The 57,671-nt window shown below is 68.8% G+C and carries 46 protein-coding genes (1 of these 46 only partly in view); 15 read left to right on the top strand and 31 right to left on the bottom strand.

All coding sequences use genetic code 11. The features are described 5' to 3' along the window. Positions 1–314 carry the final stretch of a hypothetical protein gene (locus LPH33_RS01035; RefSeq protein ID WP_229566789.1) on the top strand. 847 nt of this gene lie to the left of the window's left edge, so only the last 314 of its 1,161 coding nucleotides appear in the window; its start codon lies off the left edge, out of view; it ends in the stop codon at positions 312–314. Positions 315–320: 6 nt separating this feature from the next. Next, positions 321–980 carry a hypothetical protein gene (locus LPH33_RS01030; protein ID WP_145691282.1) on the top strand — a complete coding sequence of 220 codons (660 nt, stop codon included), beginning with the start codon at positions 321–323 and terminating at the stop codon, positions 978–980. Between the two features lie 10 nt (positions 981–990). On the opposite strand, the gene LPH33_RS01025 is transcribed toward LPH33_RS01030, so the two are convergent. After that, positions 991–1,359, bottom strand: coding sequence for a phosphopantetheine adenylyltransferase (locus LPH33_RS01025; protein ID WP_143543535.1), 369 nt, complete (start codon positions 1,357–1,359; stop codon positions 991–993). Positions 1,360–1,497: 138 nt separating this feature from the next. On the opposite strand from LPH33_RS01025, the gene LPH33_RS01020 reads away from it, so the two are divergent. Next, complete coding sequence (locus tag LPH33_RS01020; RefSeq protein ID WP_059382140.1) at positions 1,498–2,247, top strand: helix-turn-helix domain-containing protein; 750 nt, start codon at positions 1,498–1,500, stop codon at positions 2,245–2,247. Here LPH33_RS01020 and LPH33_RS01015 read toward each other — a convergent pair. Then, positions 2,233–5,010 carry an FAD-binding and (Fe-S)-binding domain-containing protein gene (locus LPH33_RS01015; protein WP_229566788.1) on the bottom strand — a complete coding sequence of 926 codons (2,778 nt, stop codon included), beginning with the start codon at positions 5,008–5,010 and terminating at the stop codon, positions 2,233–2,235. The two genes, LPH33_RS01020 and LPH33_RS01015, sit on opposite strands and share 15 nt — an antisense overlap. 130 nt (positions 5,011–5,140) lie before the next feature. Here LPH33_RS01015 and LPH33_RS01010 point away from each other — a divergent pair, with 130 nt between their 5' ends. The 3 genes from LPH33_RS01010 (at position 5,141) to LPH33_RS01000 (ending at position 12,578) form a co-directional block, all read left to right on the top strand. Further along, the gene (locus LPH33_RS01010) at positions 5,141–8,437 is read left to right on the top strand and encodes an arabinosyltransferase domain-containing protein (RefSeq protein ID WP_229566786.1); all 3,297 of its coding nucleotides are present in this window, start codon (positions 5,141–5,143) and stop codon (positions 8,435–8,437) included. A gap of 44 nt (positions 8,438–8,481) precedes the next feature. Next, positions 8,482–11,790, top strand: a complete 3,309-nt coding sequence (locus LPH33_RS01005; RefSeq protein WP_229566784.1) for an arabinosyltransferase domain-containing protein — start codon at positions 8,482–8,484, stop codon at positions 11,788–11,790. Positions 11,791–11,990: 200 nt separating this feature from the next. Next, positions 11,991–12,578, top strand: a complete 588-nt coding sequence (locus LPH33_RS01000) for a TetR/AcrR family transcriptional regulator (RefSeq protein WP_229566782.1) — start codon at positions 11,991–11,993, stop codon at positions 12,576–12,578. 38 nt (positions 12,579–12,616) lie between these two features. Here the strand turns inward: LPH33_RS01000 and LPH33_RS00995 are convergent, their stop codons facing one another. From LPH33_RS00995 to LPH33_RS00930, 14 genes are all read right to left on the bottom strand, one after another. Beyond that, the gene (locus tag LPH33_RS00995) at positions 12,617–14,158 is read right to left on the bottom strand and encodes an acyl-CoA carboxylase subunit beta (RefSeq protein WP_016692631.1); all 1,542 of its coding nucleotides are present in this window, start codon (positions 14,156–14,158) and stop codon (positions 12,617–12,619) included. Positions 14,159–14,166: 8 nt separating this feature from the next. After that, the gene (gene pks13 / locus LPH33_RS00990; protein WP_229568527.1) at positions 14,167–19,095 is read right to left on the bottom strand and encodes a polyketide synthase Pks13; all 4,929 of its coding nucleotides are present in this window, start codon (positions 19,093–19,095) and stop codon (positions 14,167–14,169) included. 53 nt (positions 19,096–19,148) lie between these two features. Next, entirely contained in the window at positions 19,149–21,038 is a 1,890-nt protein-coding gene (gene fadD32 / locus LPH33_RS00985) for a long-chain-fatty-acid--AMP ligase FadD32 (protein ID WP_016692629.1), read from the bottom strand. Between the two features lie 684 nt (positions 21,039–21,722). Beyond that, on the bottom strand, positions 21,723–22,682 hold the full coding sequence (locus LPH33_RS00980) for a cutinase family protein (protein WP_016692628.1): 960 nt from the start codon (positions 22,680–22,682) through the stop codon (positions 21,723–21,725). A gap of 20 nt (positions 22,683–22,702) precedes the next feature. Next, a complete protein-coding gene (locus tag LPH33_RS00975; protein ID WP_145691278.1) occupies positions 22,703–23,260 on the bottom strand; it encodes a DUF732 domain-containing protein in 558 nt (185 codons plus the stop codon). Positions 23,261–23,423: 163 nt separating this feature from the next. Continuing rightward, positions 23,424–25,340: an alpha/beta hydrolase-fold protein gene (locus LPH33_RS00970; protein WP_016692626.1), complete on the bottom strand. Its 1,917-nt coding sequence runs from the start codon at positions 25,338–25,340 to the stop codon at positions 23,424–23,426. Positions 25,341–25,598: 258 nt separating this feature from the next. Further along, entirely contained in the window at positions 25,599–26,609 is a 1,011-nt protein-coding gene (locus LPH33_RS00965; protein WP_088896824.1) for an alpha/beta hydrolase, read from the bottom strand. A gap of 267 nt (positions 26,610–26,876) precedes the next feature. After that, positions 26,877–28,823 (bottom strand): flagellar motor control protein ZomB, encoded by a 1,947-nt coding sequence (zomB, locus tag LPH33_RS00960; RefSeq protein ID WP_301848054.1) that lies wholly within the window; start codon positions 28,821–28,823, stop codon positions 26,877–26,879. A 4-nt stretch (positions 28,824–28,827) separates the two neighbouring features. Next, on the bottom strand, positions 28,828–29,733 hold the full coding sequence (locus tag LPH33_RS00955) for a decaprenyl-phosphate phosphoribosyltransferase (protein WP_016692623.1): 906 nt from the start codon (positions 29,731–29,733) through the stop codon (positions 28,828–28,830). Next, positions 29,730–30,221: a phosphatase PAP2 family protein gene (locus LPH33_RS00950; RefSeq protein ID WP_026061215.1), complete on the bottom strand. Its 492-nt coding sequence runs from the start codon at positions 30,219–30,221 to the stop codon at positions 29,730–29,732. Before LPH33_RS00950 ends, LPH33_RS00955 begins: the two co-directional genes overlap by 4 nt. A gap of 103 nt (positions 30,222–30,324) precedes the next feature. Further along, entirely contained in the window at positions 30,325–32,223 is a 1,899-nt protein-coding gene (locus LPH33_RS00945; protein WP_160877654.1) for a glycosyltransferase, read from the bottom strand. Between the two features lie 50 nt (positions 32,224–32,273). Next, a complete protein-coding gene (glf, locus tag LPH33_RS00940; RefSeq protein ID WP_016692620.1) occupies positions 32,274–33,494 on the bottom strand; it encodes a UDP-galactopyranose mutase in 1,221 nt (406 codons plus the stop codon). A 72-nt stretch (positions 33,495–33,566) separates the two neighbouring features. Continuing rightward, positions 33,567–34,319, bottom strand: a complete 753-nt coding sequence (locus LPH33_RS00935; RefSeq protein WP_088896826.1) for a MerR family transcriptional regulator — start codon at positions 34,317–34,319, stop codon at positions 33,567–33,569. Positions 34,320–34,461: 142 nt separating this feature from the next. Beyond that, positions 34,462–36,021 carry a SpoIID/LytB domain-containing protein gene (locus LPH33_RS00930; protein WP_016692618.1) on the bottom strand — a complete coding sequence of 520 codons (1,560 nt, stop codon included), beginning with the start codon at positions 36,019–36,021 and terminating at the stop codon, positions 34,462–34,464. A 273-nt stretch (positions 36,022–36,294) separates the two neighbouring features. Here LPH33_RS00930 and LPH33_RS00925 point away from each other — a divergent pair, with 273 nt between their 5' ends. Then, complete coding sequence (locus LPH33_RS00925; RefSeq protein WP_229566780.1) at positions 36,295–38,430, top strand: N-acetylmuramoyl-L-alanine amidase; 2,136 nt, start codon at positions 36,295–36,297, stop codon at positions 38,428–38,430. Positions 38,431–38,455: 25 nt separating this feature from the next. On the opposite strand, the gene LPH33_RS00920 is transcribed toward LPH33_RS00925, so the two are convergent. Beyond that, complete coding sequence (locus LPH33_RS00920) at positions 38,456–39,292, bottom strand: Cof-type HAD-IIB family hydrolase (RefSeq protein ID WP_088896829.1); 837 nt, start codon at positions 39,290–39,292, stop codon at positions 38,456–38,458. 55 nt (positions 39,293–39,347) lie between these two features. Next, a complete protein-coding gene (locus LPH33_RS00915; protein ID WP_229566778.1) occupies positions 39,348–40,163 on the bottom strand; it encodes a lysophospholipid acyltransferase family protein in 816 nt (271 codons plus the stop codon). A 63-nt stretch (positions 40,164–40,226) separates the two neighbouring features. Here LPH33_RS00915 and LPH33_RS00910 point away from each other — a divergent pair, with 63 nt between their 5' ends. Further along, the gene (locus LPH33_RS00910; protein ID WP_229566776.1) at positions 40,227–41,042 is read left to right on the top strand and encodes a hypothetical protein; all 816 of its coding nucleotides are present in this window, start codon (positions 40,227–40,229) and stop codon (positions 41,040–41,042) included. A 52-nt stretch (positions 41,043–41,094) separates the two neighbouring features. After that, complete coding sequence (locus tag LPH33_RS00905) at positions 41,095–42,645, top strand: Rieske 2Fe-2S domain-containing protein (RefSeq protein ID WP_229566775.1); 1,551 nt, start codon at positions 41,095–41,097, stop codon at positions 42,643–42,645. 14 nt (positions 42,646–42,659) lie between these two features. On the opposite strand, the gene LPH33_RS00900 is transcribed toward LPH33_RS00905, so the two are convergent. Next, the gene (locus LPH33_RS00900) at positions 42,660–43,862 is read right to left on the bottom strand and encodes an MFS transporter (protein ID WP_229566774.1); all 1,203 of its coding nucleotides are present in this window, start codon (positions 43,860–43,862) and stop codon (positions 42,660–42,662) included. 92 nt (positions 43,863–43,954) lie between these two features. On the opposite strand from LPH33_RS00900, the gene LPH33_RS00895 reads away from it, so the two are divergent. Then, positions 43,955–44,455, top strand: a complete 501-nt coding sequence (locus tag LPH33_RS00895) for a PaaI family thioesterase (RefSeq protein ID WP_088896834.1) — start codon at positions 43,955–43,957, stop codon at positions 44,453–44,455. 78 nt (positions 44,456–44,533) lie between these two features. Here LPH33_RS00895 and serS read toward each other — a convergent pair whose 3' ends face one another. Both serS and LPH33_RS00885 read right to left on the bottom strand, forming a co-directional pair. After that, positions 44,534–45,796 carry a serine--tRNA ligase gene (serS, locus tag LPH33_RS00890; protein ID WP_059382100.1) on the bottom strand — a complete coding sequence of 421 codons (1,263 nt, stop codon included), beginning with the start codon at positions 45,794–45,796 and terminating at the stop codon, positions 44,534–44,536. Between the two features lie 11 nt (positions 45,797–45,807). After that, entirely contained in the window at positions 45,808–46,200 is a 393-nt protein-coding gene (locus LPH33_RS00885; RefSeq protein WP_229566772.1) for an ankyrin repeat domain-containing protein, read from the bottom strand. Positions 46,201–46,236: 36 nt separating this feature from the next. On the opposite strand from LPH33_RS00885, the gene LPH33_RS00880 reads away from it, so the two are divergent. Together LPH33_RS00880 and LPH33_RS00875 are read left to right on the top strand one after the other, a co-directional pair. After that, positions 46,237–47,295, top strand: coding sequence for a septum formation family protein (locus tag LPH33_RS00880; protein ID WP_016691841.1), 1,059 nt, complete (start codon positions 46,237–46,239; stop codon positions 47,293–47,295). Between the two features lie 13 nt (positions 47,296–47,308). Further along, entirely contained in the window at positions 47,309–47,647 is a 339-nt protein-coding gene (locus LPH33_RS00875) for a metallopeptidase family protein (protein WP_229568523.1), read from the top strand. 27 nt (positions 47,648–47,674) lie between these two features. On the opposite strand, the gene LPH33_RS00870 is transcribed toward LPH33_RS00875, so the two are convergent. The 9 genes from LPH33_RS00870 to LPH33_RS00830 form a co-directional block, all read right to left on the bottom strand. Beyond that, on the bottom strand, positions 47,675–47,836 hold the full coding sequence (locus LPH33_RS00870; protein ID WP_016933301.1) for a hypothetical protein: 162 nt from the start codon (positions 47,834–47,836) through the stop codon (positions 47,675–47,677). A gap of 122 nt (positions 47,837–47,958) precedes the next feature. Beyond that, positions 47,959–48,246, bottom strand: a complete 288-nt coding sequence (locus LPH33_RS00865; protein ID WP_059382096.1) for a putative quinol monooxygenase — start codon at positions 48,244–48,246, stop codon at positions 47,959–47,961. 87 nt (positions 48,247–48,333) lie between these two features. Further along, complete coding sequence (locus tag LPH33_RS00860; protein WP_170318549.1) at positions 48,334–48,732, bottom strand: NUDIX hydrolase; 399 nt, start codon at positions 48,730–48,732, stop codon at positions 48,334–48,336. 49 nt (positions 48,733–48,781) lie between these two features. Next, a complete protein-coding gene (locus LPH33_RS00855; protein WP_160876640.1) occupies positions 48,782–49,540 on the bottom strand; it encodes an SDR family NAD(P)-dependent oxidoreductase in 759 nt (252 codons plus the stop codon). Between the two features lie 23 nt (positions 49,541–49,563). Further along, the gene (locus LPH33_RS00850) at positions 49,564–50,721 is read right to left on the bottom strand and encodes an acyl-CoA dehydrogenase family protein (RefSeq protein WP_229566770.1); all 1,158 of its coding nucleotides are present in this window, start codon (positions 50,719–50,721) and stop codon (positions 49,564–49,566) included. An 8-nt stretch (positions 50,722–50,729) separates the two neighbouring features. Then, positions 50,730–51,713: an NAD(P)H-dependent flavin oxidoreductase gene (locus LPH33_RS00845; protein ID WP_277370716.1), complete on the bottom strand. Its 984-nt coding sequence runs from the start codon at positions 51,711–51,713 to the stop codon at positions 50,730–50,732. A 38-nt stretch (positions 51,714–51,751) separates the two neighbouring features. Next, positions 51,752–52,405 (bottom strand): TetR/AcrR family transcriptional regulator, encoded by a 654-nt coding sequence (locus LPH33_RS00840; RefSeq protein WP_229566769.1) that lies wholly within the window; start codon positions 52,403–52,405, stop codon positions 51,752–51,754. Positions 52,406–52,436: 31 nt separating this feature from the next. Beyond that, complete coding sequence (locus tag LPH33_RS00835) at positions 52,437–53,198, bottom strand: 3-hydroxyacyl-CoA dehydrogenase (protein WP_120281047.1); 762 nt, start codon at positions 53,196–53,198, stop codon at positions 52,437–52,439. A 54-nt stretch (positions 53,199–53,252) separates the two neighbouring features. Next, positions 53,253–54,446, bottom strand: coding sequence for a thiolase family protein (locus LPH33_RS00830; RefSeq protein WP_229566767.1), 1,194 nt, complete (start codon positions 54,444–54,446; stop codon positions 53,253–53,255). Positions 54,447–54,618: 172 nt separating this feature from the next. On the opposite strand from LPH33_RS00830, the gene LPH33_RS00825 reads away from it, so the two are divergent. Together LPH33_RS00825 and LPH33_RS00820 are read left to right on the top strand one after the other, a co-directional pair. Beyond that, a complete protein-coding gene (locus LPH33_RS00825; RefSeq protein ID WP_229566765.1) occupies positions 54,619–55,596 on the top strand; it encodes an NADPH:quinone oxidoreductase family protein in 978 nt (325 codons plus the stop codon). 10 nt (positions 55,597–55,606) lie between these two features. Further along, positions 55,607–56,386 (top strand): enoyl-CoA hydratase, encoded by a 780-nt coding sequence (locus LPH33_RS00820; RefSeq protein ID WP_229566763.1) that lies wholly within the window; start codon positions 55,607–55,609, stop codon positions 56,384–56,386. Between the two features lie 61 nt (positions 56,387–56,447). Here the strand turns inward: LPH33_RS00820 and LPH33_RS00815 are convergent, their stop codons facing one another. After that, positions 56,448–57,023, bottom strand: a complete 576-nt coding sequence (locus LPH33_RS00815) for a TetR/AcrR family transcriptional regulator (protein ID WP_160876628.1) — start codon at positions 57,021–57,023, stop codon at positions 56,448–56,450. Positions 57,024–57,093: 70 nt separating this feature from the next. Between LPH33_RS00815 and LPH33_RS00810 the strand changes: the two genes are divergently transcribed. Further along, positions 57,094–57,669 carry a dihydrofolate reductase family protein gene (locus tag LPH33_RS00810; RefSeq protein WP_016691827.1) on the top strand — a complete coding sequence of 192 codons (576 nt, stop codon included), beginning with the start codon at positions 57,094–57,096 and terminating at the stop codon, positions 57,667–57,669. Positions 57,670–57,671: the final 2 nt, after the last annotated feature.

Genomic DNA, 57,671 nt, shown 5'->3' with positions numbered 1-57,671 from the left:
CCCTGTCAAGTATCGGTTCAAAATTGCCGTTCCTGGGATTAGCACTGACCGGCGCCCAGACAGCAAATGATGTGATGAATGCCGAAACGACCGGTGACGCCGTAAAGGCAGTTGCGAAGGACGTCGGCGGATTTGTGGCCGGAACCGTAGCGACCGAACTGATTCTCGCGAGTGCAGCAGGAGGCCCCGTCACGCTGCTCGCTGTCGGCGCGGGCGTCGGTGTCGCGTTCGGCGTCGGTGAAGTGATTGAGCACTGGGACGACATCTCCGGTGCCGCAGGCTCTGCGGCACGCTGGGTGGGAAACCTTTTCTGAGGAAAAATGGATATCACTGATCTTCCTCCGATGCCGGATTCGATCACAGGCGAACCCCGCCCTCCTCGGGCGCCCCGCATCTACCACGGAACGGAATACACACCGCACGACCGCAGCCCACGGAACCCACCAGATGCACCGGACCATCTCGGCCCCACCCTCGAATGGCTCCAACCCACCGTCCGCGATAAATACATCAGCGCACTGCTGATAACGGGAATCTTGATCGTGTACCTCACCGTCATCAACGGAGATTTCCGCTGGATCCACTGGTGGATCATGTGGGTCATCATCATCGGAAGTGCCATGCTGTTGTTTCGAGGCATCGGGAATCACTGGACCGCAGCGGGTATCAACTGGGTTCAATGGCGCGAAGATTGGGTCGACACCTACCAACTCACCCGCATCCAGTTCTCCGCTGACGGCTACAACCGCGTTCTTCGTTTGAAAGATGTACACGGCAACGAGATCCATTCGTTCAAGATCAACGAGATCCAGCGCAACCCTGATCTGTGGGACCTGGTCTACAACGGAATCCTTTATTCCATTGCGTCGGGCAACTGCGACATCGACGCCAAGACCCGCCACATCCTGAAGATCCCCTACGAACTCGGTCCGCGCCCCACCCGAAGCGAACGCACCAGAGGGCGACACAGCAGAGGGTGAGCGCTGTCGATCACCGGGTGAGGGCCGCCGCACCGGCCAGGGCACCGAGGAGACCGACGTCGACCCGGACGATGCGGGTGAGCTCCTCGTTCGCAGGACCGGCCGCCTCGACGAGCCCGACGAACGACCCCAGCGACAGCACCCCCGCCAGCAGGGCCGGCAACCGGTAGGGCGGGTGGACCGCACCGGCGAGCAGCGCAGCACCGACGAGCCCGAAGAAGGTCGCACGGTGCCGCAGAAGCAGTTCGACGTTCCGGTCCCTCGCGTCGACGTCGTACAGACCCTCGACCCGCCGCCGCGACACCACCGCCGTCGCAGGAACGAGGTGAGCGACGCCGACTCCTGCCATGAGTAGCGAACCGATCCTCGATGAACGCATTCCGACTCCTTCGCTTCGTGATCGGACCGAATCGGTGAAGACCACCGGCTTCGGGACGGACACTCCTAGACTCGCGGCATGGCCTCCGCCGCGCTTCCGGAAACGTGCGCTGTTCCGGATTCATCGCCACCGGATCCGATGCTCTGGGTATGGCCCGGACGAGCGGCCTATCTCGGCCCGTCTCTCGAGCTCGATCCGCACTCGACGTCGGTGTACTGCGTGGTCGTCGGTGTCGACGCCCCGTTCACGCTGACCGCCGAGGACGGAACGGAGATCAGCGCCCGCAGTGCCCTGGTTCCGCCACGATTGGTCCACCGAGTGGTGTCTCCTCCACCGAACAGGATCCTGTTCTGCTACGCGGACGTGAACCAGGCATATCTCCGCGAGCACGAGGTCTGGAGATCGGATCGGTGCGGTCCGTTCCGTATCGGTCATCGTGAGGAGTCCGTACTGATCGATCTGTGCAAGGCGCCGGCTCCGGACGGCGTTGCCATCACCGCGACGGCGTCGGGACCGCCCCGACGGCGCCTGGACCCGCGGATCGCGCGGACCGTCGAACGCATGCGATCCGATCCGTCGTCCGAACGCAGCGCCACCGATCTCGCACGGGCGGAATCACTCTCGACGCCGTACTTCCTGCGACTGTTCGGACGGGAGACCGGCACGAGCTTCCGTCGTTACCGTTTGTGGCTCCGCATGCTCGCCGTCGCCCGGACTATCGCGGAGGGAGGAGATTTCACCTCGGCCGCGATGTCGGCGGGGTTCGCGTCGCCGTCCCATTTCAGCGACACCTTCCTGCGCATGTTCGGGCTCACCGCCACGGCACTGACCGCATCCGGTGTGAGCATCGTCGTCGACGAGCGCCTCGATTCCCTACGGCAGTCGTGAGGCCAGCAACTCCGCCAGGTGCGTGCCGCGCCGCGTCGTGAGGTCGCTCAGCTGGGTACGGCACGAGTACCCGTCGGCGAGGATCACCGCGTCGTCGGATGCCGCCTCGACGGCCGGCAGCAGTTGGGTCCGCGCGACCGCCACCGACACGTCGTAGTGCCCGCGTTCGACACCGAAGTTCCCGGCCAGGCCGCAGCAGCCGGCGAGTCGCTGCACGTCGGCACCCGCACGCCGCAGCAGGGCGGCATCGGCACCCCAGCCCATGACGGCGTGATGGTGGCAGTGGGGTTGCGCGACGATCCGTGTCCCCTCCAGCGACGGCGGTTCCCAGTCGGCGAGGAGTTCGGCGAGGGTGGTGGTGCTGTCGGCCACGAGACGCGCGGGCGCGGACCCGAGCAGTTCGACCGCGTCGGAGCGCAGGACGGCGGTGCACGACGGTTCGAGTCCGACGATCGGCATGCCGCTGCGGAAGAGTTCGGCGACGGTGCGGCCCACGATCTTCCGGGCCTGATCGAGCTGGCCGGTGGTGATCCACGTCAGGCCGCAGCACCGCGGTTCGTCGGTGATGTGCACGCTGTAACCGGCGGTCTCGAGGACCCGCACGGCAGCGGCCCCGATCTCCGGGGTGAAGTATTCGGTGAAGGTGTCGACGAACAGCAGCACCGGGTCGCCCGTGCGGGATCGTTGCGGGAGGGTGTCGGCGAACCACTTCCGGAAGGTGCGGGAAGCGAACGCCGGAACGTGGCGGCGTCGATCGAGACCGGCGACGGTCAGGCCGAGCGGGGCGACACCCGGGATCCGGGTCAGAGCGTTGACGGCCCGCGGCGCGCGGGAGGCGATCGCCGCCCACTGTGGCAGCCTGCCGAGACCGTAGTGACTGGCGGGCCGCCTGCGTCCCCGGTAGGTCTGGTGCAGCACTTCGGATTTGAGGGTCGCCAAGTCGACACCGGTCGGGCAGTCCGACAGGCATCCCTTGCACGACAGGCACAGGTCGAGCGCTTCGTGCACCTCCGGCGACTGCCACGACTCGTCGACGAGGTGACCGTTGAGCATCTCCTGCAGCGCCCGGGCACGTCCGCGGGTGGAGTCCTTCTCCTCGCGGGTCGCGAGGAAGGACGGGCACATCACCCCACCGGTGCCGGTGTTGTCGGCGCGGCACTTGCCGATCCCCGTGCACCGATGCACGGCCTGCGTGAAGTCACCACCGTCGTCGAGGTAGCGGAAGGCCAGGCCCTCACGAACCTTCCGCGCGGCCGGGACGCGGAGATCCACGTCGACGGGACGCGGGTCGACGAGCACTCCGGGGTTGAGGATGTTCTCCGGATCGAAGACCGACTTCACGGCCCCGAACAGCGCGAGCGCGTCGGGCGAGTACATCAGGGGCAGCAGTTCGCTCCGGGCCCGGCCGTCGCCGTGCTCCCCCGACATCGACCCGCCGTACTCGGCGACGAGTTTTCCTGCCTCGAACAGGAATTCGCGGAACAGTCCGGGAACCTCGAGTGGGATGTCGAGGCGGATGTGGATGCATCCGTCGGCGAAGTGCCCGTAGGGATAGCCGGTGACGTCGTATCCGGCGAGCAGTTCCTCGAAATCGCGGAGATAGTCGCCGACGCGGTGGGCAGGGACGGCGGCGTCCTCCCATCCCGCGTGCGCGGGCAGTCCCTTCGGACTTCTCGCGGACAGGCCGGCTCCCTCCTCCCGGATACGCCACAGCGCGGCGGCCCGCGCCTGGTCCTCGACGTGCAGGACGTCGGTCGCGGCTGCGGCGTGCGCGAGCGCCTTCGCCCGGTCGCGCACTTCGTCGGCGTCGTCACCCGCCAGTTCGACGAACAGCCACGCCGCACCCGACGGCAGGGGCGGTACTGCTTCCGGCCCGCGCCGGTGCCGGACGATGTCGACGATCCGCGAGTCGAGTCCTTCGCACGCCGTGGGCCGGAACCCGAGTAGTCCGTGCGCGGCATTGCCGGCGGCGACGATGTCGGGATAGCCGAGTACGACCATCGTGTGGACGGCAGGATCGGCGATCAATTGCACCGTCGCCTCGGTCGTGATCCCGAGGGTGCCCTCGCTGCCGACGAACAGCTTTCGGACGTCGAATCCGTTCTCCGGCAACAGATGCTCGAGTGCGTAACCCGATACCTGCCGGCCGAAGCGACCGAATTCGGTACGGATGGTTGCGAGATCGCGCGCGACGATCTCCCGCAGCGGCTCGAGCGTCGGGTCCTCGCCGGGCAGCGACAGCGGGTGCCCGGTGCCGGTGAGCACCTCGAGCGCGACGACGTTGTCGGACGTGCGGCCGTAGCCGAGCGCCCGCGCCCCGCACGCGTTGTTGCCGATCATCCCGCCGATCGTGCATCGGTTGTGGGTGGACGGATCGGGGCCGAAGCGCAGACCGTGCGGTGCCGCGGTGCGCTGGAGCTCGGCCTGCACGACCCCCGGTTGCACCCGCGCGGTCCGGGTCTCGGGGTCGACGGAGAGCACCCGGTTCAGGTGACGCGAGAAGTCGATGACGACGCCGGGTCCGACGGCGTTGCCCGCGAGGGAGGTGCCGGTGCCGCGGGAGGTGAGGGGGACACCCTCGCGCCGGCACACGTCGAGGGTCGTGGCGATGTCGTCGATCGATCGGGCGCGCACCACGGCCTGTGGTGGGACGCGATAGAGAGAGGCGTCGGACGAGTACAGCGCGCGCGTGGTCGAGTCGTCGCAGACCTCCCCGATGCCCGCCGCGCGCAGAGCGCGCCCGATCGGGGTGGAGGTCTTCATAGACAGCGATGCTAGTGGCGGGAGGTACGGCTCCGGACGTGGTCGGACAGAACCGCGGAGTACCCACGAGTAGTGCGAGCGGAGCGGCACGAGCCCGGACCGTGACGGGACTCGCCTAGCATCGACGCTTGTGCCAGCCGATACCGCTTCGCCCGGGAAAACCGATTCGTCCGACCCGACATCGCGCGTCCGCACAGCGCGGATCGTCGCGATCGTGTCGGGACTGCTCGGGTTCGTGCTGGCTCTGACCCTTCCGTTCCTGCCGGTCCGGCAGGAGACCGGCGAACTGCAATGGCCGCAGAACGGCAGCATCGACAGTGTCGAGGCGCCGCTCGTCACCTACGCCCCGCTCACGCTGCGGGCCAGCGTGCCGTGCGCGGCAGCAGCGCAGCTCGGTTCCGACGGCGGCACGCTCGTCTCGACCATCCCGTCCGGCTCCCCCGACGCCACGGCGGAGGGCCTGGTGATCCGCGCGGTACCCGGTGAGGACGGCGCCCCCGGCACCGTCGAGGCCGTCCTGCGCAACTCGGTGCTCGTCTCGGCGCCGCTCGACGAACCGTGCACGGCGGTGACCGTCGCATCGAACTCCGAACGCACCGCCGCCGAGATCGTGGGCTCCGACCCGCCGGTCGCGATCGAGCTCGAAGGCGACGAGCGACCGCAGATGGTCGGTGTCTTCAGCGACCTCACCGGCCCCGGGGGCGCCTTCGAACCCGGCGGTGACGACTCCACGGAACGGTTGTCGGTGCGCGCCGAGCTCGACTCGCGGTTCACCTCGACCCCCACGGTGCTCAAGCTCCTCGCGATGATCGTGTGCGCGCTCGCGACGCTGGTCTCCCTCGTCGCGCTGCATCGCCTGGACGGGATCGACGGGCGCCGCGCGCGCCGGTTCCTGCCGGCTCGCTGGTGGCGGTTCACCCTTGTGGACGCCATCGTCGTGGGCACCCTGTTGCTCTGGCACGTCCTCGGCGCGAACACCTCGGACGACGGTTACATCCTCAACATGGCGCGGGTGTCCGACGAGGCCGGATACATGGCCAACTACTTCCGCTGGTTCGGTGTGCCCGAGGCGCCGTTCGGCTGGTTCTACGACGTGCTCGTCGTGTTCGCGCAGGTCTCGACGTCGAGCGTGTGGATGCGCGTGCCCACGCTGATCGCGGCGATCCTGTGCTGGATGGTCATCAGCCGCGAGGTCATCCCGCGGCTCGGTGTCGCCGTCCGGCACAGCCGGGTGTCGCTGTGGACGGCCGGGCTGGTCTTCCTCGCGTTCTGGCTCCCCTACAACAACGGTCTGCGCCCCGAGCCGATCATCGCGGTCGGTGCACTGCTGACCTGGTGCTCGATCGAACGCGCCATCGCGACCGGTCGCATGCTGCCCGCCGCGATCGCGGTGCTCATCGCGGCCTTCTCCCTCGCTGCCGGTCCGACCGGCCTGATCGCGGTGGCCGCGCTCGTCGCCGGGATGCGCCCGCTGGTGAAGGTGCTCATTGCGCGCCGGCATCTCGTCGGTGTCGTCGCGCCCCTCGCGCCGATCCTCGCCTCGGGCACCGTCGTGCTCATCGCGGTCTTCGCCGACCAGACGCTCGCGTCGGTCCTCGAAGCGACCCGCGTGCGTTCGGCCGTGGGCCCGAACGTGCCGTGGTTCGACGAGCGGCTGCGCTGGGACGCGCTGCTCACCGTCTCCCCCGACGGTTCGCTGGCCCGCCGGTTCGGTGTGTTCGTGATGCTGTTGTGCCTGGTCGTGTGCGTGATGCTGATCCTGCGCAAGGGCCGCATTCCGGGCACCGCGATCGGACCGTCGCGCCGCATCCTCGGCATCGTCTTCGCGTCGTTGCTGCTCATGATGCTCACGCCGACGAAGTGGACGCACCACTTCGGTGTGTACGCGGGCCTGGCCGCGTCGGTGGCTGCGCTCGCCGCGATCGGAGTGGGTTCGGTCGGCATCCGATCGGCCCGCAACCGGGCGCTGTTCACCGCCGGGGTGCTGTTCGTCCTGGCGATGGCGTTCACCGGCTCGAACGGCTGGTGGTACGTCTCGAGCTACGGCATCCCGTGGTGGGACAAGCCGCCGTCGATCTCCGGTTACGCCTTCTCCACGGCGCTGCTCGGCCTGACGGTGCTCGCCCTGCTCCTCGCCGCGTGGTTCCACCTGCGCGAGCCGTTCACGACACCGCGGCCCGACCGCAACGGCAGGGTGCGGGCCCTGGCGTCGGCGCCGCTGACGCTGGTCGCGGCGGCGGTGGTGCTGTTCGAGGTGCTGTCGCTGCTCAAGGGCGCGGTCTCGCAGTACCCGGCGTATTCGATCGCCAAGTCGAACGCGGCGGCCCTGACCGGCAACTCCTGCGGTCTCGCCAACGAGGTGCTCGTCGAGTCCGACCCGAACGCGACGATGCTGCAGCCTCTCGACGGTGATCCGGGCGAGGCCCTGGGCGCCGGCACGGCCGTCGGTTTCACCCCGAACGGCGTGGCGCTCGACCTCACCGCGGATGCGGAGACCACCACGACCGGTGGCGCCAACACCGTCGACAGCGAGGAGGGCGGCACCACCACCTCCACCAGCGCCGGCACCGAGGGCGGTCGCACCAGCGACGAAGGCATCAACGGCAGCACCGTGAAGCTCCCCTTCGGCCTCGACCCGCAGACCACGCCCGTCCTCGGCAGCTACCGCTCCGGCGCGCAGCAGTCGGCCGAGCTCGAATCCGGCTGGTACGCGCTGCCGGAGCGCACCGACGAGACACCGCTGCTGGTCGTGACCGCGGCGGGACGCGTCCGCTACGTGGACCCGGACGGCGTCATCACCCCCGGTCAGGACGTGCTGCTGGAGTTCGGTTCGTCGTCCGGGGACGACGTGACGCCGCTGGCCACGCTCGCCCCGATCGACATCGGCCCGTCGCCGTCCTGGCGCAACCTGCGCGTGCCGAGCGACGCGATCCCGGCCGACGCCGACGCCGTGCGGATCGTCGTCGACGACGGTGACCTCTCCCCCGATCAGTGGGTCGCGGTCACGCCGCCGCGGATGCCGCGCATGCAGACCCTGCAGGAGGTCGTCGGATCCGACGCCCCCGTCCTCATCGACTGGTCGGTGGGTCTCGCCTTCCCGTGCCAGCGACCGTTCGGGCACCGCAACGGTGTCGCCGAGGTCCCCGAATACCGCATCCTCCCGGACCGTGTCGGGGCCGACGCGACGAACGGCTGGCAGGACGACATCGGCGGTGGACCGCTCGGCTGGATCCCGCTTCTGCTGAACGCCGAGGCCGTCCCCACCTATCTGAACCACGACTGGGATCGCGACTGGGGATCGCTCGAGCAGTACCGCCCGATCGACCCGGATGCCTCCCCGGCGGAGGTCACCACCGACGTGACGACCCGCTCCGGCCTGTGGTCGCCGGGCCGCATCCGTGACGGGGTCCCGGTCCTGCTGGAGTAAGGGCGAGTGCCGTCACACCACGTCGCCGGATACCATCGACTCCCGTGCCCGACGACGTGACGACCTCACCCGCGCCCGCTCCGACCGCCCCACGGTCGATGGGCGAGGACCTTCGCACTCGGTACCGGACCGCGCGACTCGTCGCCGTCGTCGCCGGGTTGCTCGGCATGATCTTGGCGCTGGCCACACCGTTCCTCCCGGTCCGCGTGACCGAGGCGACGATGTCGTGGCCGCAGGACGCGGCGGCGACCGACGTCGAACTGCCGTTGATGTCGCAGGTCCCCCTCCAGTTCCGCGCCACCGTGCCGTGCAGCGCCGTCGCGGAGATGCCGGGTGACGGCGGGATGCTGCTCGCGACGGCCCCCACCAACGGGCAGGACGCCGCGCTCAACGCGATGTTCGTGCGGGTCGGCGCCGAGAACGTCGACGTGCTCGACCGCAACGTGGTGGTCGCGACCGCGCCGCGCGCCGACGTCGAGTCGGGTGCGTGCAGCGAACTGCAGATCTTCTCCGACTCCGAACGCACCACCGCCGAGTTCGTCGGCCTCTCCGACGAGAACGGCAACCCGCGGTCCGGTGAGCTCACCGGCGACCTGCGGCCGCTCGTCGTCGGCGTGTTCAGCGACCTGCCGACCGCGGTTCCCGGCCTCGACGTCACCGTCGATGTCGACTCCCGGTTCACGTCGTCGCCGACACTGGTCAAGTCCCTCGCGATGATCCTGGCGGTGCTGTCGACGGCACTCGCGCTCGGCGCGCTGGCCAAACTCGACGGCACGGACGGTCGCGGACACCGCCGTTTCCTGCCGGCCCGCTGGTGGAAGTTCACCGGCGTCGACGTCGTCGTGGTCCTCACGCTCGTCGGCTGGCACTTCTTCGGCGCGAACACCTCGGACGACGGCTACCTGCTGACCATGGCCCGGGTGTCGGAGAACTCCGGCTACATGGCCAACTACTTCCGCTGGTTCGGTGTCCCCGAAGCGCCCTTCGGCTGGTACTACGACGTGCTGGCGGCGTTCGCGAAGATCTCCACGGCCAGCCCGTGGATGCGCATCCCGGCACTGATCGCCGGAATCCTGTGCTGGATGGTCATCAGCCGCGAGGTGGTGCCGCGTCTCGGCCGGGCCGTGCGGCACAACCGCATCGCGCTGTGGACCGGCGGACTGGTCTTCCTCGCCTTCTGGCTCCCCTACAACAACGGTCTGCGGCCCGAGCCGATCGTCGCCCTCGGTGCGCTGCTGACCTGGTGCTCGATCGAACGCGCCATCGCGACCGGTCGTCTGCTGCCCGCCGCGACCGCGGTGGTCGTCGGCGCGTTCACGCTCGCCGCGGCACCGACCGGCCTGATGTGTGTGGCCGCCCTGATCGCCGGTATCCGGCCGATGACGCGGATCATCGTGCGCCGTCACCGCGAGGTCGGCACCCTGCCGCTGCTCGCACCGATCGGTGCCGCCGGGTTGCTCGTGCTCGTCGTGGTGTTCTCGGACCAGACCCTCGCCGCGGTCCTCGAGGCGACCCGCGTGCGCACCATCATCGGCCCCAACGAGGAGTGGTGGAACGACTTCCTCCGCTACTACTACCTGATGGTGCAGACCGTCGACGGTTCACTGCCGCGCCGCTTCGCGTTCCTCACGATGCTGCTGTGCCTGTTCACGACGCTGTTCGTGCTGCTGCGCCGCCGCCGGATCCCCGGCGTCGCCGTGAGCCCGACCTGGCGTCTGCTCGGCATCGTCTTCGGCACGATCTTCTTCATGATGTTCAACCCCACGAAGTGGACCCACCACTTCGGGGCGTACGCAGGCATCGCCGGATCGCTCGCGACGGTCACCGCCGTCGTGGTCTCCGCGAGCGCATTGCGGTCGCGGCGCAACCGCACGATTTTCCTCGCCGGAGTGCTGTTCGTCCTGGCGGTGTCGTTCGCCGGCATCAACGGCTGGTGGTACGTCTCGAGCTACGGCGTGCCGTGGTTCGACAAGACCGTCTCGCTGAGCGGCTACCAGTCGAGCTCGCTGTTCCTGGTCCTGTTCGGTCTCGCCCTGGTGCTCGTCGCGTGGCAGTACCTCCGCGAGGGCTACGCACCGCCGCCGGAGTCCCCCGAGACGAAGAAGGGCCGGCGGATCCGCGCCCTCGCGGCTGCGCCGCTCACGGTCGTCGCCGCGGTGATGGTGCTGTTCGAGGTGCTGTCGCTGCTCAAGGGCGCGGTGTCGCAATACCCGGCGTACTCGCTCGCTCGCTCCAACATCGGGGCGGTCGCCGGGCAGACCTGCGGTCTCGCGAACGACGTGCTCGTCGAGGCCGACCCCAACGAGGGACGCCTCGAACCGATCATCGACCCCGCCTATCCGCCGGCAAACGACGACCCGCTCGCCGGTGCGGCGCCGCGCGGTTTCACTCCCGACGGCGTGCCGTCCGACCTGACCGCCGACTACGTCGAGGTCAAGCCGGGCCAGGGCAACACCGACAACCAGAGCGTCGGCCCGACCTTCGAGACGGGCGCGGGCGGCGGCACCACGGGTGGTTCCGGTGAGCAGACCGTCAACGGCAGCACCGTGCGTCTGCCCTTCGGGCTCGACCCGTCCGTCACCCCGGTGCTCGGCAGCTACCAGGAGGGTGTGCAGGAACCCGCCGCGCTCACCTCCAGCTGGTACGCCCTTCCCGGGATCACCGACGAGACGCCGCTGGTGATCATCTCCGCGGCCGGTCGCATCTGGTCGTACGACGACACCGGTGCACTGACCTACGGCCAGTCGCTGCTCGTCGAGTACGGCACCCGCCAGGCCGACGGCAGCGTCGAGGCGAAGGGCACCTACCTGCCGCGCGACATCGGCCCCGCGCCGTCGTGGCGGAACCTGCGTGTGCCGCTCGCCGACCTGCCCGACGACGTCGACGCCGTCCGCATCGTCGCGAACGACCCCAACCTCACCGGCGACCAGTGGCTGGCGTTCACGCCGCCGCGCGTCCCGACCCTCGAGCGGCTCGACTCCCAGCTCGGTTCCGATCAGCCGCTCCTGCTGGACTGGGCCGTGGGCCTGCAGTTCCCGTGCCAGCGGCCGTTCGACCACTGGGCCGGCGTTGCCGAGATGCCGAACTACCGGGTCCTCCCCGACCGTCCGCTCGCGGTGTCGTCGACCGACACCTGGCAGTCGGCCGACAACGGTGGTCCGCTCGGCTTCGCGGAGGTCCTGGCGCGACCCGAGCAGGTGCCCACCTACCTGGAGAACGACTGGGGTCGTGATTGGGGTTCGGTGGAGCGGTACGTGCGCTTCTACCCGAATGCGCAGCCGGCCGAACTGACCACCACCGAGGTGACGAGGTCGGGTCTGTGGAAGCCCGCGCCGATGCGCGTCTACGAGTGACGGGGGCCGGTCGGATCGTCGCCGTGGTGACCGCCCCGGGCTTCACCTACCTGCCCGGTGTCGGCAGCTGGACGGTTCCCTGATCCTCCGGCCGCGTCCGGGTCGGAGCGTCCCAGAATCGGGTTTCGGTTATCTAGAATGAGCGGGTGACCACCGAGAATTCAGCTAGGTCGACCCTGTCCCCCCGCGCCTCCGAGGCCGTGAAGCGAAGCCTGACGCCCCGACAGGAGGCTGCGAGCCGCGACGTCGACACCCTGATCCGGTGCGGACGCGAACTGCTCACCCGGGGCGAACCCGCGCGCGTCGCCGACATCGTGGCCGCCGCGGGACTCTCCAACGACGCCTTCTACCGCTACTTCAAGAGCAAGGGCGATTTCGTCGACGCCGTCGTCGAGGAGGGCGGACACCGACTCGTCCGGTACCTGCGTCACAAGATCGACCAGGCCGCCGACCCCGACGCCGCCCTGCGTGCCGGCATCGCGGCCGTCCTGAACCAGGCCGTCGATCCCGAGATCGCCGCCGCCACCCGCAACGTCGTGTCCTCCGCCGGCGGCCGGTCGCACGCACCGAAGGTGCGCGAGGATCTGGAGAAGGCGGTCGCGGAGGTACTCGCCGGTCCCATCGCCGACCTGGGATCGGCCGACCCGCAACGGGATTCGCTCACCACCTCGATCCTGCTCCTCGCGGTGATGGAGCATCTGCTGTGGCGGGACGCATCCACCTTCGACGCCGACGCAGAGGTCGAGCAGATCGTCGGATACGCGCGACGGGGCCTGCGCACGTCCTAGTGTGCACAGACCCCGTCGGCGAGGGTTCTCCGGCTGTTCTACAGCGGCAGCAGGTGATGCTTCCGCGGGTTCTTGAACACTTCCTTGTCGCGAAGGAGGGTCAGCGCCTTGCGGATCTCGAGGCGGGTCGTCGACGGCTCGATCACCGCGTCGACGTATCCGCGCTCGGCCGCGATGTACGGCGTCGCCACGTGCTCGTTGTAGAAGTTGATGAGCTGCTGGCGCACGGCGGGAGCGTTCTCGCCCGCGGCCTCGATCTGCCGGCGGCCGATCACCGCGACAGCCGATTCGGCACCCATCACGGCGATACGCGCGGTGGGCCACGCGAAGTTGATGTCGGCGCCGAGCTGCTTCGAACCCATCACGGCGTAACCGCCGCCGTATGCCTTGCGGACCACGACCGTCACCTTCGGGACGGATGCCTCGACGTACGAGAACAGGAAACGGCCGCCACGCTTGATGACGCCGATCTTCTCCTGCTCGACACCTGGCAGGAAGCCGGGGGTGTCGACGACGAACACGAGCGGGATGTCGTAGGCGTCGCACACGCGCACGAAGTGGGCCGCCTTGTCGGCAGCGGCCGCGTCGAGCGCACCCGACAGGTACAGCGGCTGGTTCGCCACGACACCGACGGCATGACCGTCGACGCGCGCGTAGCCGGTGATGATGTTCGGCGCGGTCTGCGAGCGGACCTCGAGGAACTCGCCGTCGTCGAAGATCTTCAGCAGGATGTCGTGCATGTCGTAGCCGGAGTTGTCGGCGTCGGGCATGAACGTGTCGAGTTCGAGATCGTCGGGCGTGATCTCCGGTTCGAGACCGGGATTGATGACCGGCGGCTTCTCCTGCGCGTTGGACGGCATGTAGCTCAGGTACTGCCGCACCCACTCGAAGGCGGCCTTCTCGTCGGGCGCCACGTGGTGCACGTTGCCGTACTCGGCCTGCTGGCGGGCACCGCCGAGCTCTTCGAGGCTCACGCTCTCACCGGTGACCGCCTTGATGACGTCCGGGCCGGTGACGAACATGTGCGAGCCCTCGGTGGCGACCACGACGTCGGTGTTGATCGGGGCGTAGACCGCACCACCGGCGCAGTTGCCGACGATCACGGAGATCTGCGGGCACAGACCCGACAGCGGCTCGTGGCGCTTGCCGATCTCGCCGTACCAGGCGAGCGAGGTGACGGCGTCCTGCACGCGGGCACCACCGGAGTCGTTGATGCCGACGACGGGGCAACCGATCTTGAGGGCGAAGTCGAGGACCGCGGCGACCTTGCGGCCGAACATCTCACCGACGCTGCCGCCGAAGACGGTCTGGTCGTGGGAGAACACCGCGACCGGGCGGCCGTCGACCGTGCCGTGCCCGACGACGACCGCGTCGCCGTACATCGCATCGTCGCGGCCGGGCGTCTTCATCAGTGCGCCGATCTCGACGAAGCTGCCCCTGTCGAGCAGCATGTCGATGCGCTCGCGAGCGCTCGGAATGCCCTTCTTCGCGCGCTTGGCGATCGCGAGTTCGCCCGCAGGCTCCTTCGCGATCTCCAGCTTCTCGCGCAGCTCGGCCAGCTTCTGTGCCGTGGTGCTCACTTCTTCGTTCAGCTCCTCGAGGCCTCGATGTCGGCCAGCTTGCGGGTCAGGTCTTCCCCCACCTTCGAGATGTACGGCTCGTCGACGATCTGCAGGTGATCGCCGCCGACGTGCACGACCTCGAGATCCGCGACGACCTCACCCCACCCACCGTCGGGCTGCCGGGTCCCGAAGGCCGGCTCGAGATCGATCGCGTCGTCGTGATACTTGTCGGCCATGTACAGCACGACCTTGCCGTCGTAGGGCAGCAGTTCCGCGGTCTGGATGGCGCGGTTGTCGAGCCACGACGTGCGCTGGTGCTCGATGATGCCGCCGGGGATCTGCGCCCCGCTCAACTCGAGCAGGCCCATCAGGATGCCGATCTGCTCCTCGTCGCTGCCGGCCTCGGCCAGCAGGTCGTAGGGCAGCGGCGCGTCGATCCCGTAGGTCTTCTTCGCGAACGCCGAGTAACGCTGCCAGCGCTTACGGATCTCGTCGGGCGTGTCCTCGACCTTCTCACCGGCCATGACGGTGTCGATGAGACCGACGAGACGCACGTCCTTGCCCCTCTTGCGGAGCAGACGGGCCACCGCGTAGGCCAGGACACCGCCGAGCGACCAGCCGCACAGCACGTACGGGCCGTCGCCCTGGATCTCCTCGATGAGCGGCAGGTACGCCTGGGCGCGGGTGTCGATCGGGCCCTCGGTGCGCTCGAAACCGAACACCGGGGTGTGCGCGGGCAGGCGGCGCAGCAGCGGCTCGTACGCGACCGTCGAACCACCCGCGGGGTGGAAGACGAAGACCGGCACGGCGTCCGATCCCTCGGCGCGGGGCCGCAGCGTGCGCACGAGTCCGTCGATGCGATCGGCGGATTCGAGATGCTGACGGACGGTCTCGGCGAGCTGCTCGACGGTCGAGGCGGCGAGCACGTCGTCGACGGTGATCTCGCCCTCGGCCCGCTCGGTCAGTCGTGCCGCGAGCTTCTCGGCGACGTCGCGCTCGAGCTTCGGCAGCGGGTTGAAGATGCCCTTGGCCGACTTGCCCGTGACCACGGCCCAGGAGGCGAAGGTCAGTCGTTCCGCGGCGTCGCGCGGCGGCACGTCGACTCCGCTCGATTCCTGCTCGGGTGCGGGCGTCTCGGGCGCGGTCTGTGCCTCTGCGTCTACCTCGGCCTCGGCCTCGGCGAGGATCTGCTCGGCCTCGCCCACCGCGGTGGTGTCCTCCATCGCGGGGAGCTCGTCCTGATCCGCCGCAGCGGCGGCGCGTTCGGCTGCCTTCTCGGCGGCCTGCTGCTCGGCGAGCTGCGCAACCTCCTCGCGGTTCTCCACGGCGTACCGCAGGTACTTCGCGACGTCGCGCAGGCTCGCGTCCTTGACCGCCGACAGCTGCAGCTGCGGGATGTCGAACTCGTACTCGACGCGGTTCTTGATGCGGACCGCCATGAGCGAGTCGAGGCCCAGCTCGATGAGCGGGATCTCGGCCGGTAGGTCCTCGGGTGCGTAGCCCATGGACTCGGCGACGATCAGCCTCAGGCGGTCGTCGAGGGTCTGCGATCCGCTCGGATCCCACTTGTCGCCGAACGACTCGACGACCTCGGGCAGTTCCTCGGCCTGCGCGGCCGGCTTCGCGGCCACCGCGACGGGCGCGGGCAGCGGCTCACCGGAGGTGACGACACCCTCGTGGACGAGCGTGAAACCGTCGCCGGTGTTCGCGTGCACCTGCAGCGACGCACCACCCGGATGCCGGGTGAGCGTCGTGGTGAGGGTGCCGGTCGCGGGGACCTCGGTGTGCGGGATGGACGCGGTGAGCGTGACATCCGACAGCACCTGCGAAGCCGCCGCGACGACCAGCTCGGCCGCGTCGGTGACGGCGGATGCCTGCACCTCCCACACGTAGCGGCCGTCGGGCAGTGCGACGCGGGCGCCGGGCGCGCGACCGTTGCCGGAGGTGCCGATGCTGGCGTCGACCCAGTACGGCTTGCGCAGGAAGGCGGTGCGCGGCAGGTCGGCGTAGTCGCCCTCCGGCAGCAGCGTCCTCAGGTCGACGGACTGCCCGTGCACGTACAGCTGCGCGAGCGCGGTCAGCACGCCGAGGGACTCGTCCTCCTTGCGCTTGAGCGTCTGGATGAACTGGCCGTCCTGCACACCGGCGTCGAAGGCCGTCGCCGCGACCGACATGAGCGTCGCGGGGTTGGCGTTGAGCTCGACGAAGGTGGTGTGCCCGTCGGACAGGGCCTGCCGGATCGCCTGCGTGAAGTACACGCTGTGGCGCATGCCCTTGGTCCAGTACTCGACGTCGTGGATGCCGTCGTGACCTGCGCGGTAGAGGGTCTCCTGGTCGACCGACGAGTACAGGTCGACCTTCAGGCGGTGCGGTTCGATGCCGGCGAGCTCGGCTGCGAGCTCGCCGAGGATCGGATCGACCTGCGAGGTGTGGCTCGCACCCTTGGTCTGCAGGACGCGGGCGAACTTCTCCTCGGCCTCGGCACGCGCGACGATCGCGTTGACCTGCTCCTGCGGGCCACCGATGACGGTGTGCGTCGGCGCCGCGTAGACGCAGACCTCGAGCTGCGGGAAGTCGGGCAGCACGTCGGTGATCTCGGCGGCGCTGTACTCGACGAGCGCCATGAGACGGATGTCGTCGCCGGTCAGGCCGGATTCGGCCTCACCCATCAGACGCGAACGCGAGCAGATGACGCGCACGGCGTCCTCGAGCGAGAGTCCGCCCGAGATGTAGGCGCCGGCGGCCTCACCCATCGAGTGGCCGACGACCGCGGCGGGCTCGGCACCGTGGTGACGCAGCAGCGCGGCGAGACCGATCTGGATCGTGAAGATGCCGACCTGCGCCGTCTCGACGTCGTAGTCCTGCGCGTCGTCGAGGAACTTCTCCTTCATGGAGTAGCCCGACTCGTCGTAGATCAGCTCGTCGACCTCGTCGACGGCCGCCGCGAAGACCGGGTTCTCCAGGTACAGCTGCTTGGCCATCTTGCGGTGCTGGGCACCGAAGCCGGACAGCACCCACACCGCGCCCTTGGAAGCCGGAGCGTCGGCGGTGAACACGCCCTGCGCGGGCTTACCGGCAGCGACGGCACGCAGACCGGCGATGGCCTCGCCGTGGTTGCTCGCCACGACGATCGCGCGGGACCGGCCGTGGTTGCGGCGAGCGAGCGTGCGGGCGACGTCGGCGAGCGGCGTCGTGCTGCCCTTCTCGGTCTCGAGCCAGTCGGCGAGATCGGCAGCGGCACGGCGGCGACGCGACGGCATCGCAGCGGAGACGGCGAGCAGGACGGGCAGCTCGCGGGCCTGCTCGGTGGTCTCCGCGGCGGCGGGGATCTCCTCCGGCAGGACTTCGACCTCGGCTTCGGACGCTTCGAGCCCCTCGGGACCGGTGTACTCGCGCACAACGACGTGCGCGTTCGTGCCACCGAAACCGAATCCGGACACACCGGCGACGGCGCGACCGGTGTAGCGCGGCCACTTCGCACCCTCGGGGATGACCTTCAGGCGTGCGCTGTCGAACGGGATGTACGGGTTGGGCGCGGTGTAGTTGAGCGTCGGCGGAAGCTGATCGTTCTGCATCGCGAGAACGACCTTGATGAGACCGGCTGCACCGGCGGCGGACTCGAGATGACCGAAGTTGGTCTTGGCCGAACCGAGCAGGGCCGGCTTGTCGTCCTCGCGGCCACGACCGACGACGCGGCCGAGCGCGTCGGCCTCGATCGGGTCGCCGAGCACCGTGCCGGTGCCGTGCGCCTCGATGTAGTCGACGCCGGACGGCAGGATCTGCGCGTCGCGGTAGGCGCGGCGCAGCACGTCGACCTGCGCTTCGGGGTTGGGAGCGGCCAGACCGTTGGAGCGGCCGTCCTGGTTGACGGCCGAACCGGCGATCACCGCGAGGATGTTGTCGCCGTCGCGCTCGGCGTCCTCGAGACGCTTGAGCACGACGAGACCGCCGCCCTCGGCGCGGATCATGCCGTCGGCATCGGCGGAGAACGCCTTGATGCGCCCGTCGGGTGCCATGACGCCGAGTTCGTCGAAGCCGAGGGTGCCGGCCGGGGCGAGCAGCATGTTGACGCCACCGGCGAGAGCGACGTCGGCCTCACCGTTGCGCAGCGCGCGCACGGCCTGGTGCACGGCGACCAGCGACGACGAGCACGCCGTATCGAGCGTGACCGACGGGCCGTGGAAGTCGTAGAAGTACGACACGCGGTTGGCGATGACCGCGGTGGAGGTACCGGTGAGCGCGTAGGGATGCGCTGCGGACGGATCACCGACCGCGAGGAGCATGTAGTCGCTCGCCGAGCTGCCGATGAACACACCGACCGAGCCGCCCTTGAGGTCGCTCGGCGGGATGTGCGCGTGCTCGAGTGCTTCCCAGGTCAGCTCCAGCGCGAGACGCTGCTGCGGGTCGACCATCTCGACCTCGCGCGGCGACATCGCGAAGAACTCGGCGTCGAAGCCCTTGACGTCGTCGAGGTAGCCGCCCCTGGTGTTGGCGTTGCGGATCGACTCCCACACGGCGGGGTCGTTCTCGAACTCCGACCAGCGGCCCTCGGGCAGATCGGAGATGCCGTCGCGTCCGGACGCGAGCAGCTCCCACATCTGTTCGGGGGTGTCGACGTGGCCCGGGAAACGGGTGGACAGACCGACGATGGCGACGTCCTTCGAACCCGCCACGGCACCGACCGTGTACAGGGCGGAGTCGTCCTCGGCGGGTGCCTCGGGTTCACCTTCGATGATGCGCGTCGCGAGCGACGCGATCGTCGGGTGCTGGTAGGCGATCGTCGCATTGAGGGTGACACCGAGGAGTTCCTCGATCTCACCCGCCATGGCGACGGCGTCCCGGGAGGACAGTCCGAACTCCTCCATCGGACGATCGTCCGAGATCTGGGAGACCGGCTGCCCGGTCGCGTCGGCGATCCAGTTGCGCAGCCATTCGCGCAGCTGCGCAACCGTCATTTCAGTGTCAGACATCAACCCACCACGCTACCCGGGAAAGAGGACATTCGTTCTTACACGCTGTCCGGGAAGGCCTGCTGCTGGTAACCACCGCGCAGCGTTCCCTCGACATATGCGGTCTTGCACGCCCGGCGCGCGATCTTTCCGCTGGACGTACGGGGGATGGAACCGGCCGGCACGAGCAGCACGTCGCGGGCGGTGACACCGTGCCGGGACGAGATCGCGGCACGCACCGCGTCGGCGATCGGCTGCGGATCGGCCTTGCCGGCGCCGGGAGCGCGCTCGGCGACGATCACGAGCTGCTCCGACGAATCGTCCGCGTCGAACTGCAGACCGGAGGCGTCGTTGTCGAACACCTCGCGCGGCAGCTGGTTGGCCGGAACCGCGAACGCCGCGACGAAGCCGGGGCGCAGCGCGGAGCTGGCCTCCTGCGCCGAGAACTCGAGGTCCTGCGGGTAGTGGTTGCGACCGTCGACGATGACGAGGTCCTTGACGCGACCGGTGATGTAGAGCTCGCCGTCGATGTAGACGCCGTAGTCGCCGGTGCGCAGCCACTTGCTGTCGTCCGGGGTGCCCTCGGTGTGGCTGCCCTCGGTCAGACGCTTGGTGATGCGGTTGTGGAAGGTGTTGTCGGTCTCTTCCTTGCGACCCCAGTAGCCGATGCCCATGTTCTCGCCGTGCAGCCAGATCTCGCCGACGTGCTCGTCGGGCATCTCGGTGCCGGTCTCGGCGTCGACGATCGCGGCCCACTGGCTGCGCGCGACGTAACCGCAGGAGACCTGCGGGATGGCGTTCTCGGCGTCGGGCTCGACGCGCACGACCCGACCCGCGTTGAGGGCGGTGCGGTCGACGTAGATGACCTTCGCCTCGTCGCTGTGGCGGGTGGAGGAGACGAACAGAGTGGCCTCGGCCATGCCGTAGGACGGCTTGATCGCCGTACGGGGCAGACCGTAGGGGCCGAACGCTTCGTTGAACTTGCGCATCGACGACGTGGTGACCGGCTCGCTGCCGTTGATCAGGCCGATCACGTTGCTCAGGTCGAGTTCTTCGCCCGGCTTGGGGACCGCGCGTGCCGCGGCGTGCTCGAACGCGAAGTTCGGGGCGGCGGCGAAGGTGCCGGCACCGTCGGAGACGGCGGCGAGCTCGCGGATCCACCGGCTCGGCCGGGCCACGAAGGCGCGCGGGCTCATGATGGTGATGTACTTGCCGCCGACCGCGGGCAGGATCACCGTGAGCAGGCCCATGTCGTGGAACAGCGGCAGCCAGGTCACGCCGCGCGACGACTCGTTGAGCTCGATCGAGTCGGCCATCTGGATGACGTTGGTGAGCACCGACCGGTGGGTGATCTCGACGCCGGCGGGAACGCGGGTCGAGCCGGAGGTGTACTGCAGGTACGCGATGTCGTCGGTGCCGATGGGCGGCCGGTTCCAGGACTCGGCGACCGAGTCGGGGATGGCGTCGACGGCGATCACGCGGGGACGCTGCGCAGCGGGGAGCGGGCGGAAGAACTGCCGCACGCCGGCCGCGGACGAGGTGGCGGTGAGGATCGCGCTGGGGGTGCAGTCGCCGAGAACGGCGTGCAGGCGATCGGTGTGGCCGGGTTCGTCGGGATCGAACAGCGGCACGGCGATGGTGCCGGCGTAGATCGCGGCGAAGAAGGACACGACGTAGTCGAGGCCCTGCGGAGCGAGGATCGCGACGCGGTCGCCGGGAGCGGTGACTTGCTGCAGGCGCGCGGCGATGGCCTTGATGCGCACGCCGAACTGATCCCAGGTCAGCTCGTGCACCTCGCCGTCGCGTTCCCGCGAGTAGTCGATGTACCGGTAGGCGAGGTCGTCACCGTTTGAAGCGAAGTTCCCCTCGAGGTGATCGAGCAGGGTCTGCCCTTCCGGCAGCCTGATCCGCCCGTTCTCATCGATGAACTCTTCGAACCCGACGCTCAATTCCTTCTCCCTGTCGAAGCGATCCCACAACCACTCGACATGGTTGCGCCACTAACTTTTCCTCCGCGCCGGCGGATCGTCGTACCGATACCGCCCCCCACGGCTTCCGGCGGTCCGTTCCTCGAACGTGTCCATCGACCCCAGATCACGAATATGTTACAGATCGGCATCACGCGCACCCTCGCAAAGTGCGGACGCCGGGAGGAACGCTTCCCCTTGCACACGGGAAACACAAAGATACGACATGGTCGTCTTCACACACACATTCCGTGCCCGCCGAAGGGGAACAGCACACGATCCGATTGTGTGCGACGGTTTTTCGACGCCGGCACCAGCCGGCGACGCGACCCGCCGCCCTCTGCTGCCCAGGATCGGCGCCCCGGAACGTACGCCCGACCGACGCGAGAGCTCGTGACAAGGATCATTCCCGGTCGCGGGCCGTCGCTACGCCCCCGGAGGGGGCCGGCCGTTCGCCGTGCCGTCGCTGGCACCATGAACCTCTTCTCCTGTGGCAGTCGTCGTGCGCCACGATCCCGGACGGCCGGGCACGCAGCCGAGGGATGAGTCTAAAGGCAGCCCGTCTTTCGAGTGTACCGGGTGGTGAGATCGGACACTACCCGCGAGTAATATGTGGGAGGGTTCACTCGAGCCCGAACCCTCCCTGCGTGCGGCGACAACCGCACCTCACTCTTCTGCGGGTTCCGGTGCGGCGTCGATCTTCTCCGCCGCCCAGTTCGCGATCCACTGCGTCGCGGTGGTGCCGTTCTCGTCCACGACGTAGGTGTTGTACATCGCGTGGATCGGGTTGTTGACGTACTCGAGCAGGCGCGGAGCGGCCGACATCCAGTTGGCGGGATTCAGCGCGTTCGGCGGTGCGTCGCAGATGCTGTCGGTGGGCGCGCAGATCTGGATGGTGCGGTCGTCGAGTTCCCCGAAGCCGCCGGCACGCGCGCCGGTCATCGTGATACCCGGCAGTCGCAGTCCGTCGAGCGACAGTTCGGCACCCACTCCGGCGACGGGGGCACCGATGTCGGTGCCCGAGACCCCGTCGCGGCGCCCGTCGGCGATGAGCGCGACACCGAGCACCCGGTCGGCGGGCACCGGGCCGTTACCGGCACCGATCTGCGCGGCGACGTCGCCCACGATCACGGCGCCCTGCGAGAAACCGGTGAGCACATAGGTGGTCAGCGGGCACTCGGCCGAGCGGCGCGCGAGGATGTCGGTGGTGGCCGCGAATCCCTCACTGCGGCTGTTGTTGTAGGACTGCTGGCCGTCCGGCGGGATCGCGATGGGGTTCGAGAACTGCGCGACGTACGGCACCGTGTAGACGTCGGCGCGCTGGGCGTCGAAACGCTCCTGCAGCGGCCGGGTCACGTTGAGCATGAGCGAGTACGGGTTCGCGGCCGGAGCGTACGGATCGTCGCCCACCGCGGACTCCCAGGTGCCCGGCACCGCGACGACCTGCACGTCGGGGCACGAGGCCGGCTGCGACTGCGGCTCCTCCGGCCCCGGCGGGGTGGGAATCGGCGACGGGATGTCGAGCCGCCCCGCGAGCATGTACCAGAGCACCAGCACGATCGCCAGGACGAGCAGCGCCCCCACGACCACGATCCTGCGTCCGCGACGCTGCTTCGTCCTGACCATTCGTGCTGTCCCCGCGTTTCCTAGTTGCAGTACGTCTCGCCGGCGACGGCGATGTACGTGTCGGCCGTCGAGGAGGCCTGCTCCTCCGACAACTCGACACCACCGGCTGCAGCATCACTACCCACGAGCGCGGTCACGAACACCTTGATCTCCTCCGGAGACCCGCCCTGCGCCTGGGCGCTGCAGATGTAGTCGGCGATGTTCACCGCGCCGGTCTCGTCGCTGGGCTCGACACCCTCGGCGCGGAGACCGTCGAGGAAGGCCTGGGCGCCGGGCGTGGGAGCGGGTGCCGCACCCGTGCCGGCTCCCGTGTCCTCACCGGCGTCGGGCGAGGACGGAGCCGGGGACGCGTCGCTCGTCTCGGCCTCGTCCGTGCTCTCCGCCCCGGCGGCGCCGGTGGACGTCTCTGCCGCGGAGGTCGATGCCGACGTCGAGGTCTCCGTGGCGGCAGACGTCGTCGGCGTGTTCGTCGCGGTGGAGTCGTCGCTTCCGCACGCGGAGAGAACTGCCGTGGCGGTCAGTGCCGCGGCGAGGGCGCCGAGGACTCGGGTCGAGCGCGAGCGGGTCCGTGAAGGCATGTGGTGGGGTCCTCACATCCGGGATGTCGGTCGAACTTGGTCAGATGCGCCCCAGGCTACAGAGCGGCCCGTGCGGCCGGTAGAAGCGTCCCGCCTCCCCCAGTTGCACGGGCCGACCCGCTTCGCGATCGGCGGCCGCACGGGCCGCCCCGCTGTCGTCCGTTTACGGCTGCAGCTTCACCTCGTCGCCGTCGAGGGTGATGAAGCCGTTCTGGAAGTTCTGCTGCACGCCCTTGCCGTCCACGGCCGGGAACTCGTCGCTGATCGGCAGACCCAGACGTCCTTCGGCACCCTTCTCGGCGAGCCACGCCTCGAGAATCTTGCCGCGGACCGGCCAGGCGCCGGTGAGCGGGCTCCAGTAGATGTTGCCGTGCTGGAACTCGTTGAAGCGACCGTCGCGCCCTGCGGGCTGCTCGCTGCTCGTCGGGTAGCCCAGGATGCCCGTCTCGTAGCCGAGCTGGGAGTACTTGTCGAGGATCATGCCCTGCACGCCGTGGGCGCCGGTGTCCTCGCTCCAGTACATGGCACCGATCTCGAAGCCCTGAACCGCGCCGCGACCGTCGGGGGTCGCCGCCTCGTCGAGGATCGGGTAACCGAGGGGGCCGCCCTCCCAGCCCTGGTTCTTCCATTCCTCGAAGATCTTGCCGCGGACCGCGTGGGCGCCGTGTTCGGGCGTCCAGTAGATCGCGCCGTTCCGGAAGTGGTTGAACCGTCCGCGTCCGTCGGGAGCGACGCGTTCCTCGGTGGTCGGGTAGCCGAGCTGTCCGGCCGGACCGCCGACGCCCTGGTAGGCGCCGCCGATCGCACCCGCGACCGGCACCGTCGTGCCCTCGGACGAGAAGACGCGGCCGAAGCGGAAGTCCTGCACCTTGCCACCGGCGACGTCGTATTCACCGGTGAGGCAGTCGCCGAGCCAGCCGTTCGCGTTCGCCACGTCGCCGAAGGCACCGGTGGCCTGGCACTCGGGCTTGTCGACCCCGACCCCGAGGGTGTTGGCGAGCTGCGGCCACAGCTGGTGCAGTTCGAACTCCCAGTACTTCCACGTGTGGGTGCCCGACGGCCGGTACACGATCTGGGCCGGGATGCCCTGCTTCTTGAGCTTCGTCGCGAACGCCTGCGAGGTGAGGCGCGAGAGGATCTCGAGGCCCATACCGGCGTAATTGGTGCTGACACCGGGGATGCCCGACGGATCGTCGTACGGGCCGGTGGTGCCGCTGCCGCTCGAGACGTACAGGCTCACACCCTTGAGCTTGTCGGCGAGCAGATAGGGATCGTGCGACTCCCAGCCGTCGGAGCCGGGCGCACCCCACATCGCCTCGGAGTCGAAACCGCCGGCGTCCTGCATCGCGTAGTGGATGGCCTCGGGCATGCCGAGGGTGGTCGTGGTGAGGATGCCGGACAGCGATGCCGCGAACTGCGCGAAGCCCGGGTTGCGGGCGGGCAGGAACATCGCGGCGGTACCGCCCATCGACAGGCCGACGACGCCACGCTTGTCGGTGGTGCGCCAATCGCGTTCGAGGAGCGGGGGAAGTTCCTTCGTCAGGAAGGTCTCCCACTTGTAGTTCTGTCCGTTGTTCTGGTCGATCCAGTCGGAGTAGAAGCTCGACTGGCCGCCCACCGGCAGCACGACGTTGACGTTCTTGTCGGCGAAGAACGCTTCCGCGTCGGTCTCGAGCGTCCACCCGTTCTCGTCGTCGCGCGCACGCATGCCGTCGAGCATGAACACCGACGGGAACTTCGCGTCGGGCTTGCTGTTCCAGTCGCGCGCGAGCAGCAGCTGCACCTGGATCGGCGTCCCCATCGACGGCGAGTCGATCCACAGGGCGACGCGACGATCGGTGAGCCAGTCGACGGAACGGACGGTGGCGCCGGCGGTGCTCGTCGGGCCGGACTGGGCGATGAGCGGATCGGCGGTGGCCACCGAGACGGTGGTCAGACCTGCGGCGACGGGCGCGACGAGGGCTGCGGCGATCAGTGCGAGCGCACGGGATCTCCCGCTCCGCGCACCCGCAACGCGAGCCGCTCTCCTGCTCGGCCCCGTCCGTCGCTCACCGTGCTCGAGCTCAGTTCGCATCTGCATCGCTCACTTTCTGCGTTGCCGGATTTCCTGCCGAAGTGCGGCTTCGGGTGGACCGCGACGGCGGCAGTGGCAGTGCGCCCCGGCTGGATGTGCCGACTCGGGATACCGGAGTCCCGGATGTTGTTTCTACACCGGCGGCACCCGGAATCGCGGGTGCCGCGCTGTGACAGGTGAGAAAATTGTTGCAGAAAGTTACGACGCCGCCCACTCACCTGATGGTGAGCGGGCGGCGTCGTCGCTAGCAGTGCGTACCGGGGATCAGAACCCGTTCAGCGCCTCGAGGATCTGCGGGCGTGCCTTCCAGAGCTGATCCTCCCAGTACTTCCAGGCGTGCGTGCCGCGCGCCGGGAAGTCGAAGGTGGCCGGGATGCCGAGCGTGGCCAGCTTGATCTGGAACGCGCGGGTCTGGGCGAGGGACAGCGCCTCGAGGGCCATGCCGTTGGCCGTGTTGTAGTAGCCGACGAAGCCCTGCGGGTTGTCGTGCTCACCGGGCAGACCGCTGGCGGCCGAGATGTACAGCGACAGACCCTCGAGCTTCGGAGCGAAGACGAACGGGTCGTTGCGCAGCCAGGCCGGGCTCCACGGCGGGCCCCACATCGAGTCGACGTTGAAGCGGCCGGCGTCGAGCATCGCCACGCGGATGGCCTCACGCATGCCGGGAGCCGACAGGTTGAGGTAGCCGGACAGCGACGACGCGAACTTGAACTGGTCGCGGTGGTAGGCGGCCAGGGTCAGGGCGGCGGAGCCACCCATCGACAGGCCGAGGATGCCGTTGTTGTTGCGCGAGACACCACGGGTAGCGAGGTAGTCGGGCAGCTGCTCCGTCAGGAACGTCTCCCACTTGTAGGTGATGTCCTGGCCGTTCAGGTTGGACGGCGCGTACCAGTCGGTGTAGAAGCTCGACTGTCCGCCGACCGGCATGATGAGGCTGACGTTGTCGTTCGCGAACTGCTGCAGGGCGTTCGTCTCGAACGTCCAGGCGTTCGCGTCGTCCCGGGCGCGAAGGCCGTCGAGCATGTAGAGCGCCGCGTCGCCACCGCGCGCAGCCCACTGGATCTGAACCTTGATCGGGCCCATGTCGGACTCGACGAAGACCTCTTCGAAGCCCCCTGCAGGTGCGCGGTGCGAGACCGGCGCTCCCTGCGCCGGCGCGGCGACGGCGGCGGTGGTTCCGACGAGGCCGGCAGCCACGGGGAGGACCAGAGCTGCTGCGGCGGTGCCGAGCAGTCGCCGTCGAAGGCCCTGCCTCAACCTCGGGACAAAACGCATGAACAATGCTCTCTTTCTCGTCTGCGGCGTCCGCGTTCGCGTCCCCCGGATTCCGGCGATGACGACCGCGGAAGGCCGCCCCAAGTCACACTGCGGTCAAAACTGTAAAGGACCGCGTGATCTCTGACAAACCCTGGTTTCAACAGCTCTTGGGCACCTCTTGACCTGTAGGTCAAGCACGCGCTGCCGGAAAGTTACCCATCCGTGATGCGCCGTGATCCTATCGAGACGGTCGAAGGGGGCCAAGTTGATCTCGGTGTCCGGCCGTCACCCCCGCGGCGGTGGCATCGGCAGGTCACAACGCTGGATCTCGTACTCCGGCACCCGTTCGATCCGGTACGAGGCGTAGTCGAGCGCGTTGCGCAGGTTCCTCTTGAACAGCGGCCAGGTCAGTTCCGCACTCGAGGAATCGATCAACTCCCGGGTCTCGGGACAGGTCAGCGCGGTCTTCGCCATCGCGACCCAGTCCTCGTCGAGATAGCCCGGCATCCACGGATGCACGTCGACCATGCCCGAATCGGCGACCACCCAGTCGGGGAACAGGATCTTGTCGTGGCCGATCCGGCCGTCCTCGAGACGCTCGGTGTGCGCGGCGAGCGGGTAGGCCAGACCCATCTGGTCGACGACCCGCACGTCCAGACCCGTGTTCATGCTGGTCATACCCAGGTTCAGGAAGAACACCGTATGTCCGGCACCACCCGGTGGGATGGGCTCGGGCGGCGGCACGACATCCCACGCGTCGAAGGAGGGAGTCGGCAGCAACAACCCGCCGTTCGGGGTGTTCGCGATGGCCTCGACCATGGCCCGCATGCGCGGGTAGTCGAGATAGTCCTCGGCCCGGATGGGATGCAGATGCCCGGTGTTGAGGGCGTAGAAGGCGCGCTCGTCGACGATGCCGGAGCGGCCCACCACAGCGCCTTCGGTCATGCCGGTCGTGTTGGCCGCAGCGGCCGTCCACACCACGGTGCCCAGCCACAGCACGGCCAGCGCACCCGCGACCTGCGTCGGCCGGTTGTTGCCGATCTCTGCCCGGTCCGGGACCCGCAGTGGGACGACGGCAACGGGCAGGAGCAGGCAGAACAGCGGCGGCAGGAGGACGCGGCCGTGCATGAAGTCGCCGCCCACACGCAGCGAGTACAACGCGAGCAGCACGCCCGAGCCGAGGAACAGCACGACGACGGCGGTCGGCGTGCGCAACAGGTTCTGCGCCCAGGTCAGGGTGGCCCGCACGTCGCGCGGATCGGGACGTGCCGCCGCGGCGGTGAGGCCCGCGGCGTCACGGCTGGTCGCGAGGACGAGCGCGGCGAGGATTGTGAGGAACAACAGCGGCAGCCACAGCAGATACGGCGAGACCAGGTTGCCGAGATATTCGAGGCCCTGCGACCACTTGGCACCACCGGCGTCCTTGGCGACCGCGGTGTTGGGATAGGGCAGTCCGTAGTAGCCCATGCGCCAGATCTGGTAGCCGACCGGGATCGCTCCGGCGACCGCGACCATCGCGATGCGAATGCGCAGGTCCAGGCCGGGCGCGAGGAACAGCATCGCGAGCGCGAGCACCGCGACCAGCGCGAGTTCGGGTCGCACGAGCGGGCCGAGTCCGGCGACGAACGCCGTGGCGAGGATCTGCCCCGTACCCGGAAGCGATCCGTCCCCTCCCGGCGTGGGGGTCGCCCACCGTGCCATGAGCAGCCACAGCAGACCGAGCCAGCAGATCACCAGGCAGGACTCGAGGCCCGAGGTGGCGAAATCGCGGGCGGGGGGCACCGCGATGTAGACGAGGACACCGGCGGGCAGGAGCAGCACGGTCCCCGTGGTGGCGCGCAGTCGCCACCGGTACAGGCGTGCGGCACCGAACATGGCGAGGACGATCGCGCCCGTCGACAACACGAGCGCGATCGTGAGCACCACGTATTCGAGGCGGAGGCCGGTGAGCCATCCACCCGCGTAGACGATGTACGTCCAGGCGGTGGAGGTGTTGGCCTCCACGCGCTCCCCCGCGTTGAACACCGGCCCGTTGCCGGCGAGGAGATTGCGCACGGTCCGCAGGACGATGAGGCCGTCGTCGGCGATCCAGCGCCGCTCCCACGCTCCCCAGAACATCAGGAACGCGGAGACGACCACACCGGCGGCGAACACGCCGCGGGCGAGGCGGTCACGCCGAACGGGCCGGACCGTACTGGACGGTCCGGCCTCGGTGTCGTGGACGCCGCGCACGACGTCAGAAGAGGTAGACAGCACCGCCGACCACCAGGATCCACACCACTGCGAGCAACTGCAGCACCCGGTCCTTCAGGGCGATCTCCTCGGGTTCGCCGGCTTCACCGCCGTCGACGTCGACCGCGTAGCGCAGGATGGCGACGACGAACGGGATCATCGAGATCGCGTACCAGTTGGAGCCGGCCACGTTGTCCTGCTCGAACGCCCACAGGCCGTAGCAGAGCACGACCGCCGTCGCCGCGACCGTCCACACGAACCGCAGGTAGGTCTCGGTGTAGTACTCGAGCGACTTGCGGATCTTCGCGCCGGTGCGGGTCGCGAGGCGCAGTTCGGCGTATCGCTTGCCGGCCGCCATGAACAGCGACCCGAACGCCATGATCAGCAGGAACCACTGCGACAGCGGGATCTCGGCGGCCACACCACCGGCGATGGCACGGATCAGGAAGCCCGACGACACGATGCAGATGTCGAGCACGGCCTGGTGCTTGAGCCCGAAGCAGTACGCGAGCTGGATGCCGATGTACACGGCCATGACGACGGCGAGCTGCCAGTTCGCGACGAACGACAGCGCGATCGAGCCGACGAGCAGCACCGCCGCGAGGATGTACGCGAGTCGCACCGGGAGCACGCCGGCCGCGATGGGCCGGAACCGCTTGGTGGGGTGTGCACGGTCGGCCTCGACGTCCATCGCGTCGTTGACGAGGTAGATGCCGGAGGCGGCCATGCAGAAGACGACGAAGGCGAGCGCGACGGGCAGCAGCACGTCGACCTGGGTGACCGAGCCGGCCGCCATCGGGGCCGCGAGCACCAGGACGTTCTTCACCCACTGTCGGGGACGGACCGCCTTGACGATCCCGGCGCCCAGGCTCTTGGGCGCCTCCTTGACGGGCGCCGGTTCCTCGCTCATCGATCTCCCCACTTCGTCTCTGCCCGCGCCACGACGGCCGCGGACGCCGCACCGAGTGCCGCACCCGCCAGTACATCCGTCGGATAGTGCACGCCCAGCACCAGGCGGGACAGCATCATGGGCGGCACGAGCACCGCGGGAAAGGGTAGCCCGGTGGTGCGGGCGAGCAGCACGGCCGCCGCAGTCGTGGACGTCACATGCGACGACGGGAAGCTCAACCGGCTCGGCGTGGACACGTTGACCTGCACCGTCGGGTCCACCGGCCGCGGCCGGCGCACGACCCGCTTGATCACGACGGACGCCGCGTGGGCACCGAACGCACCGACCGCCACGCTCGCCCACTTGCGGCGACGGGGGCGGTCGACGAGGGCGCCGGCGGCGCCGATCGCGATCCAGCCGAGTGCGTGCTCACCGAAGTGCGACATGCCGCGGGCGATCTTCGTCGCGGCGGGCACGGCACCGGCGGTGGCCTGGACGGTCTGCAGGATCCGGACCTCGGTGTCGGTGCTCCTCCAGTGACGTGCGGCCGCACCGTCCGCGGCTGCACCGTCCACAGCCGCACCGTCTGCGGTCGTGGCCGCAGCGCTGCTGTCAGTTGCCGATACCGAAGACACGCTCCCACTCCTCCTTGCTGGTCAGGGCGGGAACCGCGTCCCGGTACCGCTTCTTCATCTCGGGGAACCGGCGAGCGAGTTCGCGTCGCAACCGGAGCGCCTCCGTGAGCAGGGCCTGGGCCTGCGCACGATCGCGCTTACGGTAGACGACACCCCGACCGTCCGCCGTGGTGACCGTCACGCCGTCGACCTGCGAGAGCAGGAACCACCGCGCGTCGATGGTCGGCACGTTCAGCTGCGGCCGCTCGTGGTGCTCGCGGTTCTCGGGGCGCACGTTGTGCAGTACACCCTTCGCGAGACGCTTGACCTTCGCGACCGCACCCTCGGGCAGGCCCACGGCGCCGACCTCGGCGCCGGATGCCATCGGCAGTTCGGTCGACGACGGCAGCACCACCGCGTCGGGGAAGTTCTTCCGCAGTGCGTGCACCTCGCCGAGGGCGCGCGGCAGCAGATCGAACAGGTTCTCCGGGCCGGCGAGGAAGTCCTCGATGGCCTTGTTCTGGATCGCGACCGTCGAGTACTCGAGGCACACGAGGTGCTTGATCGTGGCCTTGATGGTGTCGAGCACCATCGCCTTGGGGTCGCCGTGCTGGTGCAGCGCGGCCACGACGAGCCGGTTGCGCAGGTGGAAGTACGCCTGCCAGTCGATGGCGTCGTCCTTGTCGCTCCACGCCATGTGCCAGATCGCGGCGCCGGGCATCGTCACCGTCGGGTAGCCGGCCTCGCGGGCCCGGAGGCCGTACTCGGCGTCGTCCCACTTGATGAACAACGGCAGGGGCTGGCCGATCTCCTCCGCGACGACGCGCGGGATCATGCACATCCACCAGCCGTTGAAGTCGACGTCGATGCGGCGGTGCAGGAGCTTCGAGTTCTCCCGGTCGCGCAGCGGCTTGGTGGAGAAGTCGTGGTCGTACTCGACGTTCGGGGCGGCACCCCACATGAAGTTCGCGCGGTGGATGACCTCGCCCATGGTGTGCAGGTGGCTGCGTTCCTGCAGGTTGAGCATCTGCCCGCCGACGAGCATCGGGGTCCGCGCGAAACGCGACAGGGCGAGGGCGCGCAGGATCGAGTCGGGTTCGATCTCGATGTCGTCGTCCATGAACAGGATGTAGGGAGCATCGGTGGTCTTCAGCGCCTCGTACATGATGCGGCTGTAACCACCGGAGCCACCGAGGTTGCCCTGGTCGTGGATGACGAGGCGAGCACCGAAGGGTTCGGCGGCCTCCGCGAAGTCGGCCTCGTCGCGCACCTTGCGGGTGCCCTGGTCCGGGATGATGACGGCGTCGACGACGTCCATCACCAGCGGGTCGGACGCGAGCGCACGCAGCGCCTTCACGCAGTCGGCGGGACGGTTGAAGGTCGGGATGCCCACGGCGACCGAGGCACGGCCGGGCGCCTCGACGGGTGCGTACCAGCCGGCGGCGTGCAGGGTGACGTCGCTGTCGGTGGTCACGTCGAACCACAGCCAGCCGCCGTCCTCGAACGGACCGAGGTCGGCGTCGATCTCGACGATCGTCTCCGTTCCGCGGAACTCACGTCCGGTGACGTGGATGCGGCTCGAGTCGGCCTTGCTGCGGTACAGGTCGACGCGGCCGTGGCCGGTGAGCTCGAGACGCAGCACCACCGAACCGAGCGTGCTCCAGCGACGCCAGTAGCTCGCCGGGAAGGCATTGAAGTAGGTGCACAGCGACACCTCGGACTCCGCGCCGATCGCCAGCGTCGTCCGGCTCGTCGCGTGGGCGCGACGCGCATTGGTGGGCGACTCCTCGAGGTAGAGCGTGCGCACGTCGAGGGGCTCGCCCGGTCGCGGCAGGATGATGCGCTGCAGCAACGACCGGCCGAGCAGGCCGTCCTGCTCCGCGACGGGAACACTCACGGCCGCCTCGTGCTTGCCGGCGTTCGCGGCCGCGGCGTGCTTCGCGGCGCTCACGAGGCATCCCCGGCGATGGGCGCTCCCGATTCGAAGTGCGGGGCCAGGACGTTGTCGAACATCGACAGCGCGCTGGCGATCGCCATGTGCATGTCGAGGTACTGGTAGGTGCCGAGTCGGCCACCGAAGAGCACCTTGTTCTCGGCTGCTTCCTGCTTCGCGAGGGCGCGGTAGGCGCCCAGCTTCTCGCGGTCCTCGGAGGTGTTGATCGGGTAGTACGGCTCGTCGTCGTTCTCGGCGAACCGCGAGTACTCCCGCATGATGACCGTCTTGTCGGCCGGGTAGGTGTCGCGCTCGGGATGGAAGTGCCGGAACTCGTGGATCCGGGTGTAGGGCACGTCGGCGTCGTTGTAGTTCATGACCGGGGTGCCCTGGAAGTCGCCGGTGGGCAGCACCTCGGTCTCGAAGTCGAGGGTGCGCCATCCGAGGCGACCCTCGGAGTAGTCGAAGTAGCGGTCGAGCGGGCCGGTGTAGACGACGGGAGCGTCGGGGCTGGCCGCGCGGATCTCGTCGCGCACCGCGAACCAGTCGGTGTCGAGCCGGACCTCGATCCGCTCGTCCTTCGCCATGTTCTCGAGCCATGCCGTGTAACCGTCGACCGGCAGACCCTCGTAGGTGTCGTTGAAGTAGCGGTTGTCGAAGGTGTAGCGGACGGGCAGCCGGGTGATGTTGCCGGCGGGCAGTTCCTTCGGGTCGGTCTGCCACTGCTTGGCCGTGTAGTCGCGGACGAACGCCTCGTAGAGGGGGCGGCCGATCAGGGAGATGGCCTTCTCCTCGAGGTTCTTCGCCTCGGCGGTGTCGATCTCGGCGGCCTGCTCCTTGATGAGGGCGCGTGCCTCGTCGGGACTGAAGTACCGGCCGAAGAACTGCGACACCAGTCCGAGACCCATCGGGAACTGATAGGCCTGGCCCTTGTGCATCGCGAACACGCGGTGCTGGTAGCCGGTGAAATCGGTGAACTGGTTCACGTAGTCCCACACCCTCTTGTTGGAGGTGTGGAACAGGTGGGCACCGTACTTGTGGACCTCGATTCCGGTTTCCGGCTCGGGCTCGGAGTACGCGTTGCCACCGAGGTGGTGGCGACGCTCGATCACGAGCACTCGCTTGCCGAGCTGCGTGGCCGCGCGCTCGGCGATCGTCAGTCCGAAGAATCCGGAGCCGACGACGATCAGGTCGTACTCACCGGTGGAGGGCTGGGGCGCTGATGCAGCAGTCACGGGAGACCAGGGTATGCGACTCCGTCGCGGAGGTGCCCTCTCGGTCCGGGCGGACCGAGAGGGCCGTCACACTCACACGTAGTGGATGAGCGCGTCACGGACGAATTCGGCGCCTTCACGTCCTCCGTAGTTCGCTGCGAAACGCTCGTCCTCGACGTACATGTCGGCGAGACCGAGCACGTACTCCCGCGGACTGCCCTCCGCAGTGCCGCCTCCCGGGGTGCCCGGAATCGACGACAGCCAGGCGACGTGCCGCCGCGCGAGGTCCTGTGCTTCGGGCCCGGCGGGGTCCAGCCCGGCCCGGGCCGCCGCGGTCCAGTCGTGGTTCAGCTGCTCGACCTGTTTCATCCAGTCGTGCCTGGCGGCGTCGTCCATGCCCCGCCACCACCGGTCGCCCGAGTCGTAGGCGTCCTTGCCCCACCGTTCGATCACTTCGTCCCGGTGCTGCGTGTGGTCGAACCCGTCGAACACTTCGTCTGCCACGAGTTCCTCCCCTCTCTCCGTCTTCGCCAAGGTGGTGCGCACCGCCGCGATACGGCGGTCCAACTGCCGGCGCTCGTGTTCGAGCAGGTCGAGGTGGGTGCGCAGTGCGCTCGCGGTGTCGTCGTGACCGGCGAGCACGTCGCGGATCGCGGGCAGGGCCAGCCCCAGGTCGCGGAGCAGCAGGATGCGCTGGAGACGCACGAGTGCGTCCTCGTCGTAGAACCGCATGCCGTTGCTGCCGGTGCGGCTCGGACGCAGCACCCCCACCTCGCCGTAGTGCCGCAGCGTGCGGCTGGTGACACCGGCGGCGCGTGCCAGTTGCTGGATCGACCATTCCCGCACGTGCCCACCTCCTCTTCTTTCCGGCTACGACCAGCGTGCATCTTGACGTTGCGTCAATGTCAACACTCGTCGTCGGGGTGCCGGAACGCCACCGGCCGGTCGCCCCGTTCGGGCGACCGGCCGGTCGAGGTGTGCCGTGGGATTACTCGGCGCTACCCGTGCTCGGGAACCAGTCCTTCAGGAAGCTCGCGTCGATGACCTGAGCACCGAGGTCCGGTGTCCACACGATCGCGCCGCCGGTGAAGATCCGGAACTTGCCGATCTCGTCGGGCAGCATCAGCTCGGGGCCGATGGGCGAGCCGAGCACGCTGTCGACGCCGCCGAGATCCAGGTAGGCCTGCTCGATGGGCGAGGTGCCGGTGCCGCTGCCGAAGGGATCGGTGCCGGTCTCCGGGCCGGGTTCGGGTGCCGGAGTGACCTCCGGGGCGTCCTCGTCGATGCCTTCCTTGACGGTGAACCAGTCGGAGCGCAGTCCCAGCTTGGTCCGCGCCTCGGCACCCGTCGTCTCGATGGTGCGGTCGGAGCCGACCACACGGACGCGGGTCACGCGACCGCCTTCGGGGCCGAGATTGTTGCGGGAGAGCACCTCGAAAGCCTGGAGGTCGCCGACGCCGAACTTGCTGCCGATCTCGGCCGCCGTGAAGGTCTTGGCCCATTCGCGGTTCGGGGCGACCTTGTCGCCCTCGTCCTCGACGGGCGGGAAGGTGCCGCCGGCCGAGTAGCCACCGGTGGAGGCGGAGAACTCGCTGCGCACGACCTCGCCGTCCTTCATCAGGACGGTTCCGCGGGTGGTGCGCACACCGTCGTCCGTGCGCGGATCCTCGACGCCCGACCCGCCGTAGACCTGGCAGTCCGTGGTGTCGCAGGTCTGCCACTTCTCGTGACGCTTCTCGGCGAGGGCGTAGGAGCGCGCGGCGATGGCCTGTGCCCGCAGCGCCTCGGCGCCACCGGTGTCGGCCCAGCCGGGCAGTGCCTCGGCGGGGACCACGCTGCGCAGGTAGTCCTCGACGTGGAGGCGGTTGACGGTGCGCGGGGCGGTGCCGTCGAGCACCACACCGAGGGCACCGCGGTAGGTCTTGTCGTCCGAGCACATCGTCAGGTGCTCGTTCGCGGGACGGTCCTCGGCGAGGTCGATCGGATCGACCCACGGCAGGTCGGTGGCGGCCTGCCACAGCACGTCGCCGCTGCAGCCCTCCGTGACGACGACGTTCGCGCCGCCGTCCGGGGTGGGTGTCAGGTGCGCGGCCTCACCGGGCGCGAGCTGCTTGCCGGCGACGATCATGCCGGTGTCGGAGTAGACGTCGAGGGTGTGGTCGTCGCGGGCCATGAGACGCACCGCGATCATCGCGTCGTCGACCGTGCCGAGTTCGGTGCCGCCGTAGTAGTGGCCGATGATCCGTTCGGCGGTCCACCCGTCCTGGGCGTAGCCGTAGGCACCCCACTGCCCCATGCCGCGACCGTGGCCGTGACCGAAGCCGCTGAACGTGAAGGGAGTGTCGGCCGAAACCGCTTGCACGACACCCGGTGCCGCCTGGTTGCTCTGGACGAGCGCGCCGACGCCGGCTCCGACGAGCAGCGCGGGAGCGACCCCGATCGCGGCAGCACGGGCGACGGAGGGACGCCATCCGTTGCGCAGCGGCCTGCCGAGGATGATGCGCCGCCTCCGGATCTTGCCTCTGCGCCCGATGGACTGTCGTGACATGACGTTGCTCCCTCGTTGTCGCTGTAGGCGCGAACTCGTGATCCGCGATATCGGACAATTTCGACCGATCCTCAAGCTCAGGTTGAGGCTTAAGGTTTGCTGCGTCTAGTGTGACAAGAGTGACGGAGCTAGGCAACAAATGTCACAGAAGCAACACAAGAATCACGAGTTACAGAACTTTCGTGTCCGAACCGGACTACGGAAGCGACACATAAGGGACGATCCGAAGTCGGAACCGTCCGCTGGAGCACCAACGACAGGGAGTAGCAAACAGTGCCGCATCGCCGCCCCAAGCCGTCGATCGTCCTGGGTGCCGTCGCCGCCCTGGCCGTCGCGACGCCCTTCGCCGTCACCGGGCTGACCAGCACCGCTCCCGAGATCCGGAATGCCAACGACACCGTCGAGGCAGTGGCACCCGATATCGCGGAAGTCGTGCTCGCCTCGGTGCCCGACCTGATCATCCCGCTCGAGGAACTGACCGGCCTCAACCTGCCGGACCTCAGCCTGAAGGAGATCGTCGACGGGCTCCCGCAGATCACGACTGCTCCCGACCCGAACGGCGGACTCGTCCAGCGCGTCGGTGCGACCGTCAAGGAACTCACCCGCGACACCCCGTTCAGCCTCGTCGCCCTCGCCGCCGAGGACGTCGCCGCCACCGACGCGCTCATCCGCGCGCAGCACGACGACGGCAGCTGGGGTCCGTGGACCGCGACCCAGCCGATCGAGACCCGCGCCGACGACGCCACGAACGAGGGACGCTCCGGCACGGAACCGATCTACGTCGGCGCCACGCGTGCGGTGCAGGTGTTGCTGACGCCGCGTCCCGGCCCCGAACCGAACCTCGCCGGCGCGGAGGCCCCGCCGGCACCCGAAGCCCCTGCTCCCGCTCCCGAGGCACCCGCCCCGGAGGCACCCGCTCCTGCAGCCCCTGCTCCCGAGGCCCCGGCGGAGGCCCCGGTCCCCGTCGACGAGGCACCCGCGCCGGTCGCTGCACCCGCAGCCGATGCGCCCGACCTCGGATACGTGCCCGCATCGTCGTCCAAGCCGCTGCGCGAGAATCCGCTGCAGGCAGCTGCCGAGGCGGTCAGCGCCGTGCTCATCTCGCCCGGCAGCAGCGAGGCCGACGCGCGACTCGAGGACATCGCGAGCCCGCTCGGCAACTCCGGCCTGAAGGTGATCACCCGCCAGCAGTGGGGTGCCGACGAGTCGATGCGCTGCCAGAACCCGACCTACGACGACTCCCTCGGTGGCGCGACCGTGCACCACACCGCGGGCAGCAACAACTACTCCAAGGCCGAATCGGCCGAGATCGTGCGCGCGATCTACGCGTACCACGCACGCACGCTCGGCTGGTGCGACATCGGATACAACACGCTCGTCGACAAGTACGGCCAGATCTTCGAGGGTCGCGCCGGTGGTCTCGAGCGCAACGTCCAGGGCGCCCACGCGGGTGGGTTCAACGAGAACACGCACGGCATCGCGATGATGGGCGACTTCTCGACCCAGGCCCCGCCGCAGGCCGCGGTGGAGTCGGTCGGCAAGTTCCTCGGCTGGCGTCTGGCCCGCGCGGGACTGAATCCCAAGGGCCGCACCACGATGTACTCCGAGGGCACGTCGTTCACCCCGTACCCGCGCGGTGCGGCGGTGGATCTGCCGATCATCTTCGCGCACCGCGACGTGGGCAACACCAGCTGCCCGGGTGATGCCGGCTACTCGCAGATGGGCAAGATCCGCGACATCGCCGCCGCTGCGGCGAAGGGCGGTGGCGGTGGCACTGCCCCGCAGCCGTCCAACCCGCAGCCCTCGAACCCCCAGCCTTCGAACCCGTCACCGTCGAATCCGAAGCCGAACGTGCCGGACGTCAACGTCGGAGCGCTCGCCTCGGGCTCGGCCGACACTGCCGAAGGTGTCGTCGACGAACTGATCCGCCTCAGCGGCCACCCGCTGGTCCAGAAGTGGCTCGCCGAAGGCGGCGAACTCGGACGGCTCGGGCAGGCGGTGACCTCGATCCTTCCCGCGGTCAAGAGCGGTTTCGAACGAGTGAACTTCGTCAACGGTGCCATCTACACGTCACCGAACGGCGGCACGTGGACGGTACTCGGCGAGATCTACAAGGCGTGGGAGAAGAACGGACTCGACGCTGGTGAGCTGGGGTTGCCCACCAGCGACGAGTACCGGGTGCCGGACGGTTGGCGTTCGGACTTCGAGTTCGGCTCGCTGATCTTCAACGAGGTCACGGGTGTCGTCACCAAGGTGCTGCGCGCCTACGACGACGCCTACGACCAGGCGATGCAGGATCAGCCGGCCGACGTCGCAGGACCCGCACCCGAGGGTGCTCCTGCGCCCGAACCCGGACCCGAACCGGCACCTGCGCCGGAACCGGCACCCGAACCGGCGCCCGCGGGCTGACCCGCAGCGCACCGGTAGGAACGAGTCACCGCCACCACCGTTCGAGAACGCGGGCCACCCCGTCCTCGACGTTGGTGGCGGTGACTTCGTCTGCGACCGACTTCGCGTCCGGATGCGCGTTCTCCATCGCCACACCGTGACGCGCCATCGTCAGCATCGGGATGTCGTTGGGCATGTCGCCGAAGGCCGCGAGATTCTCGTGTGAGACGCCGAGCAGCCGGGCCATCTCCTGGAGACCGGACGCCTTCGTGACCCCCGCCGCGGAGATCTCGATGAGTCCGTGGGTCGTCGAATAGGTCACGTCGACCAGCCCATGCAGTTTCGGCACGAGAGCCTCCGCCATCTCCCGGCTGGTCGCGCCGGGGAGCCGGACGAGCAGCTTGATGGCGGGCTCACCGATCACCTCGTGCTCGGCGAGTTCGGTGTTGTCCGGATTCAGCCAGGCGTGCTCGTAACCGGGAGCGCTGACGAACTGCGGCGTCGCGGCGTCGTGGGCCCGCTCCCCCACCCGCTCCGCGGCCAGACCGCAACCGGGAAGTACCGACGAGGCCACCTCGGCGAGCCACGCCAGTTCGTCGACCTCGAGCACCGCGGCGCTGAGCACCCGGTCGGTGGAACTGTCGTAGAGCACGGCACCGTTCGCGCACACCGCCATCGGCGCGTAACCCAGCTCCTCGACCACCGGCGCGATCCAGCGCGGCGGGCGGCCGGTGGCCAGGACGAACGGAACACCGGAGTCGACGACCGCATGCACCGCGGCGCGGGTCCGATCGGACACCTTCTCGGTGTCGTCGATCAGGGTGCCGTCCACGTCCGTGGCCACCAATCCGGGACGCGACGCGTCCGTGGACGCAGGACGCACCGCGTCCGTGCTGTGGTCCCGATACGGCTCTCGACTCGACTCTGCGTTCACTCCGTCATTGTGCCGAAGTACCGCGGTCGCCGCCTGCGTCGTCGTTGCCGCTACCGGCAGCACCTTCACGGGCGGCACGTTCGCGGGCCTTCCGCGCGCGGCGCTCGGCGGCCACGGCCTCGTCCAGGGCGGTCGCCTCCTCGAGGGTCGGCGCGGATCCGCCCAGCCGGCGGGGCACCCAGTAGGCACCGGACTCGTGGGTGTAACCGTCCTGGACCCGGTGGAGCATCTCCTCCATGGTCGCGTGGAGCTGCGCGGTCATCTCCGCTGCCGGCTCGAACGGCTGGATGGGGGCGCCCACCTCGATGGTGATCGGGGTGTTCGTACGTCCGAGCCGCTTCGGGTGGCCCTTCGTCCACACCCGCTGCGACCCCCAGATGACCATGGGGACCACCGGGACACCGGCTTCGTTCGCCATCCGCGCCGCACCGGACCGGAACGCCTTGAGCTCGAAGCTGCGGCTGATCGTCTCCTCGGGGAACACGCCCACGAGCTGCCCGGCACGCAGCGCCTCCACGGCGAGTCGGTAGGACTCGCCGGCGTCGCCGCGGTCGACGGGGATGTGCTTCATCGCGCGCATCATGGGGCCGGAGACCTTGTGGTCGAAGACTTCCTTCTTCGCCATGAAGCGGATGTACCGCTTGGTGGCCCGGGCGGGGATCCCGGCGTAGGTGAAGTCCATGTAGCCGGTGTGGTTGATCGCGATGACCGCGCCACCCGTCGCCGGGATGTTCTCCGCCCCGGTGATCGAGAATTTCAGCCCTTGCGCTGCGAAGAGCGTGCGGGCGACACCGATGATGGTCCGATAGAAGGGTTCCACGCCGGTCAGCCTAGCGGGGCCCCGGTGGAGGAACGACCGTGATCATCGTCGAAAGGCAAAGCTGTGCGCACCCTCCCCCGAAAGCCCGACGTACTCGCACTCGCCGGCCTCGCCGTCGCCGTCGTCCCCACCGTCACCGGTTGCGAGGGCGACGGGCAGTCCGGCATCCCGTCCGAGAGTCCGGAGCCGAGCGCGGTGGACACCGTCGAGGAGACCACCACCCCCGCCGCGACGCCCACGGTGGTCGTCGGGGACGTCCCCGGCAATCCCGCCGCCACCGCGGCGCTGCAGGCGTGGACGAACGACCTCGCCGGCGGCGTCGATGTGGTGGGCAGGTGCTGGACGATCGCCCCGGAGCGGGCCCGGCAGATGTACGCCGACGTCGACGCGATCACCGCCGCGGTGCAACAGCCGGGCAGGGACGGCCAGTACGCGGTGACGTGGTCGGCCGGCGGCATCGACGTGTCCGTCCTGCGCAGCGAGATCGCGTCCGGCTACGCGTGCCCGTACGTGAACCCGACCGGTGCGCCGGGCTACACCGACGAGGACGCCCGCTACGCCGTCGAACGATTCCTGGGACGGGCGATCGGTGAGCCGGTGCACCCGGACGACACCGAGGAGCGGTACCCGCTGGTGTGTGAGGCGCGGGGCACATGGGATCCGTGGGGTACCGGGAACCCGGGCGTGCCGCCGCTGGCCACCGATCCCGACGTCCTCGGCGACCTCGAATCCTTCGACGCCGCGGCCGCCTCCGTCACGCCGATCTCGGAGGCGTACACGAGTGTGACGATTCCGATCGTGGAGGCCGACACACCCCGTGACCTGGTGGTCCTGCTCACGACGGGGAGCAACGGGTACTGCCTGGGCGCAATGGACTGACGGGCGGCGCCTACCCTGGTAGGCGTCGGTCAGCACGTCAGGAGGGTACGAAGTGCAGATCACCAGCGTCGGACACGCCGGTTTCCACATCCAGACCGAAGCGGGGTCCATCCTGTGCGATCCGTGGGTCACGCCCGCGTACTTCGCCTCGTGGGTGCCCTTCCCGGACAACACCGGTCTCGACTGGGACGCTCTCGGCAACGTCGACTACCTGTACGTCTCGCATCTGCACAAGGATCACTTCGATCCCGACACGCTGAGCAAGCACGTCAACAAGGACGCGACCGTCCTGCTGCCCGACTATCCGGTGCCGGACCTGCGTCGCGAGCTCGAGAAGCTCGGCTTCTCGAAATTCTTCGAGACCACCGACTCCGTCAAGCACACGGTGAGTGGGCCCGAGGGCGATCTCGACATCATGATCATCGCGCTGCGCGCGCCGGCCGACGGACCGATCGGCGACTCGGGCCTGATCGTCTCCGACGGCGAGTCGACCGTGTTCAACATGAACGACGCGCGGCCGATCGACATGGACGTCATGCACGAGGCGTTCGGGAAGATCGACATCCACCTGCTGCAGTACTCGGGCGCCATCTGGTACCCGATGGTCTACGACATCCCGAAGAAGACCAAGGCCAACTTCGGCAAGCAGAAGCGCCAGCGCGGCATGGACCGTTGCCGCAGCTACATCGACCAGGTCGACGCGACGTGGATCGTGCCGTCCGCCGGTCCGCCGGTCTTCCTCGACGACGACCTGCGCGACCTCAACGACGACCACGGCGACGAGGGCAACATCTTCCCCGACCAGCAGGTCTTCCTCGAGCAGCTGCGCATCCACGGCCGCGAGGGCGGTCTGCTCATGATCCCGGGTTCGGTGGTGGATCTGAAGGGCAGCGAGCACATGACGCTCACGCACCCGATCCCCGACGAGCAGGTCGAGGCGATCTTCACGAACAAGGCCGTCTACCTCGAGGACATGGCGCAGCGTTTCGCTCCGGTGATCGCGGCGCAGAAGGCGGCCTGGGCGCCCGCCGAGGGCGAGCCGCTGCTGCCCGCGCTCAAGGCGAAGTTCGAGCCGATCATGGCGCAGTCCGATCTCATCTGCGACGGCATCGGTTATCCGGTGGGTCTGGTGATGGGCGACGAGACCGTGGTGCTCGACTTCCCGAAGCGCGTCGTGCGCGAACCCATCGAGGGAGAAGGCAAGTACCGCTACGGTTTCCGCATCGCTCCCGAGCTCGTGCGCACGGTGCTGCGCGACGACGAGCCCGACTGGGTCAACACGATCTTCCTGTCCACCCGGTTCACGGCCTGGCGCATCGGCGGATACAACGAGTTCCTCTACACCTTCTTCAAGTGCCTGACCGACGAGCGCATCGCGTACGCCGACGGCTGGTTCGCCGAGGCACACGACGACTCGGCGTCGATCGAGTTGGGCGGCTACGAGATCCAGCGTCGCTGCCCGCACCTGAAGGCGGACCTGTCGAAGTTCGGTGTCGTCGACGGCACCACGCTGACCTGCAACCTGCACGGCTGGCAGTGGGATCTCGAATCGGGCCGCTGCAAGACGTCGAAGGGTCACGAACTGCGCAGCACCAAGCTGTGATCCGCACCCGGTAGTCACCGCTCCCGTTCGGTCGCGGCGGGTCGCGCCGCGGGCAACAGCCTCGGCGCGACCACGCCCAGCCCGACCAGTGGGAGCACCGTCACCGCGACCAGCACCGCCATCGGCAACCACAGCGAGCCGAGCGCGTAGGCGGCGAAGATCGCCACCGACAGCACCTCGCTCGTCAGGCCGACGACGGACGAGACGGTCGCCCGGGCACGACCGGACATCGTGTCCTGCAGGCGCGCCTCGGCGACGATCGCCGTGTTGTGCAGAGCGCCGTAACCCACACCGATCGCCGTGAACCCGGCGATCCCTCCCGCGAGGGCACCACCGGCGATCAGTACCGATCCGACCATCACGACGGCACCCATGGTGCGGCCGCTCATCGTCGCCGTCCGTCCGACGGTCGCGGCACCGACCACCTGCCCGACGGCCGTCAGCGCGACCAGCACCGGCACGAATCCGGTCTCCGCTCCCGATTCGCGTGCGAGGAGAGCGAAGTACTCGTCGAAGGCAAGGCAGGCGAGCAGCGCGGCCGCGAGGACGACCGATCGTCGCACCGCCCGGTCGGTGCGGATCTCGGACGTGCCGGCCCGCAGCGACGACATGTAGCGGACGAGGACGGTGTCGCCGCTGCCGGCGATCTCGTCGGCCTCCTCCACCTTCGGTGCAGCCGGAAGCGTTCCCACGAGCGCGATGTCGACGACGGTGATCGCGACCGAGACCCAGCCCACGAGCGCGTACCCACCGAGTTCGAACAGCGGTGCCGCCGTGAGGATCGCGACGAAGACACACGTCATCTCACCCGCGTTGGCGTATCCCATGATCGCCGCGTACCGGTGTTCGCACCCGCGCGCGGCGAGTTCGTCGTAGACGAGGGCCTCGAAGGTGCCGGATTTCATCGACTCGCTGATGCCCCACAGGACGAAACCGAGCGCGAACCCCCAGTAACCGGGCCAGATCAGCCACGTCGTGAACGCGGCGGTGAGGAGGGCGCCGCTGCCGAACAGCAGACCGCGACGGGAGACGGTGTCGGCCCACGCACCCGACGGCACCTCGGAGACGAAGGCAACCACGGACCACAGGACGAACAGCGACGAGATCGAGCGGGTGTCGAGACCGTGATCCTCGAACAGCAGCGCGTACAGGCCGTAGAGCGGCACGAACTCACGGACGGACGCGTACGCGACCACCCGCGCGGACAGCGAGGTCACCGGATCGGATCAACATCGACGGCGCATGCAACGAGAATGGCACGCCCGGCTCCACATGTCACCCCTCCGGAGGTGGGATACGGTCGGTCATCGTGAGCACGGACGAGCAACAGCAGCGGCAGCGTACCTACACGTGGGAGGACCCGGCACCGACGTCGGCGGCCAACCGCGACATGCACGGACTCGACTTCCTGCTCGGGCTGATCGACGGGACGATCCCGCACCACCCCACCTCCCGCACGCTCGGCTTCACCGTCACCGATGCCGGCGAGGGCTTCGCCGAGGTCACCCTCGAGCCGCAGGAGTTCCACGCCAACGCGGTGGGCAGCATCCACGGCGGCGTGCTCGCCACCCTCTTCGACACCGCGATGGGCTTCTGCGTGTCGAGCACTCTCGAGGCCGGGGTCGGGTACACGACCCTCGACCTGCAGGTGCGCTACGTCCGCCCGGTGCAGACCGGTAAGGGCGTCATCCGTGTGCAGGGTTTCTGCGAGCACACCGGACGTCGCACGGCGACGGCGCGCGGCGAGGCCCGCGACTCCGAGGGCCGCCTGCTCGCGACGGGCTCGACCACCTGCCTGATCCTGCGCTGACAACTGCATCCCTTACGAAAATGGCTTCCCGCTACGGCAATTGCCGTAGCGGGAAGCCGATTCTGTAGCGGATGAAGATCAGCCGGCGGGTTCGAGCACCTCGCGTCCCACGAACGGGACGAGGGCCTCGGGCACCTTCACCGAACCGTCGGCCTGCTGATGGTTCTCGAGCAGCGCCACGAGCCAACGGGTGGTCGCGAGCGTGCCGTTGAGGGTCGCGGCGGTCTGCGGCTTGCCGTTCTCGTCGCGGTACCGGATGTTGAGGCGACGCGCCTGGAAGGTGGTGCAGTTCGACGTCGACGTGAGCTCGCGGTAGCGCTCCTGCGTGGGCACCCACGCCTCGCAGTCGAACTTGCGGGACGCCGACGACCCGAGATCTCCGGCGGCGACGTCGATGACGCGGTACGGCACGTCGATGGCGGCGAGCATGTCGCGCTCCCAGGCCAGCAGACGCTCGTGCTCCGCCGCGGCCTCCTCGGGCCGGCAGTAGACGAACATCTCGACCTTGTCGAACTGGTGCACGCGGATGATGCCGCGGGTGTCCTTACCGTAGCTGCCCGCCTCGCGACGGAAGCACGACGACCAGCCCGCGTAGCGCTTCGGCCCCTTCGACAGGTCGAGGATCTCGCCCGAGTGGTAGCCCGCGAGCGGCACCTCGGAGGTGCCCACGAGGTAGAGGTCGTCCTCCTCGAGCCGGTACACCTCGTCGGCGTGCTGGCCGAGGAAGCCGGTGCCCTGCATGACCTCGGGACGCACGAGCACGGGCGGGATCATCATCGTGAACCCGTTCGCGGTGGCCTTCTGAGCGGCGAGCTGCAGCAGACCCAGCTGCAGCAGCGCACCGTAACCGGTGAGGAAGTAGAACCGGGCACCGGAGACCTTGGCGCCGCGCTCCATGTCGATGAGCCCGAGCGACTCGCCGAGCGCGAGGTGGTCCTTCGGCTCGAAGTCGAAGGTGGGCAGCTCGCCGACGGTCTCGAGCGTGACGAAGTCGTCCTCGCCGCCGGCGGGCACGCCGTCCTGCACGACGTTCGAGATCGCGAGGTGCGCGCGATCGAAGGCCTCCTGCGCGGCGTGCTGCTCGGCCTCGAGTTCCTTGACCTTCGCGGCCAGCTCCTTGGCGCCGTCGAGCAGCGCGGGGCGTTCCTCGGGGGACGCCTTGCCGACCTTCTTGCCCAGGGCCTTCTGCTCGGCGCGTGCGTTGTCGCCTGCGAGGACCGCGGCGCGACGGGAGGCGTCGGCCTCGAGCAGCACGTCGACGAGGCCCGGGTCCTCTCCCCGCATGCGCTGCGACTCGCGGACGGCGTCGGGATTCTCGCGGAGGAACTTGAGGTCGATCACGGAATCGAAGCCTACCGCTGCCAGAGTTCCAGGTAGTCGTCGCGCCCGAACATCTTCGCTGTGTCCTCCGCGGTGGGGTGCCCGTGATGCGGGTCGGCGCCGGCCTCGGCGAGCACCCGCACCACTGCCTCGACACCCTTGAAGACCGCACCCGCGAGAGGTGACTGGCCGCGGTCGTTGAGCCGGTTCACGTCGGCTCCCCGCTCGACCAGGGCCTGTACGGCGTCGGCATGACCGTGGTAGGACGCCAGCATGAGCAGCGTGTCACCGGTCTCGTTGGTGAGGTTCACCGGTACCCCGGCATCGACGTACGCGGTGAGGGTCTCGACGTCTCCCTGGCGGGCGGCGTCGAAGGTCTGCTTGGCGATCTCGAGAATCTCGGGATCGATCGGGTCGTCGGCCATGAGCCGAAACTACCTGCGTCCACTCGAACAGGCATGATGGAAGTGATGGCCGAAGACAACAAGCCCAAGCCCGACCGGCGCCCGCCCTCGGCGCGGTTGACCCGACGCGCCCTCGTGCTCGTCGCGGCCGGTGCCGTCCTGGCGGCGATCGCGACGTTCGTCGTCGCGGGGTTCCAGGGCGCCGACGGCGGGGACGACAGCGGCGGCGCCGGCATCAGCACGACCGGCGCGGTCGCCGGGGAGGCGTTCGGTACCGCCACCGCCGGTGACTGCCTGACCTGGAGTGCTCTCGACGCGAGCGACCTCGCGAAGGTCGACTGCGCCGAGACGCACCTGTTCGAGGTGGTCGCCGATATCGACCTGAGCCTGTATCCCGGCACCGAGTGGGGGCCGGGATCGCGGTTCCCGTCGGTCACGCGTTTCACCGAGCTCCGCGACGAGCAGTGCGCACCCGCCGCGATGGACTACCTCGACGGCCGGTTCGACCCGCACGGCAAGTTCAGCATCGGCCTGATCAACCCCGGCGAGGCGGGCTGGGCGGCCGGCGAGCGCACGCTGCGGTGCGGCCTGCAGTTCTCGTCGACCACCGGCAACCTGCTGCCCATCAAGGGCCGGGTCGCCGATCAGGATCAGTCGCGGGCGTGGGATGTCGGTGTCTGCATCGGCATCAACAACGGTGTGCCCGCCGACCCGGTGGAGTGTTCCAAGCCGCACGCCTTCGAGGTCGTCGCGGTCGTCGACCTGGGTGGACAGTTCCCCGGCGGCCTGCCGAGCATCGAGGACCAGGACGGCTATCTCGAGGAGACCTGCACGCGCCTGGTCAACGAGTACCTCGGCGATCCCGAGGCCCTGCGCAACAAGACCCTCACGCTGTTCTGGGACAACCTCGACTACGACAGCTGGCTCGCCGGCAGCCGCAAGGTGAACTGCTCGATCGGCAAGCAGGTCGAGGGTGGTGGCTTCTCGTCGATCACCGGCAGCGCCAAGGGCGACATCCTCATCGACGGCCAGCCGCCGGTGCCGCCGCCGCCCGTGCCGGAAGGCCGATCGCTGCCGACGCCGCTGCCGGGCGCCGTTCCCCTGCCGGGGTCGTGACGTGCCGGTGCACATGGAGGACGAGCACTTCGACGAGCTCGTCTCGGAAGCGCTCGACGAGATCCCCCGCGAACTCGCGCGGGCGATCGACAACGTCGTGGTCCTCGTCGAGCCGCGCCACGAGGACGAACCGGATCTGCTGGGTCTGTACCAGGGTGTCGCGCTGACCGAGCGCGACAGTCACTACGCGGGATCGCTACCGGACACGATCACGATCTACCGCGACGCGATCCTCGACATCTGCGAGGACGACGACGACGTCGTGCACGAGGTGCTCGTCACCGTCGTCCACGAGATCGCGCACTATTTCGGAATCGACGAAGAGCGCCTCCACCAGCTGGGCTGGGGCTGAGGCGCTCTTCGCGATCGGTACCGGGTGCTACTTGTTGCGGGCCGCGGTCGCCTTGTCGAGGCGGGGTCCCTTGGCCTTGCGCTGACCGAAGTGCGGGCTGAGCGTCGAAACGACGAACATGATGACGGTTCCGACAGCGACGACGGCCACGGTGAGCCACACGACGATGACGCCGAAGAGTTCCAACATGCCCGGTTACCTCCACAGTCGATGTCACTTCGAGGCAAACGGCACACGTCCGCCCCGGGGGTCACCCTACCGCCCGCGTTCCGCCGGGTGACGACCGACTCCGCCCGCGCTCCGGTGGGGACTCAGAGGGTGGTGAAGTGCTCGAGCTTCGGCGCTCCCGCAAGGAGGGGTCCGAGGTCGGTGATGGCGCCCTCGCCGGCGCGGAACTTGCGGTAGGCGGCGTCGTGCTCGGCCGAGCGCCACTTCTCCACGACCACCCAGCGGGCCTCGTTCTTCTGATCCACGAGGATCTCGATGCCGTCGCATCCGTCGAACTGTCGCGTCTCGTCGAGCACGCGGGTCATGACCTTCTTCGCGTCGTCGAGGGAGTCGGCCTTGAATTCGAGTTCGAGCAGAGCGGTGAGCGCCATGGGAGACCTTCCGTGATGTGCGATGTGACTGCCCTCACCACATTTCCCCATGGGTGAGAACTGCGCAATACCTCTGTGGAAACAGGATTATCGGGAGGCCGACGCGAGAGCGGGAAGGACGTGGTGCTCGAGCAGCGGCGCGAGATCGTCGGGCAGCGGTAGGGCCGCCGGGTCGAGCCAGCGCGTCTCCGCGATCTCCGCGGCGGCACCGGCGACCTCCACGAGCGGGTGTTCGTAGACGGTTCCTTCGAGCCGGTAACCGGGCTCGTTGGCGGCCTCGGCGTCGAAGACCCCGACGAGACGCAACGACGACAGATCCAGTTCGGCGCCCAGTTCCTCGGCGCACTCGCGCACGGCGGTCTCGGCCGGGGTCTCCCCCGGATCCGGCTTGCCTCCGGGCAGCATGAACCGCGACGTGTTCCGCTTCCGCACGGTGAGCACCTCACCGGCGGCGTTGCGGAGAACGACGGCGCTCACTCTGATCACACGGTCACGAATCGCGGGGTGCTGGTTCACCGGACCATCCTAGGACCGGTCAGAACATGCTGTAGCCACCGTCGATGAGCGTCGTGCTGCCGGTCTGGAAGGACGATGCATCGCTCGCGAGGTAGACGGCGATGCCTTCGAAATCCTCCGGGGTGCCCCACCGGCCGAGCGGCACGCGGCCGATGACGTTCGAGTTGAAGACGTCGGACTCCTGCAGCGGACCGGTCATGTCGGTGGCGATCCAGCCCGGCAGCACGCTGTTGACCCGGATCCGGTGACGCGCGAACTCGACCGCACAGCCGTTCGCGAGCGCGAGCACCGCGGCCTTGCTCGCCGCGTACGGCTGGTTGCGTGCGGCCCCCTGCAGCGCACCGAGGCTCGACGTGACGATCATCGACCCTCCGGTGCCCTGCTCGACGAGCACGCGCGAGGTCTCCCGCATCGTGAAGTACGCGCCGTCGACGTTCGTGGCCATGGCCGCGCGGTACCGCTCGGTCGTCGACTCGTGGAACTTCTGCAGCGACGACCCGAAGCCCGCGTTGACCACCACGATGTCGAGCCCACCGAAGTCGTCGACGAGTGCCGCGACACCGTCGGCCACGGCCTGTTCGTCGGAGACGTCGACCGAGCGCGTGGCCACGCGGCCGGCGAATCGCCCGATGTCCGCCGCGGCCTTCGCGAGCTTGTCCTCGCTCCGGCTCCACAGGGTGACGTCGGCGCCGGCACGGGCGAGGCCCCGGGCCATACCGAGACCGATCCCCGCGGAACCACCCGTGACGAGAGCGCGCTTGCCTGTGAGGTCGAACATCGAATCCCTCTTCCCTGAAACGATTACGCGTACCCGACAGCGATGTCGCGGCCGATGATCTCCTTCATGATCTCCGTGGTGCCACCGTAGATCGTCTGGATGCGGGCATCGACGTAGGCGCGCCCGATCGGGTACTCCATCATGTAGCCGTACCCGCCGTGCAGCTGCACGCAGCGGTCGACGACGCGCTTCTGCAGTTCGGTCGCCCACCACTTGGCCTTCGACGCATCCACCGGCGTGAGCTCCCCCGCGTTGAGGGCGAGTACGCACCGGTCGACGTGCGATTCGGTGATCTCGATCTCGGTGAGCATCTCGGCAAGCGCGAAGCGGGTGTTCTGCAGGTCGCCGATGGGCTTGCCGAACGCCTTGCGCTCGAAGACGTACTGCACGGTCCACTCGTAGGCGGCCCGCGCCGAGGTGATCGCGCTGACGGCGATGCCGATGCGTTCGAGGGGCAGGTTCTCCATCAGGTGCACGAAACCGCGACCGTCGGTACCGAGCAGGTTCTCCGCCGGGACGCGGGCGTCCTCGAAGACGAGTTCGGCGGTGTCCTGCGCGGCGAGACCGACCTTGTGGAGCTTGCGGCCCCTGCTGAACCCGGGGGTGTCGCGCTCGACGACGATGAGCGAGAAACCCTTCGACCCCGCGCTCGGGTCGGTGCGGCACACCACGATGACGAGATCGGAGTGGATTCCGTTGGTGATGAACGTCTTCTGCCCGTTGATCACCCACTCGTCACCGTCGCGCACGGCGGTGGTCTTCACGCCCTGCAGGTCGGATCCGGCACCGGGTTCGGTCATGGCGATCGCGCCGATGCGTTCACCGGTGGCCAGCGCCGGCAGCCAGCGGGCCTTCTGCTCCTCTGTGCCGAGGTGGAGGATGTACGGGATCGCGATGTCGTCCTGCAGTGCGAGTCCGGCGCCGAAGGAGGTCGTGCCGGTGCGCGCGATCTCCTCCTGCACGATGTGCCGGAAGCGGTAGTCGGTCACGCCCGAACCGCCGAACTGTTCGGGCACCCCGAGGCCGACGATGCCGGCCTTGCCCGCGGCGATCCACGCCGAGCGGTCGACGAGGCGCTCCTCCTCCCACCGCTCGTAGTTCGGTTCGATCTCGCGGGCGAGGAATTCGCGCACGGTCTCCCGGTACGCCTCGTGGTCGTCGTCGAAATGGGTGCGTTTCATGGCTTCTCCTAGGCGTTCACGCGCGACATCATGCCGCTCAGGCGCTCCGCGATGAGACTCTCGGCGTCGGCGACGATGCGCTCGACCAATTCCCCCGCGGTGGGGATGTCGTGGATGATTCCCTGGACGGTACCGACGGTCCAGATGCCGGCCTCGGGATCACCGTTCTCGTAGACGAGGCGGCCGCGGGCACCGGCGACGAGTTCGCGCACGTCCTCGAACTGCCCTCCGCGGTCGAGGATCTCGACGACCTCGCGGCTGACGGTGTTGCTCGCGACGCGGGCGGTGTTGCGCAGCGGACGGAAGATCAGTTCGGTGTCGGTCTCGTTCGCCGCGACGATGGCTTCCTTGATGTTGCGGTGGATCGGCGATTCCTCGGTGCACATGAAGCGGGTGCCCATGTTGATGCCGTCGGCGCCGAGCGCCAGCGCGGCGACGAGACCACGGCCGTCACCGAATCCGCCGGAGGCGATCATCGGGATGGTGATCTTCTCGGCCGCGGCGGCGATGAGCACGAGGCCGGGGACGTCGTCCTCACCGGGATGCCCGGCGCATTCGAAACCGTCGATACTGATGCCGTCGACACCGATGTCCTGCGCCTTGACGGCGTGCCGGACGCTGGTGCACTTGTGCAGCACCTTGATTCCGGCAGCGTGGAAGTCGGGCAGGTGCGGCGCGGGATTCGACCCGGCCGTTTCGACGATCTTCACACCGGAGTCGATGATGACCTGGCGGTACTCCTCGTAGGGCGGCGGGGTGATCGCCGGCAGGATCGTCAGGTTGACGCCGAACGGCTGGTCGGTGAGCTCGCGGGTGCGCTCGATCTCCTTCGCGAGATCCTCGGGGCTCGGCTGCGTCAGGGCGGTGATCATGCCGAGCGCGCCGGCATTGGCGACCGCTGCGACGAGTTCGGCACGGCCGACCCACTGCATCCCTCCCTGCACGATGGGATGGCGGACGCCGAAGGTTTCGGTGAAGGCGGTGGTCAGCACGGCATGGACTCCTTGCGTGGAGGTGGGTCGAAAGACTCTCAGGCGGCCGGGTGGTGACCCACGACCCGCAGTGCGATCACGATGTACCGCTGCGCGACCTGAGCGGGAGTGAGGGGTCCGCCGAGCTGGTACCAGCGGACGATGGACTGGAACATCCCGAGGAGGGCGCGCACGGCCTCCTCGACGTCGTCGACGTCGAACACCTTCTGGGCGACGCCCTCGCGCACCAGGTCGAGCATCATCAGCTCGAGACGCTTGCGGGTCGCGGCGTAGGTCCGGCGGTTCTCCGGGGAGATGTGGCGCACTTCGGAATCCAGGCCCGAACGCTGTGCGCGGTGGGTCATGTTCAGCACGATCGCCTCGACGGCGTTGACGAAGCGGGCGACCGGGTCGTCGCCGCCGTCCGCGACCGCGGCCGAGACACGGTCGATGAGGTCGAGGACGGCGGCGTCGAGCAGCGTGACGAGAACGGCTTCCTTGTTCTCGTAGTGGTAGTACAGAGCGGGCACCGTCACGCCGACCCGGCGGGCCAGGTCGCGGACGGTGGTGCCGTGGAAGCCGTTCTCGCTGAACGCTTCCAGGGCGTGTTCGAGGATGGGGTCGAGCCCCAGAGGCTGGAACTCACGCCAGTCCGCGGACTGCACGTCCGCGTGGGGCGTGTCGGATTCCTCGGCCTCGTATGCCGGGGTCATCGACCCCCTCCTCTCACAGTCGGTGCTCGGGTCAGCGCGGAGCCATGCGGATCGCGCCGTCGAGGCGGATGACCTCGCCGTTGAGCATCGGGTTCGAGACGATGTGCGCGGCGAGGGCACCGTACTCGGACGGATCGCCGAGGCGGGCCGGGTGCGGCACCTGTGCGCCGAGCGAAGCCTGGGCCTCCTCCGGCAGCGAGCCGAGCAACGGGGTCTTGAACAGGCCCGGCGCGATGGTGACGACGCGGATGAGCAGCGACGCGAGGTCGCGGGCGATCGGCAGGGTCATGCCGACGACACCACCCTTGGACGCCGAGTAGGCGGCCTGTCCGATCTGGCCGTCGAAGGCGGCGACGGAGGCGGTGTTGATGATGACGCCGCGCTCGCCGTCGACCGGCTCGGTCTTGGCGATGCGCTCGGCGGCGAGACGGATGACGTTGAACGTGCCGAACAGGTTGACGTCGACGACCTTCTTGAACGCGTCGAGCGGGAAGGCACCCTTCTTGCTGACGGTCTTGATCGCATTGCCGATGCCGGCGCAGTTCACCGCGACACGCACGGGTCCGAGCGACTCGGCCACGTCGAGGGCCTCGGTGACGGCGGCCTCGTCGGTGACGTCGGCGGCGACGAAGCGGACGCGGTCGCCGAGCTCCTTGGCGATGGTCTCACCGTTGGACGACGGCAGATCGATGATGACGATCTGCGCGCCGTCGTTCAGCAGGGCCTTGACGGTGGCGAGACCGAGGCCGGAGGCACCACCGGTGACGACGGCGACGCTGTCGTTGACGATCATTGATTACCCTTTCGAGAGTGGTTGCGGTTCGGAGATGTTCGAGACTTCGAGACGTCAGAGGCGTTCGATGACGGTCGCGTTGGCCATGCCCGCGCCCTCGCACATCGTCTGCAGGCCGTAGCGACCGCCGGTGGCCTCGAGGTGGTTGACGAGGGTCGACAGCAGGCGGGTGCCCGACGAGCCGAGTGCGTGGCCGAGCGCGATCGCGCCGCCCCACGGGTTGAGCTTGGCCGGATCGGCACCGAGTTCGTGCGCCCAGGCGAGCGGCACGGGCGCGAACGCCTCGTTGACCTCGTAGGCGTCGATATCGTCGATGCCCAGGCCCGCGCGGGCGAGGACCTTCTGCGTGGCCGGGATCGGGGCGGTGAGCATGAAGACCGGGTCGTCGCCGGCGACGGAGAACGAGTGGAAACGCGCACGCGGGGTCAGGCCCAGCTTGGTGGCCATCTCCTCGCTCATGATGAGCGCGGCCGACGCACCGTCGGTCAGCGGCGAGGAGTTACCGGGGGTGATGACCCACTGCGCCTCGGGGAAGCGGGCCGCGTACTCCTCGGTGTAGAAGGACGGCTTGAGGCCGGCGAGGCCCTCGGCGGTGGTGGAGGCCCGCAGCGTCTCGTCGACGGTGTGCTGCACCTGCTCGCCCGCGGCGTTCTCGACGGTGATCGGGACGATCTCCTTGTCGAAGTAGCCGGCCTCGTAGGCGGCGGTGGCACGCTGGTGCGACTGCGCGGAGTAGGCGTCGAGGGCGTCGCGGTCGAACTTCCACTTCGCGGCGATGAGCTCGGCCGAGATGCCCTGGTTGACCAGGCCCTCGGGGTAGCGGGCGCGCACGCTCGGGCCGTGGGTGTCCTTGCCGAGGGTGGCGGTGCCCATCGGGATGCGGCTCATCGACTCGACACCGCACGCGATGACCATGTCGTAGGCGCCGGCGATGACGCCCTGGGCGGCGAAGTGCGCGGCCTGCTGGCTCGATCCGCACTGGCGGTCGATGGTGGTCGCGGGCACCGACTCGGGGAAGCCGGCGGCGAGGAGCGCGGTGCGCGAGATGTTGAGGGACTGCTCGCCGACCTGGGCGACGCAGCCGCCGATCACGTCGTCGACCTGCGCGGGGTCGATGCCGTTGCGCTCGACGAGCGAGCGCAGGACGTGGGCGAGGAGTTCGACGGGGTGGGTGCCGGACAGGGCGCCACCCGGCTTGCCCTTACCGACAGCGGTACGGACGACGTCGACGATGACAGCGTTGGTCATGACGATCCTTTCGAAAGTGCAGCGTGCAGGCCGGAGACGTTCCCAGCGGCGTACTTATCGATCGCTAAAAGCTCTACCACGGACTTAGCGCTCGGTCAATGGCCTCTGAGAGCTAGCGCACGCTAAGCCACTCTGATAGTGATGGATCACGACCCGAGTCGAGGAGACGCCCGTGCGCGCAGCGCAATTGACCGAACACGCCGGCCCCGACGCCGTCCGCGTGACCGACATCCCCGAACCCGAGGCAAGCGATTCGCTCGTCCTCGTCGACCTGCACGCCGCCGGCGTGTCCTTTCCCGACCTGCTGCAGACGACCGGCGGCTACCAGATGGTCCGGCCGCTGCCGTGCGTACTCGGCGCCGAAGGAGCAGGCATCGTCCGCAGCGCACCCGAGGGCAGCGTCCTCACCGCCGGACAGCGCGTCGCCGTGCTGTCCATCGACGGATCGTGGCAGCAGACCGTCGCACTGCCGCGCGAACTGGTCTTCCCGCTGCCCGACAGCGTGTCCCTGACCGCGGGCGCCGGGATGCTCATGAACTACTTCACCGCACACTTCGCGCTCGACGAGCGCGCCCGGTACCGGACCGGCGAGACCGTCCTCGTTCACGGCGCGGCGGGTGGTCTCGGAGTGGCGTCACTGCAGGTCGCGGCAGCGCTCGGACTCGAGACGATCGCGGTGGTGAGCACCGAGGAGAAGGCCGCGGTGGCCAAGGCCAACCGCGCGACCCACACCGTCCTCGCCGAGGGGTTCAAGGACCGTGTCCTCGAACTGACCGGGGGGCGCGGGGTGGACATCGTGCTCGATCCCGTGGGCGGCGACCGCTTCACCGACAGCCTGCGCAGCCTCGCTCCGGGCGGGCGTGCAGTCGTCCTCGGGTTCACCGGCGGCAGCATCCCCACCGTGAAGGTCAATCGCCTTCTGCTCAAGAACATCTCGGTCGTCGGCGCCGGGTGGGGCGAGTACCTCCGCACCGACCCCGGCTACCCGGCGCGGCAGTGGGCCGCGCTCGAACCGCTGCTGCGCGACGGGACGCTCGCCGTCCCCGAGCCCACCCTCCATCCCCTCGACGAGGCTCCGGCGGCACTGCGTTCGCTCGAGAACCGTTCTGCGACCGGCAAGGTCGCACTCGACCTGACGTCCCGACCCTAGGAGAACAGCCATGACCGACGACCTGCCCGGTGTCGACGCGACCGTCGACGACGGCGTCCTGCGCGTCACCCTGAACCGTCCCACGCGGATGAACGCCGTGAAGACCGAGACGCTCGACGCGATCGCCGACGCCTTCGAGAAGTACGCCGACGACGCCTCCGTGCGGGTCGCGCTGCTCACCGGCGTCGGTCGCGCGTTCTGTTCGGGCGCCGACCTCTCCGGACGTGACCTGAGCGCACCGCCCTCCGCCGACACGATCGACGCCGCCAACCGCGCGGTGGCCGCGATCCGGGCGTTCCCCCGGCCGGTCGTCGGAGCGGTCAACGGCGCGGCCGCGGGCGTCGGCGTATCGCTCGCTCTCGCATGCGATCTCACCGTCGCGAAGGAGTCGGGATACTTCCTGCTGGCCTTCACCCGGGTCGGTCTGATGCCGGACGGCGGTGCGTCCGCGCTCGTCGCCGCGTCGATCGGTCGTGCACGGGCGCTGAAGATGGCCCTGCTGGCCGAGCGACTTCCGGCCGGTGAGGCCCTGGCTTCCGGTCTCATCGCGGACGTCTACGCGGACGACGACTTCGACGGTGCCGTGGAGACTCTCGTGCAGCGACTCGCCGACGGCCCGTCGACCGCCTTCGCCTCGACGAAGAACGCGATCAACGACGCGACGCTCACCGAACTCGACCACGCCTTCGCCCGCGAGCGCGAAGGGCAGCTCGTCCTGCTCGGCAGCGCCGACTTCACCGAGGGTGTGACGGCCTTCCAGGAGAAGCGCACCGCGAACTTCCGTCGCTGAGCCGTCGACGATGTCGGTGGATCCGGCCCCGCTGAGCGGGGTCGGATCCACCGAAGTCGTTTCAGGCGTCGGGGATCACGCGTTCGACGGCCGCCCGCACCAGTTCGGCGACACGGTCCTCGTCGACGATCCCGGGGAGGGTGATCCGGTCGAGCACCAGCCAGTTCAATGAGAGATAGAGCAGCACGACGGCGTCCTCGCCGCCCGGCAGACCGGAGTGCCGGTAGTTGGCGATGTTGAAATCCAGGTCGGCGCGCACCCGCTCGGTGAGCAGGGCTTGCAGTTCGGGTCGCCGGGTGGCTTCGAGGCGTAGTTCGAGGAGCGCGAGGTAGCCGGCGCGGAACCGGATGAGCCGGTCGACGACCTCCGTCATCAGTTCGATCATGGATTCGCGGGTCTGCGGCGCCTGCGACTGTGCCATGACCTCGTCGGCGGGCAGGAGCCGCTCGTAGTAGCGGTGCCCCACCTGGACGAGCAGGTCGTCGCGGTTGGCGAAATAGTTCGACGCCGTCCCCGTCGGGACCCCGGCCTCCTTGTCCACCGCGCGGAAGGTCAGCCCTCGCGCACCGTCGCGCGCCAGCACCTCGATCGAGGCATCCAACAAGGCCTGTCGCCGTTCCGGATTCGTGCGAACCACTTGACACCACTCCATGTGTAGTACTACGTTCAAACCACTTCAATCATAGTACTACGAATGGTGGTCGAAGATGCGAAAGCTCGTCTACTACGTGGCAGTGACCCTCGACGGCTACATCGCCGGCCCGAACGGGGAGTACGACTTCTATCCGATCTGCGACGACATGACCGCGGCGATGAGCGCGAGATATCCCGAAGCCGTTCCCACGGCGCTCCGCGAACAGATCGGCATGCCGGTCGACACGCCGAACAAGGAATGGGACACGGTGATCATGGGGCGCGGTGCCTACGAACCCGGTCTCTCGCTGGGACTCACGAGCCCGTACAGCCACATGCAGCAGTACGTCGTGTCCCGCACTCTCGCGCCGGTCGACGATCCGCAGGTCCGGATCGTCGACACCGACCCGGTCGAGCTGGTCCGAAAGCTGAAGGCGGAAGAGGGGCTCGACATCTGGCTCTGCGGTGGCGGCAACATCGCAGGGCAGCTGGTCGACGAGATCGACCGGCTGATCTTCAAGAGCTATCCGGTGATCGCGGGCGACGGCATCCCGGCACTGTCGGGCAACTTCGTCCCCACGCGATTCGACGTCACCGCGCGCGAGGAGTTCAGCAACGGCACGCAGGTCACCTGGTTCGACCGCCGCTGAAC

The organism is Rhodococcus sp. RDE2 (assembly GCF_020885655.1).
Taxonomy (GTDB): domain Bacteria; phylum Actinomycetota; class Actinomycetes; order Mycobacteriales; family Mycobacteriaceae; genus Rhodococcus; species Rhodococcus pyridinivorans.
This window is presented reverse-complemented; position numbering and strand designations above follow the sequence as displayed.

Excerpts from the sequence above, each read along its gene's own strand:
- LPH33_RS00830 (WP_229566767.1), bottom strand. The coding sequence starts at position 54,446 with ATGACCAACGCTGTCATCGTCGACGTCGTCCGTACCGCTGTCGGTAAG.
- LPH33_RS00840 (WP_229566769.1), bottom strand. The coding sequence starts at position 52,405 with ATGACCCCGGCATACGAGGCCGAGGAATCCGACACGCCCCACGCGGAC.
- pks13 (WP_229568527.1), bottom strand. The coding sequence starts at position 19,095 with ATGACGGTTGCGCAGCTGCGCGAATGGCTGCGCAACTGGATCGCCGAC.
- LPH33_RS01015 (WP_229566788.1), bottom strand. The coding sequence starts at position 5,010 with ATGAAGACCTCCACCCCGATCGGGCGCGCTCTGCGCGCGGCGGGCATC.
- LPH33_RS00855 (WP_160876640.1), bottom strand. The coding sequence starts at position 49,540 with ATGTTCGACCTCACAGGCAAGCGCGCTCTCGTCACGGGTGGTTCCGCG.
- LPH33_RS00885 (WP_229566772.1), bottom strand. The coding sequence starts at position 46,200 with ATGGCCGACGACCCGATCGATCCCGAGATTCTCGAGATCGCCAAGCAG.
- LPH33_RS00930 (WP_016692618.1), bottom strand. The coding sequence starts at position 36,021 with ATGTCACGACAGTCCATCGGGCGCAGAGGCAAGATCCGGAGGCGGCGC.
- LPH33_RS00980 (WP_016692628.1), bottom strand. The coding sequence starts at position 22,682 with ATGGTCAGGACGAAGCAGCGTCGCGGACGCAGGATCGTGGTCGTGGGG.
- LPH33_RS00835 (WP_120281047.1), bottom strand. The coding sequence starts at position 53,198 with ATGATCGTCAACGACAGCGTCGCCGTCGTCACCGGTGGTGCCTCCGGC.
- LPH33_RS01025 (WP_143543535.1), bottom strand. The coding sequence starts at position 1,359 with ATGCGTTCATCGAGGATCGGTTCGCTACTCATGGCAGGAGTCGGCGTC.
- LPH33_RS00810 (WP_016691827.1), top strand. The coding sequence starts at position 57,094 with ATGCGAAAGCTCGTCTACTACGTGGCAGTGACCCTCGACGGCTACATC.
- LPH33_RS00850 (WP_229566770.1), bottom strand. The coding sequence starts at position 50,721 with ATGAAACGCACCCATTTCGACGACGACCACGAGGCGTACCGGGAGACC.
- LPH33_RS00880 (WP_016691841.1), top strand. The coding sequence starts at position 46,237 with ATGGAAGTGATGGCCGAAGACAACAAGCCCAAGCCCGACCGGCGCCCG.
- LPH33_RS00975 (WP_145691278.1), bottom strand. The coding sequence starts at position 23,260 with ATGCCTTCACGGACCCGCTCGCGCTCGACCCGAGTCCTCGGCGCCCTC.
- LPH33_RS00865 (WP_059382096.1), bottom strand. The coding sequence starts at position 48,246 with ATGGCGCTCACCGCTCTGCTCGAACTCGAATTCAAGGCCGACTCCCTC.
- LPH33_RS00820 (WP_229566763.1), top strand. The coding sequence starts at position 55,607 with ATGACCGACGACCTGCCCGGTGTCGACGCGACCGTCGACGACGGCGTC.
- LPH33_RS01030 (WP_145691282.1), top strand. The coding sequence starts at position 321 with ATGGATATCACTGATCTTCCTCCGATGCCGGATTCGATCACAGGCGAA.
- LPH33_RS01020 (WP_059382140.1), top strand. The coding sequence starts at position 1,498 with ATGCTCTGGGTATGGCCCGGACGAGCGGCCTATCTCGGCCCGTCTCTC.
- LPH33_RS00875 (WP_229568523.1), top strand. The coding sequence starts at position 47,309 with ATGGAGGACGAGCACTTCGACGAGCTCGTCTCGGAAGCGCTCGACGAG.
- LPH33_RS00955 (WP_016692623.1), bottom strand. The coding sequence starts at position 29,733 with ATGAGCGAGGAACCGGCGCCCGTCAAGGAGGCGCCCAAGAGCCTGGGC.
- LPH33_RS00970 (WP_016692626.1), bottom strand. The coding sequence starts at position 25,340 with ATGCAGATGCGAACTGAGCTCGAGCACGGTGAGCGACGGACGGGGCCG.
- LPH33_RS00965 (WP_088896824.1), bottom strand. The coding sequence starts at position 26,609 with ATGCGTTTTGTCCCGAGGTTGAGGCAGGGCCTTCGACGGCGACTGCTC.
- LPH33_RS00870 (WP_016933301.1), bottom strand. The coding sequence starts at position 47,836 with ATGTTGGAACTCTTCGGCGTCATCGTCGTGTGGCTCACCGTGGCCGTC.